Origin of the sequence: Variovorax nivicola (assembly GCF_051216475.1) — a bacterium.
Taxonomy (GTDB): domain Bacteria; phylum Pseudomonadota; class Gammaproteobacteria; order Burkholderiales; family Burkholderiaceae_C; genus Variovorax.
Genome location: NZ_JBPJZK010000013.1, coordinates 1 through 57671, shown reverse-complemented (window position 1 = coordinate 57671; position 57671 = coordinate 1). Strand labels below are relative to the sequence as shown.

Annotated in this window: 32 protein-coding genes and 2 tRNA genes (1 of these 34 running past the window's edge); 5 read left to right on the top strand and 29 right to left on the bottom strand. The window is 65.5% G+C overall.

Features of this window, described 5'->3' with window-relative positions; all coding sequences use genetic code 11:
- The 7 genes from ACSFBF_RS32415 to ACSFBF_RS32385 all read right to left on the bottom strand — a co-directional run.
- A protein-coding gene (locus tag ACSFBF_RS32415) for an HlyD family type I secretion periplasmic adaptor subunit (protein ID WP_435474249.1) crosses the window boundary here: on the bottom strand, positions 1-143 show its 5' portion. It extends 1177 nt beyond the left edge of the window; the window shows 143 of its 1320 coding nt (coding positions 1-143); the start codon lies at positions 141-143; its stop codon lies off the left edge, out of view.
- A complete protein-coding gene (locus ACSFBF_RS32410) occupies positions 127-2247 on the bottom strand; it encodes a type I secretion system permease/ATPase (RefSeq protein ID WP_435474247.1) in 2121 nt (706 codons plus the stop codon). Before ACSFBF_RS32410 ends, ACSFBF_RS32415 begins: the two co-directional genes overlap by 17 nt.
- A complete protein-coding gene (locus ACSFBF_RS32405) occupies positions 2244-3680 on the bottom strand; it encodes a TolC family outer membrane protein (protein ID WP_435474245.1) in 1437 nt (478 codons plus the stop codon). The genes ACSFBF_RS32410 and ACSFBF_RS32405 overlap by 4 nt, the downstream gene beginning before the upstream one ends.
- Positions 3677-5206: a tryptophan halogenase family protein gene (locus ACSFBF_RS32400; protein ID WP_435474243.1), complete on the bottom strand. Its 1530-nt coding sequence runs from the start codon at positions 5204-5206 to the stop codon at positions 3677-3679. The genes ACSFBF_RS32405 and ACSFBF_RS32400 overlap by 4 nt, the downstream gene beginning before the upstream one ends.
- Positions 5207-5283: 77 nt before the next feature.
- Positions 5284-24870, bottom strand: coding sequence for an Ig-like domain-containing protein (locus ACSFBF_RS32395; protein ID WP_435474241.1), 19587 nt, complete (start codon positions 24868-24870; stop codon positions 5284-5286).
- A 31-nt stretch (positions 24871-24901) separates the two neighbouring features.
- Positions 24902-25591 carry a winged helix-turn-helix domain-containing protein gene (locus ACSFBF_RS32390; RefSeq protein WP_435474239.1) on the bottom strand — a complete coding sequence of 230 codons (690 nt, stop codon included), beginning with the start codon at positions 25589-25591 and terminating at the stop codon, positions 24902-24904.
- Positions 25592-26054: 463 nt separating this feature from the next.
- Complete coding sequence (locus ACSFBF_RS32385) at positions 26055-28043, bottom strand: sensor histidine kinase (protein ID WP_435474237.1); 1989 nt, start codon at positions 28041-28043, stop codon at positions 26055-26057.
- Positions 28044-28114: 71 nt separating this feature from the next.
- On the opposite strand from ACSFBF_RS32385, the gene ACSFBF_RS32380 reads away from it, so the two are divergent.
- Entirely contained in the window at positions 28115-28840 is a 726-nt protein-coding gene (locus ACSFBF_RS32380) for a response regulator transcription factor (RefSeq protein WP_435474235.1), read from the top strand.
- Positions 28841-28864: 24 nt separating this feature from the next.
- On the opposite strand, the gene ACSFBF_RS32375 is transcribed toward ACSFBF_RS32380, so the two are convergent.
- The 3 genes from ACSFBF_RS32375 to ACSFBF_RS32365 all read right to left on the bottom strand — a co-directional run bounded on the left by ACSFBF_RS32375 (position 28865) and on the right by ACSFBF_RS32365 (position 33522).
- Positions 28865-30232 carry a sigma-54-dependent transcriptional regulator gene (locus tag ACSFBF_RS32375; RefSeq protein WP_435474233.1) on the bottom strand — a complete coding sequence of 456 codons (1368 nt, stop codon included), beginning with the start codon at positions 30230-30232 and terminating at the stop codon, positions 28865-28867.
- A gap of 7 nt (positions 30233-30239) precedes the next feature.
- Complete coding sequence (locus ACSFBF_RS32370) at positions 30240-32084, bottom strand: sensor histidine kinase (protein WP_435474231.1); 1845 nt, start codon at positions 32082-32084, stop codon at positions 30240-30242.
- Between the two features lie 76 nt (positions 32085-32160).
- Positions 32161-33522 carry a dicarboxylate/amino acid:cation symporter gene (locus ACSFBF_RS32365; protein ID WP_435474229.1) on the bottom strand — a complete coding sequence of 454 codons (1362 nt, stop codon included), beginning with the start codon at positions 33520-33522 and terminating at the stop codon, positions 32161-32163.
- Positions 33523-33774: 252 nt separating this feature from the next.
- Here ACSFBF_RS32365 and ACSFBF_RS32360 point away from each other — a divergent pair, with 252 nt between their 5' ends.
- From ACSFBF_RS32360 to ACSFBF_RS32350, 3 genes are read left to right on the top strand one after another with little or no spacing between them, the layout of a single operon-like run.
- Positions 33775-35193 (top strand): MFS transporter, encoded by a 1419-nt coding sequence (locus tag ACSFBF_RS32360; protein WP_435474227.1) that lies wholly within the window; start codon positions 33775-33777, stop codon positions 35191-35193.
- A 46-nt stretch (positions 35194-35239) separates the two neighbouring features.
- On the top strand, positions 35240-35935 hold the full coding sequence (locus tag ACSFBF_RS32355) for an aspartate/glutamate racemase family protein (protein WP_435474225.1): 696 nt from the start codon (positions 35240-35242) through the stop codon (positions 35933-35935).
- A 34-nt stretch (positions 35936-35969) separates the two neighbouring features.
- Positions 35970-36371 (top strand): PaaI family thioesterase, encoded by a 402-nt coding sequence (locus ACSFBF_RS32350; RefSeq protein ID WP_435474223.1) that lies wholly within the window; start codon positions 35970-35972, stop codon positions 36369-36371.
- A gap of 59 nt (positions 36372-36430) precedes the next feature.
- Here the strand turns inward: ACSFBF_RS32350 and ACSFBF_RS32345 are convergent, their stop codons facing one another.
- Genes ACSFBF_RS32345 through ACSFBF_RS32335 form a run of 3 tightly spaced genes read right to left on the bottom strand, consistent with a single transcriptional unit; the run spans position 36431 to position 38007 of the window.
- On the bottom strand, positions 36431-37120 hold the full coding sequence (locus ACSFBF_RS32345) for a Crp/Fnr family transcriptional regulator (RefSeq protein ID WP_435474221.1): 690 nt from the start codon (positions 37118-37120) through the stop codon (positions 36431-36433).
- Positions 37121-37172: 52 nt separating this feature from the next.
- Entirely contained in the window at positions 37173-37586 is a 414-nt protein-coding gene (locus tag ACSFBF_RS32340) for a RidA family protein (protein WP_435474219.1), read from the bottom strand.
- Positions 37587-37605: 19 nt separating this feature from the next.
- Positions 37606-38007: a YybH family protein gene (locus tag ACSFBF_RS32335; RefSeq protein WP_435474217.1), complete on the bottom strand. Its 402-nt coding sequence runs from the start codon at positions 38005-38007 to the stop codon at positions 37606-37608.
- A 166-nt stretch (positions 38008-38173) separates the two neighbouring features.
- Between ACSFBF_RS32335 and ACSFBF_RS32330 the strand changes: the two genes are divergently transcribed.
- Positions 38174-39037 (top strand): prephenate dehydratase, encoded by an 864-nt coding sequence (locus tag ACSFBF_RS32330; RefSeq protein ID WP_435474215.1) that lies wholly within the window; start codon positions 38174-38176, stop codon positions 39035-39037.
- 154 nt (positions 39038-39191) lie between these two features.
- Here the strand turns inward: ACSFBF_RS32330 and ACSFBF_RS32325 are convergent.
- The 16 genes from ACSFBF_RS32325 to ACSFBF_RS32250 form a co-directional block, all read right to left on the bottom strand.
- Positions 39192-39267 (bottom strand) — tRNA-Phe (locus tag ACSFBF_RS32325).
- A gap of 18 nt (positions 39268-39285) precedes the next feature.
- Entirely contained in the window at positions 39286-39987 is a 702-nt protein-coding gene (locus ACSFBF_RS32320; RefSeq protein WP_435474213.1) for a response regulator, read from the bottom strand.
- 92 nt (positions 39988-40079) lie between these two features.
- Positions 40080-42410: a sensor histidine kinase gene (locus tag ACSFBF_RS32315; protein WP_435474211.1), complete on the bottom strand. Its 2331-nt coding sequence runs from the start codon at positions 42408-42410 to the stop codon at positions 40080-40082.
- Positions 42407-42982 (bottom strand): DUF4390 domain-containing protein, encoded by a 576-nt coding sequence (locus ACSFBF_RS32310; RefSeq protein WP_435474341.1) that lies wholly within the window; start codon positions 42980-42982, stop codon positions 42407-42409. Before ACSFBF_RS32310 ends, ACSFBF_RS32315 begins: the two co-directional genes overlap by 4 nt.
- 46 nt (positions 42983-43028) lie before the next feature.
- Positions 43029-44417 (bottom strand): 16S rRNA (cytosine(967)-C(5))-methyltransferase RsmB, encoded by a 1389-nt coding sequence (gene rsmB / locus ACSFBF_RS32305; RefSeq protein WP_435474209.1) that lies wholly within the window; start codon positions 44415-44417, stop codon positions 43029-43031.
- 80 nt (positions 44418-44497) lie between these two features.
- Positions 44498-45106 (bottom strand): LemA family protein, encoded by a 609-nt coding sequence (locus tag ACSFBF_RS32300; RefSeq protein ID WP_435474207.1) that lies wholly within the window; start codon positions 45104-45106, stop codon positions 44498-44500.
- A gap of 102 nt (positions 45107-45208) precedes the next feature.
- Positions 45209-49444, bottom strand: a complete 4236-nt coding sequence (rpoC, locus tag ACSFBF_RS32295) for a DNA-directed RNA polymerase subunit beta' (RefSeq protein ID WP_435474205.1) — start codon at positions 49442-49444, stop codon at positions 45209-45211.
- A gap of 21 nt (positions 49445-49465) precedes the next feature.
- Positions 49466-53590: a DNA-directed RNA polymerase subunit beta gene (gene rpoB / locus ACSFBF_RS32290; protein ID WP_435474203.1), complete on the bottom strand. Its 4125-nt coding sequence runs from the start codon at positions 53588-53590 to the stop codon at positions 49466-49468.
- A gap of 295 nt (positions 53591-53885) precedes the next feature.
- Positions 53886-54260, bottom strand: coding sequence for a 50S ribosomal protein L7/L12 (gene rplL / locus ACSFBF_RS32285; protein ID WP_435474201.1), 375 nt, complete (start codon positions 54258-54260; stop codon positions 53886-53888).
- A gap of 42 nt (positions 54261-54302) precedes the next feature.
- Positions 54303-54839, bottom strand: coding sequence for a 50S ribosomal protein L10 (rplJ, locus tag ACSFBF_RS32280; protein ID WP_093057180.1), 537 nt, complete (start codon positions 54837-54839; stop codon positions 54303-54305).
- A 245-nt stretch (positions 54840-55084) separates the two neighbouring features.
- On the bottom strand, positions 55085-55783 hold the full coding sequence (rplA, locus tag ACSFBF_RS32275) for a 50S ribosomal protein L1 (RefSeq protein ID WP_093057179.1): 699 nt from the start codon (positions 55781-55783) through the stop codon (positions 55085-55087).
- Positions 55784-56215 (bottom strand): 50S ribosomal protein L11, encoded by a 432-nt coding sequence (gene rplK, locus ACSFBF_RS32270; protein ID WP_007831051.1) that lies wholly within the window; start codon positions 56213-56215, stop codon positions 55784-55786.
- A 143-nt stretch (positions 56216-56358) separates the two neighbouring features.
- Positions 56359-56970 (bottom strand): transcription termination/antitermination protein NusG, encoded by a 612-nt coding sequence (gene nusG / locus ACSFBF_RS32265; RefSeq protein WP_435474198.1) that lies wholly within the window; start codon positions 56968-56970, stop codon positions 56359-56361.
- Positions 56971-57354 carry a preprotein translocase subunit SecE gene (gene secE, locus ACSFBF_RS32260; RefSeq protein ID WP_435474196.1) on the bottom strand — a complete coding sequence of 128 codons (384 nt, stop codon included), beginning with the start codon at positions 57352-57354 and terminating at the stop codon, positions 56971-56973.
- Positions 57355-57458: 104 nt separating this feature from the next.
- Positions 57459-57534: transfer RNA gene (locus ACSFBF_RS32255), tRNA-Trp, on the bottom strand.
- 21 nt (positions 57535-57555) lie between these two features.
- Positions 57556-57671, bottom strand: a 116-nt coding sequence (locus ACSFBF_RS32250) for an EF-Tu C-terminal domain-related protein (RefSeq protein WP_475539687.1), incomplete at its 5' end; no start/stop codon positions are given.

Sequence of the window (57671 nt, the reverse complement as noted above, 5' to 3'; positions counted from 1 at the left end):
CGCGGGGGCTGTGCTCCCTGCCTGCCCTGCCCGACCTGCGTTCCCTTTGTGCCCTGCGGGTCAGCCACCCCGGACGCGGCACCGGCCACCACAGCCACGCCGCCGGCGCCTCGTGGGCGGGTTGTCTCAGGCGTTGTTGCCATGCGAAAGCTCTCCAATAATCCGGTCTCTCGACCCGTCCATCACGATGCGGCCGTTGTCGATCACGACGATGCGATCCACCCAATGCAGCACCGGCATGCGGTGCGTTGCCACCACCAGCGTGCGCGACCCCAGCCAGGCGCCCAACGACTCGATCACCTGGCGTTCGGTGACTTCGTCGAAGTGCGCGGTCGGCTCGTCCAGCAGCACGATGGAAGGCTGGCGGATCAGCGTGCGCGCGAGCAGCAGTGCCTGCCGCTGTCCGCCCGAGAGTCCGAGTCCGCCTTCGTGGATCAGGTCGTCCAGCCCCTCGGAGCGCGAATGCACGAAGGGCAAGGCGCCCGCCATCGTGATGGCCTCCAGCACCTGCGCATCGGTCGCCAGCGGCATGCCCATGGTGACGTTCTCGCGGACGGTGCCGTAGAAAAGCCGCGCGTTCTGCGTGAGCAGCCCCATGTCGCGGCGCAGGTCGGCCGGGTCGATCAGCGCGAGGTCGAGCGAATCGAGCGCCACGTTGCCACGCTGCGGTGCCTGCAGGCCGGCCAGCAGTTGCAGCAGCGTGGACTTGCCCGCGCCCATGCGGCCCAGCAGCGCGACCTTTTCGCCGGCCTGGATCTGCAGCTGCGCGCACGAGAACGCCGGGCTCTTGTCGTCCTTGCCGTAGCGAAACTCGACGCCCGTGACGTTGTAGCGGCCCTGCAGCGCCGGCACGTGCACCAGCCGCGCGCTCTCGGGCTGGTCGACCGGGCGCTGCATGAGCTGGTCGAGTCCGGCGCGCGCCACCTTGGCCTGCTGCCAGCGCGCGAACACGCCAGACAGCTGCGCCAGCGGCGAGATCATGCGCGACGCGAGGATTGACGAGCCGACCAGCGCACCGGTCGTCATGTCGCCCCGCATCACGAGGAAGCAGCCCGCGAGCAGCATCACCGCGTAGACGATGGTCTGCACCTCCTGCGTCCAGGTCATGAGCAGGCCCGTGAGAAAGCGCTGGCGCATGCTGACGCCGGCCGAGACCTCGTTGGCATGGTTCCACTGGTTCTGGAAGCGCGGCTCGGCGCGCATGAGCTTGATGTCCTCGATGCCCTCGACGGCCTCGACCAGCAGCGCATTGCGCAGCGCCGATTCGCGCATGCCCTCGCTGGCCAGCCGCGCGAGCGGTTTCTGGATCAGCAGGCCCGGAATCACCAGCAGCGGCACCGCCGCCAGCGCCACAAGCGCGAGCGGGCCGGCCACCATCCACAGCACGACCAGGAAGAGAAAAAAGAACGGCAGGTCGGCCACCGCGCCGATGGTGGTGGAGGTGAGCAGTTCGCGCACCTGTTCCACCTCGCGCACCTGCGCGATGAAGGAGCCAGTGGACTTCGAGCGTGCGTCGGTGCGCACCCTCAAGGCATGGCCGAAGACCAGGTCCGACACCTTGAGGTCGGCACGCTTGCCGATCACGTCGGAAATGTGCGTGCGCGATATACGCAGCAAGAATTCGAAGACCACGGCGAGCATGACGCCGCCGAACAGCACCCACAGCGTCGACTCCGACTGCGCGGGCACGACCCGGTCGTAGATCTGCATCGAGAAGATCGTCGACGCCAGCGCCAGCACGTTGGCAAAGACCGAGGCCAGGATGATGTCGCCGTAGCGGCGCCAGTCGCGCAGGGCGATGGTCCAGAACCAGTTGGGCTTGTAGGGCTTGACGTAGTCGTCCACGCGCGCATCGGGCACGGCGGTGTTGGGGCGAAGGATGGCAACGCGCTTTGCGCGCCGGCGCAGTTCGTCGATGGGCAGCGCCGTTTCCAGTCCGTGGTCGCCGCCTAGCAGCACGCCCAGGCTGCCCTTGCCGTCGGAAGCGCGCACGACGCCGATCTCGCCGTTGTCGAACTCCACCACCAGCGGCAGTCGCCATGGGTCGAGCATTGCATCGGAGAGCGCGTCCAGCCGCAGTGCCAGGCCGAGCTGGCGCGCCATGTGGTCGAGCAGCGTGTCCATCGGCGCGCCGCGCTCCCAGGCGAGCGAGACGCGCACGCTCTCTTCCGAAGCGCCAATGCCGTAGTGGCGGGCGACGAAGAGCATGGCGTCGAGCCAGCTCGTGTACTGCGGGGGCAGACTCATGGAAGCAGTTCCATTCCTTGGACGGTGGTGTTGTTGAGGCCGTAGTACGTGCGGCCCTGGCCGGTGGCGCCGATGTAGCCGATGCGGCTGGCCCAGAGGTCGTGCAGCACGCCCTCTTGCTCAGCTGCGGCCTGGTGGATCTCCTGCTCGGCGTTGAGCAGGTCGAGGATGGAACGGGAGCCGAGCTTGTATTGCTCGCGGTAGAGGTCGCGCGCCTCGCCGATGCTTCGGCGCCTATCTGCGAGCACGCCCAGGCGCTCCTGCGCGCCGATGACCTGCTCCCGGAAATTGCGCGCCAGGTCACCCGCGTTCAGGCGGGCCGTTTCGACGCGCATGCGCGCGGCCTCTTCGGCGGCGACCGCTGCGCGCACCTGGGCGTCGAGCGCGCCGCCCTGGTAGAGCACGCTCGAAAGATTGAGCATGACCGAGTGGTACATGCCGTTGCGCTCCAGCGTGCTGGGGTTCACGCCGCCCATGGCCTTGTTGGCGGAAACGTCGAGGCTGATGGTGGGGTAGCGCTGGGCCCTGGCAACTTCGACCTGGGCCGAGGCCACGCGCCGCTCTGCTTCTGCGGCGAGCACGTCGGGCATGAGGCTGGCGTCGGGTAGCTGGTCGATGCGCAGCTCGCTGGCCAGCCGTTCCGGCAGCGGTGCCACGACCGAAGGCACCGATTTGCCCAGCAGCGTGCCCAGGCGCTCCCTCCACTGCGCGAGCTGTGACTTGACCTGCAGCAGATTGGCGCGCGCGCTGTCGACGCGCGACTCGGCCTGGATCGGGTCGGCCTTGGTGCTGATGCCCGCGCCGGCGCGCAGCCGTGCCGTCTCCAGAACCTTCTCGACCGCCGTGACCTGCTCCTGCGCAATCGCGAGCAGCGACTGGTAGCGGTGCGTCATGACGACGGCCTCGGCTGCCTGCTGCGCGACGGTATCGATCTGCTTGAGGATCGCGGCCTGCTGACGCCGCACCTGCGCCTCCGACTGGTTGACTGCGCCGTCGACCTTGCCGAAGTCGTAGAGCATCTGCGACACAGAGGCCGTGGCCAGGGTGCCGGCGCCGCGCCCACGGCCAGCGCCGGACGCACCGTTGTTGGCGCCCCCGCCCATGCCCACGCGCACCGTCGGGTAGTAGCCGGCGCGCGCCACGTCGACACCGCCCGACTGCTGCGCCAGCGCGGCAATGGCGTCGGAGATGGACGGATGGCGCGCCACCGCCTGGCGCACGGCATCGGTCAGCTCCAGCGGCGTCGCGGTCTCGGGAGCAGAGGGCAGCTCGGGGCCGGGCCGCACGCCCATGTCCCGGGCCAGCGCGCTCGGTGCGAGCCGCCGCGCCACCGTCAATCCGCCGGAGATGACCTGCGCGGCGGCCGGCATGCTGGCGAGGGCCAGCCATGCAGCCGTGGAGGCCGCGCAGAAGGTGGTAATGCCTGGTTTCACTCGGGTCGGTCCTCTTTGGAAATGCTGTCGGCCGCACCAAGCTCGCGCAGCCGGTTCATGTAGATGGCCACGCGCTGGCGGCTGGCGGCCGGAAGGCTCGCCAGTTCGGCAGCGGCGGCCTCGGGTGGCACCACGCCCAGCGGCGCGGCCACGAACAGCCAGTTGATGACGTGGAAGATGCCCTGCCATCCGTGGATGGCGTAGTTCTGTACGTCGATGAGCCGCGGCGTGCGCTGCTGGAAGCACTGCCGCAGCTCGGAGTAGCCGGGCGGCAATGGCAGGGCCGCCACGTCGCGCCAGAAGGCTGTGTCGCGCCGCGGGCAGTCGTAGTGCATGCGCAGGAAGTCGCGAATGCCCGACCAGCACCGCGCATTGGCTTCGTTGAAGCCATCAATCAGGTGGCCCGACACCACGCCGTCGCCGGCGGTGACGATGCGCTCGAAGTTGCGCAGCTGCTCCAGCATCTGGCCGATGGAGGTTGCCTCCAGCGGCTCCACGAAACCCGAGGCCAGCCCGATCGCCATGACGTTGCCGACCCACACCTGCTCGAAGTGGCCGGGCTCGAAACGCAGCGTGCGCATCGGCTCGACATCAGGGCCGATGCAGCGATGGATCTCGTCGATGACCTGCGTCTCGTCGGTGTGGGCGCTGCTGAAGACATAGCCCGCGCCGACGCGCTCGACCAGCGGTATCTGCCACATCCAGCCGGCCGGCATCGCGATCGCGCGCGTCACCAGCGACGGGTTCTGCTGCGGATGTGGCATGTGAAACGGCACGGCGCGGTCGAGCAGCAGATGCTCGGAAAACGAGCGCCAGCGAATGCCGAGCTTCTTGCCGATGCCCAGACGTGCCAGCCCCGAGGCGTCGATGAGCAGGTCAAGGTCGATGATTTCGCCGTCATCGATGCGCACGCCGCGCGCCATGTCCTGCGCGTCGCACATCAGCTCCTCGACACGGGCTTGCTGGTGCACCACGCCGCGCGAGACGGCCACGCGGCGCAGGTAGTCCGCCAGCTTGTGGCTGTCGAAATGGAACGACGCCGACAGGCCCGACCTTGCTCCGAGCTGCTGCATCGCCGCCGCCTCCTGCTGCGATGCATTCGACGCGATCGCGGCAAAGCCGGGGATGTAGCGGTGAAGCTCGACGCCCTCGCGCACCATGCCGGAGAACAGCGGACGGAAGCCGCCCTCCATCCAGTCGGTTTCCTGCAGGCCGGGCCGGCCGAAGAGGTGGTAGTAGCGGTCGTCCTCGGCGCCGGTGCGCCAGCCTTCGTAGGAGAAGCCCAGCTTGAAGGCCGCGCCAGTTTCGCGCACGAATTCGTTGACGTCGATGCCGTTGCGGCGCAGCGCGTCGATGAGGTTGAGCAGTCCGCCCTCCCCCACGCCGACGATGCCTATTTCGGGCGACTCGATCACCCGGACCTCGACCTGCGGCGCGAACATGCGGCGCAGGCTCAGTGCCGCGAACCAGCCCGCGGTGCCGCCGCCGATGACGACGGCGCGCGAGGCATTGCGAAGATTGAGCATGTGTATGTTTCCCTGGGCCGGACCGAGAAAAAGGGGCACACCGGGTGCGCCCCTTTTCTTTCATCCAGCGATGAGCGTCAGGCCAGGACGAGCTGGTGGTTGGCCAGCAGCGTGGCGAGGTCGGTGGTCACGCCGTTGAGGGTGATCAGCGCCGTTGCCGAATAGGCACTGCCCGATCCGTCGCGGTCGATGTTCAGCGTCGTATTGCCGCCGCTGACCGTCACGCTCAGGTAGTTGCCGATGGCATCCCCCGAATCGATGGTGGCCACGCCGTTGATGTAGCGCGCCGCGCCATCCGCGTCGGCGGTGTAGCCCACCAGCAGATCCTTCAGCTCGATGCGGTCCGCATTGGCCGTGGCTTCGAAAGTCCCGACCTCGAACGAACTGACCGCGTCCGCACCGTTGCCGCCCGTGGCATCGGTGGTTGCGAGCAGCTTGTACAGCAGCGTGTCCTTGCCCCCGCCCGTGAGCTTGAAGGTGTCGTTACCGGCACGCCCCTCGAACACGTTGTCTCCCGCGTTGTCGGTGAAGGTGTCGGCACCGCTGCCGCCCGCAAGGCCTTCGATGTTCTTGAAGGTCGCCGTGCCGAAGCCGGTGTTCTGCGCACCGGTGTTGCCCAGGTCGATCGTGAGCGGCGCACTGTCGGCGAGCTTGTAGTCGACGATGTCGATACCGCCGGTGTTGCTCCAGGCCCTTACGCCGGACACCGTTACCGCGCCGCCGCCGCCCTCGTACTTGTCGCTGCCCTGGGTGGCGAAGAATGTGTCGTTGTAGCCGGTTCCGACGATACCGTTGCCGATGTTGGCATCGGCAACGTTGCTCCCGGATTCAGTCGTCAGCACAAAGGCGTGGTTCGCCTCACCGGCCTTCAGTCCGGTCCAGGCGGCATTCACGTTTTCGATCGTGTTACCGCCCAGGTTGCCCAGCCCGCCAACGTCTGCCGCCTTGCCATTGGCAATGCGCAGGAGTGCCAGCGTGTAAGTTTCCTTCGCGTCGAGCCCGTAAAAATCGACGATGGCCGAGCTGTCGTTGGTCTGGTTGCCGGACTGCGGATTGATCATCTGCGTGGCCACGAGCTTGCCCTTCGAGTCGAAGAGCTGCACCGTGTTGCCGTACAGCGCATTGATGCCCTGCGCATCCAGAATGCGGAAGTGCAGCGACGTGCCATCGGCCACCGTGTTGGTGTTGGCGATGAACTTGGTGTTGCCCTTCTGTGTGAATGCCAGGAGGTCCCTGTCGCCATCCCAGTCGATATCGGCTGCGATGGCGCCAGTGACGGCGTCGTTGGTGTTGGGGTCGCCGGTCCACTTCCCGATTGTGTTCGACCATCCAACGACCAGATTGATCGTTGTGAAGTCGGTCGTACCTCCTGAGCGGGTATTCGTGTAGAGATTGATCGGGCCGGTATTACCGTCGGTCGTCATGCCGCCAGCGACGCCGAAGCCCGGCAGTTCGACGACGTCCATCTTGCCGTCGCCGTTCCAGTCCACCGCGAGCGAGGGGCCGCCTTGTAGTCCGTCACCAAAGGTGTGCATGCCTGCCGGCACAGCTCCGACCCCTTTTTTGCCCTTCAAGTCGAGCATCCCCAGCTGACCCTGGCCATCGTTAAACAGGATGCGGCTCTGATACTGCTCGTTGAGCGCCACTCCATAGCCGCGACCCATGAACAGATCCATGTAGCCATCGCCGTTGAAGTCGGCCCAGGTCAGAGAAATACCGTTGCCGTAGCTTGGTGATTCGACGCTCTGGAACGTCTTCTCGATGATTTGCGTGTTGTCCCAGGTGCCGTCGCCCTTGTTGGTCGCGACGACCAGCCGATACGCATTATCACTTTGAGGCTCCACAAATGGCGTGGCGGATGGTCCTCCGATCTTCGTCGTGCCAATCGTCGCGTGATAGACGATATCGACCGTGCCGTCATTGTTCAGGTCGACGCCCGACAGTTCCATGCCGAAGGTGGCGTTGCCGGCATTGGTCGATTCTGGTGCGCCGTAGGTGCCTTCCTTTGTATAGGTGTAGCCACGGTCCTTGACCATGCCAAGGATGGAGCCGTCTGGGTTCAACACGATCTGAGTGTTGTGGCCTCCTCTGGCCGTAGCATCGTCGGGCGTCTGGTCGCCATAGGCCAGATCGACAGAACCGTCGCCCGTCTTGTCGAAGGCAATCACCCCACCGAACCAGCTGAACGTGTTTGCTGTTTCCGCAGTGAGCCAGTCACCCTTTACGGCCGCCGGTCCGCCAACCTGCACAGCTTTGTAATTGCTGCCATCGAAGATGAAGGCCTGTTGACCATCGTCATAGGTGCTGTCTTCCGCAAACAGGTCCATATGACCGTCGCGGTCGAAGTCCATGAATGTGGCGTTCTGAACGTAATTGGGCCCCACATATGCCGCGTTCTCGGCGGTGGAATTGCTCTTCAGCGCAGTCTGCTTGAAGTTGCCAAGCGAGGCATTGTTGGTTCCATTGGCATCCAGCATCGTCTGGTTGGTGTGGATGCGCCACATGCCGTTCTCTCCGAGCGTGTAGGCAGTCGCCTTCTGGTTCGGGTCGCTGGCCGCGGAGCCGACCGTCACCGTAGGCGCGGCAGAGACGATCAACTCGCCCTTGGTATCGTCGGAAGCGATCAGCACACCAGCAGCGCTCTTGACTACAGCCTTGACGTCGTAGGTTCCAAGCGCGATCGCCGACGGCACCTGCACATACCAGGTGTTGTGCTGCGAATCGACGACCACTGCGCCGTTGGCCGAGCTGTAGGTCTTGCCGTCAACGGTGACCTCAATGAACTCGCCGTTGGTCAGCTTGAAGGGCATCGTACCGGTGACGAGTGGCGTCGTGTCCACGGTCACCTGGCTGTTGACCGTCACGGCATAGTCGACGGTGATCGTGAACGCAGCCCAAGCGCCCCCCCGATTGCTCACCGCATTCTCGACGCGGGCGGTGTAGCTGTAGGTCTTGCCATCGGCCAGACCCGCGTCCTCGAAGGTCCATGTCGCGGCGCCGGTCATGGTGGCGTTACCCAGACGAGCGCCGTCGCGATAGACAGCCACTACCTCGCTCGCGCCGAGCGAGCCTGCAAGCGTGCCGTTGAGCACCGGATTGGCGTCGTCGGTCGTGGTGCCGCTGCCGAAACTCCCCTTGGACGAGCCCTGGTCGTCGGTGTAGCTCGTGATCGCTACCGTCTGGGTTGGGGCCTGTTGATTGCCGCCCGAGTTCACGACGACCGTCACCCCCTGCTGGATCCAGATGTCTCCAAGCGTGTTTTCGGCTGGCAGCGTGCTGTTGTGATAGATGCTGTAGTTCACCCCACCAACGTTCGTAGTTCCCGTGTTGCTCCAGCTGTCGGACCCGCGGAGCAACTCCACCGTATCGCTGGCATCCCCGGTCACACGCAAGTGGCCTTGGCCCGCGCCATTGCCAGTACCGGTGCTGCTCTGCTGGCTCAGGACATCGGCGATCCGCAACTTCAAAACGTTGCCCGTGTTGCCCGCGCCCCGTCCCAGGTCGAAGTTCTCGAAGCCCTTCACCTTCAGGCCCAGTTGCGACAGGTCGAGCGTGACGTTCGAGCTGTCGATGGCCAGGGTGTCGATCCCCAGGCCGCCGTCCACCCGGACCACGCCATTGATTTCGTTGATGTGGATGCTGTCGTTCCCCGCGCCGCCATACGCACTGTCTCCTGCCTGCACACCGGTGATGACATCGTTGCCGGCGCCGCCGGAGAGCCTGTCTCTGCCAGCGGTCGCCTTGATGACGTCGTCGCCAACAGTCATCAAGTTGGTGAAGTTGAATGCGTCGGCATAGACCACTTCCAGGTAGCCTGCCGCAGGCGTCCAACGCGTGCCCTGGTACGCGGAACCGAGGGCCAGGTCGGCCTGTCCATCGCCGTTCAGATCGGACAGCGCCACGTTCACACCGAGCATCGATCCGGAGTCTGCATCGCCATTCTGTCTATAGGTGAAGCTCGCGCTGTTCGCCAGCTTGGCACCCGAATAGGTTGCTGCGACGCTCATCGTCCCCGAGTAGCCGCCTTGCTGGCCATACACGATATAGACCGCGCCGGTGTTGATGCCTCCAATGTCGGCCAATGGCGCGCCAATGGCGATGTCGTCGATACCGTCGCCGTTGAAGTCGCCCACCGAAGTCCCGTTGCCGAACATCGCATCCGGCGTGCTGTCCGATGCCGTGATGACGAAGCCATCGGCAGGCGAGAGGAAGGCAAGGTTGACGTCGTTTACCCCGCCGGCCTTGCCGTAGACCACGTAGACGCGGCCCGGCCCTCTTTGCTCTCCCGCATCCGGCCCGAATTGCGGCGAGCCGATGATCAGGTCCGCAATGCCGTCTCCATTGACGTCGCCAGAGGAAGTGGGCATGCCGGTGTTCGACAAATACCCGTACGGCTCCGGATCGATGTAGGTGCCGAGGAACTGCTTTGCCTCTTCGCCATAGACGCGGAAGCCATTGGCGATGTTCGAGTAGTCGGTCTGCAGGCTGTAGTCCTGTTCGAAGTTTTTCCCCTTGCCATAGATCACCTGAATGGCGCCAGCATCGGCGGCATTGCCGATGTTGCCCCTATCGTCGATTTTTCCTTCGGAGTTCCTGGCGTTGTACAGGCTGTAAGCAAAGTCCGAGTAACCATCCCCATTGATGTCCCCGATGTTCACCACGTTAACGGGATAACCGTTCGTGTTGTCGTTGTAGATGACGGTATGTGGTCGCGAGCTTTCCGTGGACGAACCGCTACTGTCCGAGACATAGCTCGACGGTTTTGAGCCGGTAAAGCCGACGAAATAGTTGGCCCACGCTGCAGTGCCCGCTGCCCCGGCATGCCCATAGATGATGGCCGTGCCTGCAGAGCCAGTGCCTTGGTTCCAGTCCTGCACGATGATGTCGGCGTAGCCATCGCCGTTCACGTCCGTGAGCGCGCCGCCCGCACCGAACCAGGACGATCCGTCGCGCCGCACGATGGCAACACCGTCGCTGTTGCCGCCAGACGAAATAATGGTGCGGACATCCACGTTCACCGGCGCGGAATTCTTAGGGTCGGAAGCCCTCCCGAAGATGACCCAGTCGCTGTCCAAGTTGTCGTCATAGACGATCACGTCCGAATAACCGTCGCCATTGACGTCGCCATAGCCTTGCACGGCGGTCAGGATGTTGGAGTCGGAAATATCCCCCGACGTATATATCTTCAGTCCGTCGGTTCCAGGCAGGTGTGCAATATCGCTCAGGTCTGGCAGCCCTTGCTTGCTGCCATAGAGAATGTTGACGCTCCATTTGTTCGCGCTGCGTTGGGCGGACGATCCATGAGGTGCCACGACCGCGAAGTCGTTGTAGCCATCTCCGTTGAAGTCGCCGATTGCCTGCACGTCGTAGCCGAAGTTGTCATGGCTGGCGCTGCCGGAAATCTTGCTTGTGCCGCCACCCACGGTCACCGTTGCCGGGGCCGAAAGGTTGCCGTTGTAGTCTTGCGCCACGGCGGTAACGATCGCGCCGACATTCACCGGCGCGCTTTTCGCGTCGATGCTCCATGTGCCGTCCGCGGTGACCGTGGCCGTGAATGGAAGCACGTAGTCGACCACGCCGTCGGCGTTGCTGTCGACGCTGAGCCTCACGGTGATCGGCCTCGTTGCGGTGGGGGAAACCACCGGCATGTCGGCGTCCGAGGTCGTTCCCGAGAAGCTGTTGCCATCGGATTTCTGGATGGTGACCGCAGGCGGCGTTGTGTCGGCCATCTGCGTGCCCTTGCTCGACGCATTGCCGGCAAGGTCGTAGGCAACGGCTGAGACGACCGTGTTGGCCGCGATGGGCGTCGATGGCGTCCATGTCCAGTTGCCATTGGCATCGGCGGTGACGCTCGCCTCGACAGACCCGTTGTTGCCTACGTCGATCGCGACAAGCGCACCTGCCTCCGTTGTGCCTGAAACCAGGGTGCTGCTGACGCGTTGCAGGTCGAGTCCGGGACTGGTCCGATCCACCGTCACCACGATGTTGTTGGCCGCCGCCGTGCTGTTGCCGGCCGCATCCGTAAGGGTCGCACGGAAGAGATATTTGCCGTCGGACAGGTTGTTCTGCGCAGCGGTCGTTGCCTTCCAGACCAGCCCGCCGTCGGTGGATACCTCATAGCTTGCGGTCGAGGCGTCGGCACCGGTCAACACGAGATCGAAAGTGTTGTCGTTGCTGTTGTGGTCGGACGATTGATTGGCCGCCAATGTGCCCGCCGCGGGGAAGCTGTCCGAGTAATTGCCCAGGCTCAGAGTTGCAACGGGCGGCGCCACTGTGTCGACCGTGAAGGTCAGCGCTGTGGACTTCGGACCTTCGTTGCCGGCCGCATCGACATTGCTCGTCGCCAGGCTGTGTGCGCCGTTGGCCAGCTCCTTGCCAGGTTCGGGCGTAAAGCTCCAATTGCCTGTGCCGTCCGCCGTTGCGGAGCCGATCAGCGTGCCGTTGTCGTAGATCCTGACGATGCCGTTGGGCTCTGCTCCCGCTCCCTTGAGTACAGGGCGGGTTTCGTTGGTCGTGCTACCCGAGGTGATCGGTCCGCTGACCGGATCGATGTTGTCCATGACGCTGTCTACGGAAGGCGCCGTGGAGGGCGCGACCGTGTCGACCGTGAAGGCCAGCGGTGCCGACCTCGGCCCTTCGTTGCCAGCCGCATCGACGTTGCTCGTCGTCAGGCTGTGCGCGCCGTTGGCCAGTTCCTTGCCGGCCTCGGGCGTGAAGCTCCACTTGCCTGTGCCGTCCGCCGTTGCGGAGCCGATCAACGTACCGTTGTCATAGATCCTGACGGTGCCATTGGGCTCTGCTCCCGCTCCCTGCAACACAGGGCGGGTTTCGTTGGTCGTACTGCCCGAGGTGATCGGACCGGTGACCGGTGCCGTGTTGTCCATGACGCTGTCGACGGAAGGTGCCGTGGAGGGGGCCGCCGTGTCGACCGCGAAAGCCAGCGGTGTCGACTTCGGACCTTCGTTGCCAGCCGCGTCGACGTTGCTCGTCGTCAGGCTGTGCGTGCCGTTGGCCAGGTCAGAACCCACTGCGGGCGTGAAGCTCCACTTGCCTGCGCCGTCCGCCGTTGCAGTGCCGATCAGCGTGTCGTTGTCGTAGATCCTGACGATGCCGTTCGGCTCTGCTCCCGCTCCCTGCAACACAGGGCGGGTTTCGTTGGTCGTGCTGCCCGAGGTGATCGGGCCGGTGACCGGTGCGGTGTTGTCCATGACGCTGTCGATGGAAGGTGCTGCAGACGGTGCAACCGTGTCGACCGCGAAAACCAGCGGTGTCGACTTCGGACCTTCATTGCCAGCCGCGTCAACGTTGCTCGTCGTCAGGCTGTGCGCGCCGTTGGCCAGTTCCTTGCCGGCCTCGGGCGTGAAGCTCCACTTGCCCGCGCCGTCTGCCGTTGCGGTGCCGATCAGCGTGCCGTTGTCGTAGATCCTGACGATGCCATTAGGCTGCGCCCCTGATCCCTTCAGCTCGGGGCGGGTGTCGTTGGTCGTGCTGCCCGAGGTGATCGGACCTTGGACCGGGTCGATGTCGTCCATGACGCTGTCGATGGAAGGCGCCGTGGAAGGGGCGACCGTGCCGACAGTAAAGGCCAGCGATGCCGACTTCGGCCCTTCGTTGCCGGCCGCATCGACATTGCTCACGGCCAGGCTGTGCGCGCCGTTGGCCAGCTCCGATCCCACTGCGGGCGTGAAGCTCCACTTGCCCGTGCCGTCCGCCGTTGCGGTGCCGATCAGCGTGCCGTTGTCGTAGACCCTGACGGTGCCGTTGGGCTCCGCCCCTGCGCCCTTCAGCTCGGGACGGGTGTCGTTGGTCGTGCCGCCCGGGGTGATCGGACCGATGACGGGTTCGGTGTCGTCCATGGCGCTGTCGATGGAAGGCGCTGCCGTAGGCACGCTCTGGTCGACGGTGAGGGTGAAAGCAGCCGAGGTGGCGCCCTGGTTGCCCGCCGCGTCCTCGACGCGGACGATGTAGCTGTAGCTGGTGCCGTCGACGAGGCCCGCGTCCTGGAAGGTCCAGGTCGCGGCGCCGGTCACGGTGGCGGCGCCAAGGCGAACGCCATCGCGATAGACCGCCACCACCTCGCCCGCACCGAGCGTGCCGGCAAACGTACCGTTGAGCTGCGGCGTTGCATCGTTGGTCGTGCTGCCTGACGTGAAGGTGCCTTGCTGCGGGTCCTGGTCGTCGGTGTAGCTCGTGATCGCAACTGTCTGGGTCGGTGCCGTCCGGTCGATCGTGATCGCGTAGGCCGCGCTCTGCGCACCCTGGTTCCCGCCCGAGTTCACGACACGGGCGGTGTAGTTGTAGGTCATGCCGTCGGCCAGACCTGTGTCTCCGAGGTACCAGGTCGTCCCGGTCACGGTGGCGGTGCCGATCACCTTGTCGTTGCGCAGTACCTCGACCACATCGCCTGCATTGAGGGCGGTGGAGATCGAGCCGCTGAGCAACGGCCGGGTTTCGTTGGTCACGCTGCCGTTGACCAAGTTGCCAATCACCGGCTCGGTGTTATCCAGCACCCGTAGGATCTGCACGGTCTGGGTGACACCCGAGGTGTTGACGGTAAAGCTCAGGCTGTTCGAGGCGGGGCCGGCATTGCCGGCAGCGTCCATGACCCTGGCCTCGTAGGTGTAGGTCGTGCCGCTCGAGAGGCTCGCGTCCTCGAAGGTCCAGGCCGTGCCGGTCACCTTCGCGATGCCGACGTGCGCGCCGTTGCGGAACACATGCAGCTGCTCGGTGCCACTCAGTGCCACCGAGAGCGTGCCCTCCAGCGTCGGCGTGTCGTCATTGGTGCTGCCGTTGGCCGGGATGTCGCCCGAGACCGGGTCGACGTTGTCGATGGCGCGGGTGAGCACCACCCTTTGCGTCGGCGCCGTGGTGTCGATGTGAATGGTGTAGGCGTTGGAGTCGGCACCCGGATTGGCGGCCGCATCCTGGATGCGGGCGGTGTAGACGTAGGTGGCGCCGGCGGCCAGGCCGCTGTCGGCATAGGTCCAGTGCGTTGCATCCGTCATGGTCGCGGTGCCGACCACCACGCCGTCGCGCAGCACGACGACCTTCTCGCCTGCCTGCAGCTCTGCCGCGATCGAGCCCGCGACCTGCGGCGTCGTGTCGTTGGTTTCGCCGTTGTTGGCCACGGTGCCTTGCTGCGGATCGACATCGTCGGTCACGGCCGTGATCGTGGCGGTGGTGGCCGAGCCGGTGGTCTGCAACGTGATGGCATAGGGCGAAGAGGCCGCACCGGCACTGCCGGCTGCGTTTTCGACCCGGGCGGTGTAGCTGTAGCTCGACGCGTTGACGAGGCCGGTTGCGTCGATGAAGGACCAGCTGGTGCCGGAGACCGATGCGTTGCCGATCCTGGCGCCGTCGCGATAGACCACGACCACTTCGGTGCCGCCGAGGCCAATCGACAGCGTGCCTCGCAACTCGGGCTGCGAGTCGTTGGTGGTGCCGCCGTTGGCGATGTTGCCCTGGCCCGGATCGACGTTGTCGAACACGGTCGAGATCGTTACCACCTGCTTCGGCACCGAGGTGTCGATGTTGATGGCATAGCTGCCCGAGATGGCGCCGCGGTTGCCACCCGCGTCCTCGACGCGGGCGGTGTAGCTGTAGGTCTGGCCATTGCTCAGGCCCGCATCATTGAAGGTCCAGTTGGTCGCATCGGTCATCGTCGCGGTGCCGACCACTGCGCCATCGCGCAGCACCACCACCGTCTCGCCGGCATTCAGCGCGGCCGAGATCGTGCCCGCCACCTGCGGCGTCAGGTCGTTGGTGTGGCCGTTGTTGGCCACCACGCCCCGCTGTGGATCGAGGTCGTCGTTGACCGCGGTCACGACCGTCGATTGCGTTGGCGCAATGGTGTCGACCGTGAAGGTCAGCGGTGTCGACTTCGGCCCCTCGTTGCCAGCCGCGTCGACGTTGCTCGTCGTCAGGTTGTGCACGCCGTTGGCCAGTTCCTTGCCGGCCTCGGGCGTAAAGCTCCACTTGCCCGTGCTGTCCGCCGTTGCGGTGCCGATCAGCGTGCCGTTGTCGTAGACCCTGACCGTGCCGTTCGGTTCTGCACCGGCTCCCTTCAACTCGGGGCGGGTGTCGTTGGTCGTGCTGCCCGAGGTAATCGGACCGGTGACCGGTGCCACGTCGTCCATGGCGCTGTCGATGGAAGGCGCCGCCGTGGGCGCGCTCTGGTCGACGGTGAGCGTGAAGGCGGCCGAAGCACCACCCCGGTTGCCCGCCCCGTCCTCGACGCGGGCGGTGTAGCTGTAGCTGGTGCCGTCGACGAGGCCCGCATCCTGGAAGGTCCAGGTCGCGGCGCTTGTCATGGTGGCGGCGCCCAGACGGACGCCGTCGCGATAGACCGCCACCACTTCGCCCGCGACGAGCGTACCGGCGAGCGTGCCGCCGAGCTGCGGCGACGTGTCGTTGGTCGTGCTGCCAGATGCGAAGGTGCCCTGTTGCGGGTCTTCGTTGTCGGTGTAGCCCGTGATCGCTACCGATTGGAGCGGCAAGCCGGTGTGCACGGTCAGTGTGAAGTCGGCCGAGGCCGTGCCCTTGTTGCCCGCTGCGTCGGCGATCACCGCCGTGTAGGTGTGGGCACTGCCATTGGCCAGCGCCGGTGTGGCGAAGGTCCACGTGGTGTTTGTCACGGTGGCCGTGCCCAGCAGCACAGTGCCTTCGTAGATTTGCACGACGTCGCCGGTCTTCAGGCCATCGACCGTGCCCTTGAGCACCGGCGTGGTGTCGTTCGTGCTGGTGCCGCTGCCGTATTCGCCGGTGTTGGGCGCAACGTCGTCGGTGTAGGCTGTGATAGCCACGGCGTTGTCGGTAGTTGGTCCGCTGTTGTCGATGACCACGACTTGCGAGATCGCCTGCGTCGCGTTGCCTGCCGCGTCCACCACGCGTGTCAGGAACGTATGGCTGCCATCGGGCAGCGAGGTGGCCGTGCTGTCGTACTGGTAGGTACTGCCGCCGGTCGGCGTGGCGTTGTTCCAGGTCTTGCCGTTGTCCAGCGAGACCTGCACCGTGGCGCCCGTTTCCATTGCCGAATCGACCGTGACCGTCACCACGAGGGTGCGGTCGCTGGTGACGAAGTCGCTATTGCTCGTGCCGGTGTCGGTGCTGATCGCGCCGAGCGTGGCCTTGATCGCGGGCGCCGTGGTGTCCACGTTGACCACGAAGTCGCCCGAGGGCCTGCTCTCGTTGCCTACCGAGTCGATGGCTGTGGCGGTGAGCCGATGCGCACCCTCGGCCAATGGCGTGGTCGGCGTGAAGCTCCAGCTGCCGTCGGCCTTCACTGTCGTGCTGCCGATGGCGCTGCCGTTGTCGTAGACCTGGATGACGTCGCCCGGCGTCGCACTGCTGCCGGTAAGCGTAGGCGTGGTGTCGTCGCTGACGCCGCCATTGGCGAGCGGGCCCTGCACCGAGCCGACGTCGTCCGTGGCTCCGCCGATGGCCGGCACGTTCGGCGCGCTCGTGTCGATGGTCAGTGCGAGGCTGGCTTCGCCATTCTTGCCCGCGGCGTTCACTGCGGTGGCGGTGTAGTTGTGAGCACCCTCGCCCTGCACCGGCAGCGTGAGGCTCCAGTTGCCGTTGGCATCCGCCGTGGTGGAGCCGAGAAGAGCCGCACCTTCCTTGACGGTCACGGCGGCACCGGGCGTGGCCGTGCCCACGAGCGTCGGCGTGGTGTCGTCGGTGGACGAACCGGAGGCGAGATTGCCTTGCTTGCTGCCCTTGTCGTCCAGCGCCTGGACGATGCTGACGACGACATCCGTGGTGTCGACCTTGAAGTCCAGCGGCGCGCTGGCAACGCTGGTGTTGCCAGCGGCGTCGGTGAGCGTGTGCGTGATGCTGTGTGCGCCCTGGCCCAGCGGCGTGCTGGGCGTGAAGCTCCAACTGCCATCGGCCTTGACGGTGGCACTGCCGAGGAGAGTGGCGCCGTCGTACACCCTGACGGTGTCGCCGGCCTTGGCGCCGCTGCCGCCGAAGGTGGGCGAGGCGTCATCGGTGCTGCCGCCGGCCACGATCGGACCGGTGACTGCGCCCTGGTCGTCCGTGGCTACGACCACGCCCGGAGTAGCTGGCGGCGTGGTGTCGAGCATGATCGGGTAGCTGCCCGTCTCCGGGCTGGACCGACCCGCGCCGTCGACCGCGACAGCGCTCAGGTTCTTGACGCCGTCTCCGCTCAGGGGGCTGGTGGTCACGCTCCAGGTGCCGTTGGCGGCCACGCTGGTCGAGCCCACGTCCGTGTCGTTGGCGCGCACGATCACGACGGTGCCTGCCGTGCCGGTCCCGCTCAGCGTGAGTGTGGTGTCGTTGGTGCTGGCGTCCTTGCCGAGGTTGCCCTTGTCGTCGCTCACGCCGGTGATCGCCGGCGCAGAGGGTGCATCTCCCAGCAAGGTGAAGGTCGACGCGGGCGTGGCGGCGCCGACGTTGCCGGCCGCATCCACGGCCCGCGCGGTGAAGCTGTGATCTCCCTCGGCCAGGGGCGGATTGGGCTCGAAGCGCCAGCTGCCGTCGGCTCGCACCTCCGCGTTGCCGATCAGCTTGCCGTTGTCGTAGACGTTGATGCTCGACACCTGCGTGGCGTCTGCCTTGCCGGTGTACACCGGCTTGCTGTCGTCGGTCTGCGCGCCAGTGGCGATGGGGCCTGTTACGGCACCCACGTCGTCCAGCACCTGGATCAGGGACGGGTCCAGCGCTGCGGGCGCCGTGATGTCCACGTTGAGCGTGAAGGCGCCCGAACGCGGGCTCTCGTTGCCGGCCGGATCGGTCAGCGTGTAGCTGAGCTGATGCGTGCCCTCGCCGAGCGGATTGGTCGGCGTCAGCGTGCCGGTGGCTGGGTCATAAGTCGCGGCGACCTTGGTGCCACCGACATACAGCGATGGGGTCGAACCGGCCGGAACCGTGCCGATATTGATGCCGGGCGTGGTGTCGTCAGAGATCCCTGCGACGCTCGCCGGATTCCTGATCGCACCAGCATCGTCGGCATAGCTCGTCGCGGCTGCCGGAGCAGCCGGAGCGGTCGTGTCGACGGTGATGGCGAGTGCCGGTGACGGCTTGCTCTCGTTGCCAGCCGCATCGGTCAGCGTGTAGCTGATCTGATGTGCGCCTTCGCCGAGGGGATTGGTTGGCGTCAGCGTGCCGGCGGCCAGGTCATAGGTCGCGTCGACCTTCGTGCCATCGACATAGAGCGACGGGGTCGAGCCAGCCGGAACCGCGCCGATGTTGATACCGGGCGTGGTGTCGTCGGTGGTCGCGACGACGCTTGCCGGGTTCCTGATCGCACCGGCATCGTCGGCATAGCCCGTCGCGGCAGCCGGAGTGGCCGGTGCGGTCGTGTCGACGGTGATGGCGAGCGACGGTGATTGTTTGCTCTCGTTGCCGGCCGCATCGGTCAGCGTGTAGCTGAGCTGGTGCGTGCCCTCGCCGAGCGGGTTTGCCGGCGTCAGCGTGCCAGTGGCCGGGTCATAGGTCGCGGCGACCTTGGTGCCGTCGACGTACAGCGACGGAGTCAAGCCAGCCGCAAGCGTGCCGATGTTGAGGCCGGGCGTGGTGTCGTCCGTGGTCCTGGCGACGCTCGCCGGGTTCTTGACCGCACCAGCATCGTCTTCATAGCTCGTCGCGGCAGCCGGGGGCGGCGGCGGCGTGACGTCCACATTGACCGTGAAGGAGCCCGAGTGCGGGCTCTCGTTGCCCACCGCGTCGGTGGCCGTGGCGGTGAGCCGGTGCGGCCCTTCGGCCAGCGGACTGGTCGTGAAGCTCCAGCTGCCGTCGGCCTTCACTGTCGTGGTGCCGAGGAAGCTGCCGTTGTCGTAGACCTTGATGACGTCGCCCGCCGTCGCACCGCTGCCGCTGAGCGTGGGCGTGGTGTCGTCGGTGAAGTCGCCGTTCGCGAGCGGGCTCTGCACCGAACCGACGTCATCTCCGACCCCGGCGATGCTCGGCGCGGCCGGTGGGGTCGTGTCGATGGTCAGCGCAATGGTGGCCGTGCCTCCGGTGCCGGCGGCGTTCACAGCGGTGGCCTTGTACTCGTGGGCTCCCTCGCGTTGCGCCGGAAGCTCGAGGCGCCAGTTGCCGTTGGCGTCCGCCGTGGTGGAGCCGAGATCGGTCGTGCCCTCCTTGACGGTAACGACGGCGCCGGGCGTGGTCTTGCCCACGAGCGTGGGCGTGGTGTCGTCGGTGCGCGCACCGGAGACAAGGTTGCTCTTGATATCGCCTTGGTTGTCCTCCGCATGGCCGATGCTGACGATGACGTCCTTGGTGTCGACCGTGAACACCAGCGGCGCACTGGCGGCGCTGGTGTTGCCCGCGGCGTCGGTGATCGTGTGCGTGATGCTGTGCCGGCCATCGCCCAACTGCTTGCTGGGCGCAACGCTCCAGGCACCATCGGTCGCAACCGTGATGCTGCCGATGAGGGTGTTGCCGTCGTACACCCTGACGGTGTCGCCGGCCTTCACGCCGTTGCCACCGAAGGTGGGCGAGGCATCGTCGGTGACGCCATCGGCCGTGATCGGGCCCTGCGCCAGGCCCTGGCCGTCCGTGGCCGCGACCACGCTCGGCGTGGGCGGCGGCGTGGTGTCGAGCACGACCGGGTACGGGCCCGTCTCCGGGCTGACCCGGCCCGCGCCGTCTTTCGCGGTGGCGCTCAGGTTCTGGACGCCGTCTGCGCCCAGCTTCTCGGTGGTCACGCTCCAGGTACCGTTGGCGGCTACGCTGGTCGAGCCCACGGCCTTGCCGTTGGCGATCACGGTCACGACCGTGCCGGCTGTGCCGGTGCCGCTCAGCGTGAGGGTGGTGTCATTGGTGCTGGCGTCCTTGCCGAGGTTGCCCTTGTCGTCGCTCACACCGGTGATCGCCGGCACCGCGGGCGGAACGCCCAGCAAGGTGAAGGTCGAGGCGGGCGTGGCGGCGCCGACGTTGCCGGCCGCATCCACGGCCCGCGCGGTGAAGCTGTGATCTCCCTCGGCCAGGGGCGGATTGGGCTCGAAGCGCCAGCTGCCGTCGGCTCGCACCTCCGCGTTGCCGATCAGCTTGCCGTTGTCGTAGACGTTGATGCTCGACACCTGCTTCGGGTCGGCCTTGCCAAGGTACTCCGGCTTGCTGTCGTCGGTCTTTGCGCCAGCGCCCAGTTCCCCCTGCACGGCGCCTTCGTTGTCCAGCACCTTGATCGAGGAAGCGTCCAGTACCGGCGGCGGCGTGGTGTCCACGGTAACCATCAGGTCGCCCGAACGCGGGCTCTCGTTGCCGGCCTGATCGGTCAGCGTGTAGCTCAGCCGGTGCTCGCCCTCGCCAAGCGGGGCACTCGGCGTCAGCGTGCCGGCGGCTCGGTCATAGACCGCGGGAACCTTCACGCCGTCGATATACAGCGACGGGGTCAGGCCATCCTCTACCTGGCCAACGTTGATGCCGGGCGTGGTGTCGTTCGTGCTCGCGGCGGTGCTCTTGGCGTTCTCGGCCGGGCCAACGTTGTCGGCATAGCTCGTCGCGGCAGCCGGAGATGGCGGAGCGCTCGTGTCGACGGTGACGATGAGTGCCGGCGACTGCGCGCTCTCGTTGCCCACCGGGTCGAGGGCCGTGGCGGTGAACCGGTGCACCCCCTCCTTCAGCGGTGTGTTCGCTCCGGTGAAGGCGAATTTCCAGCTGCCATCGGCTTCGACGGTCGTGCTGCCGATGGCGATGCCGTTGTCGTAGATCCTGATCTTGTCGCCCGGCGTCGCACCGCTTCCGGCGAACGTGGGGGTGGTGTCGTCGGTGAAGCCGCCGTTGGCGAGCGGGCCCCGCACCGAGCCGGCGTCGTCCATGACCTCGGCGATGGACGGCACGGCCGGCGGGGACGCGTCGATGGTCAACGCAAGGGCGGCCTTGCTGTTGGTGCCGGCGGCGTTCACCGCGGTGGCCGTGTACTGATGCGCTCCTTCGCTCTGCACTGGCAGCGCGAGGCGCCAGTTGCCGCTGGCATCCGCCTTGGTGGAGCCGAGAACGTTCGCGCCCTCCGTGACAGTCACGACGGCGCCTGCCGTGGTCTTGCCCTCGAGCGTCGGGCTGGTTTCGTCGGTGAATCCGTCGGGGAATGTCTTTGGCTGGCGCCCGGGCGCCAGCTTGAGGCTGACGGGCACGCCCGTGGTGTCGACCTTGAAGTCCAGCGGCGCACCAGCGGCGCTGGTATTGCCCGCTGCATCGGTGGCCGTCTGCGTGATGCTGTGCGCGCCCTCGCCCAGCGGCGTGCCGGGCTTGACGCTCCAGCTGCCGCTGGCATCGACCGTCGCGCTGCCGATGACGCTGCCGTTGTCGAAGACCTTGATGACATCGCCCGGCGCTGCGCCGCTCCCGCCGAACGTGGGCATGGTGTCGTCAGTGGTGCCGCCGTTGGCGAGCGGGCCTCGCACCGGGCCGGCGTTGTCAGTGACCGCAGCGATGACCGCGGCCGGAGGGGTCGTGTCGAAGACCGCACTGTCGGCCACCGCAGACGTGGAGACATTGCCGGCAAGGTCACGGCTGGTCGCGCTGACGCGAAGCGTCCTGCCTTCTGCCGGGTTGGCGAACGAGACATTGACAAAACCGTTGGCGACATCCGCTGCGGTCAGCGTGACGCTGGGCGTGGCTGTGCCGTCGGTGAGGCTGATGACGTCGCCCACGGCGGCGCCGGACACGAGCGTGACCTTCACGGTCACGTCGGCCCCCTTCTCGCTGGCGTTGATGAAACCGTCGTTGTTGGCGTCGTTGACGATCGCGACGCTGACGACCGGCGCAGTCCTGTCGACCGTGGCCGTGGATTCGGGGCTGGTGTTGCCAGCCGCGTCGGCGGCGGCAGCGCGCAGCACGGTGCCCTCCGGCAGGGTGGCCGCCGGCGCGATGCTGTACTTGCCGTTGATCGCGACCGTCGTGCCGACGACGTTGCCCGCGCCGTCCTTGATCGTGACCACGGAGTCGGCCTCGGCGGTGCCCGTGATTGCACTGCCGTTGGTCGGGTTGATGGTGGGCGCGGCCGGAGGCTTGCTGTCCACCGTCGCCGTGGCCTCGGGGCTGGGGTTGCCAGCCGCGTCGGTGGCAACAACATGCAGCACGGTGCCGTCCGGCAGAGTGGCTGCCGGCGTGACGCTGTACGTGCCGTTGGGCCCGGCGGTGGCGCTGCCGATGAGGTTGCCTGCGCCGTCCTTGATCGTGACCAGGGAGCCGGCTTCGGCCACGCCGGTGATCAGGCGGCCACTGGTCGGGTTGACCGTCGGCATGTCGACCGCCGTGCTGTCGACCTCGGTCGTAGCTTCGGGGCTGGTGTTGCCCGCCGCATCGGTCGCGACAACGTGAAGCACCGTGCCGTCTGCCGGAACGGTTGCCGGTGTGACGCGGTACGTGCCGTTGGCCGCGGCGGTGGCGCTGCCGACGATGTTGCCCAGGCCGTCCTTGATCGTGACGACCGAGCCGGGTTCTGCCGTGCCCGTGATCGGGTCGCCGTCGGTCGGATGGATCTTGGGCGCACCCGGGGGCGTTCTGTCTACTGTTGCCTTGGTTTCGGGACTGGTGTTGCCAGCCGCATCGGTGGCGGCAACGTGGAGCACCGCGCCATCCGCCGGGGGGGTCGCGGGCGTGATGCTGTACGTGCCGTTGGCAGCGACGGTGGCGCTGCCGATGACCTTGCCCGAATCGTCCTTGATCGTGACGACAGCGCCGGCTTCGGCAGTGCCCGCGATCTGGTTCCCGTTCGTCGGGTTGACCTTCGGTGCAGCGGGCGGCGTGCTGTCGACCGTGGCCGTGGCGGGCTGGCTGGCATTGCCCGCTGCGTCCGTCGCCACAACGTTGATCACCGTGCCGTCGGCCGGAGGCTGCGTCGGGGTGATGGCGTAGGTGCCATTGGGCCCGGCAGTCATGCTGCCGATAACGTTGCCCAGGCCATCCTTGATCGTGACGACCGAGCCGGCCTCGGCCGTGCCGGTGATCGGGTTGCCGTTCGTCGGGCTGACGGTCGGCGCAGCGGGCGGCGTGCTGTCGACCTTGGTCGTGGCGGGCAGGCTGGCATTGCCAGCCGCGTCCGTCGCCACGACGTTGATCACCGTGCCATCGGCGGGAGGCTTCGCCGGAGTGAAGCTGTAGGCGCCATTGACTGCGGCGGTCGTGCTGCCGATGACGTTGCCCAGGCCGTCCTTGATCGTGACGACCGCGCCGGCCTCAGCCGTACCGGTGATGGGGCTGCCGTCAGTCGGGTTGACGGTCGGTGCATCGGGTCGCGCGCTGTCGACCGTGGTCCTGGCTTCCGGACTGGCGTTGCCGGCGGCATCGGTGGCGACAACGCGCAATTGCGTGCCGTTTGCCGGAGGCGTTGCGGGCGTGACGCTGTACGTGCCGTTGGCGGTAACGGTGGCGCTGCCGACGAGCTTGCCCGAGTCATCCCTGATCGTGACGAGAGTGCCGGCTTCAGCCGTGCCTGTGATCGGGCTGCCGGCGGTCGGGCTGACGGTCGGCGCATCGGGCGCCTTGCTGTCGACCGTGGCCGTGGCGGGCAGGCTGGCGTTGCCGGCCGGGTCCGTTGCGACGACGCTGATCACCGTGCCGTGGGGCGGCGGCGTGGTGGGGGTGACGGCATACGTGCCGTTGGGTGCAGCGGTCGCACTGCCGATGACCTTGCCCGCGCTGTCCTTGATCGTGACCAGGGAGCCTGGTTCGGCCGTGCCTGTGACGGGGCTGCCGTCGGTGGGGTTGACGGTGGGCCTTGCCGGAGCCGCGCTGTCGACGGTGGTCGTGGCCGGCTGGCTGACATTGCCGACCGCGTCTGCGGCCACAACGTTGATCACCGTGCCGTGGCTCAGCGGCGTGGCCGGCGTGATGCTGTAGGCGCCGTTCTGTGCCGCAGTCACCTGGCCGATGACGGTGCCGTTTGCGTCGATGACCGTGACCACCGAGCCGGGCTCCGCGGTGCCGGTGATGGGACTGCCGTCGGTGGGATCGACCGTGGGCACAAGGGGCGGCGTGCTGTCGACGGTCGTGCGGGCGTCGGGGCTGGCATTGCCGGCCCGATCCACGGCGACGACGCGGAGTTCCATGCCGTGCGGCGGCGGCGTGGTGGGATGGACGACATAGCTGCCGTCGGGCGCGACGGTCGCGCTGCCGATCTCCTTGCCCGCGCTGTCCGTGACCTTGACGATCGTGCCCGGCTCCGCGGTGCCGGTGATCGAACTGGCATTGGCGGGGTTGACGGTGGGCCTGCCCGGCGGCGTGGTGTCGCCCGGCGCTGCGAGCGGCAAAACCGGCAGTTGCTGACCACCACCACCTCCGCCGCCGCCAGCGGCACCCGCGAGAGCCAGCCCGCCGCCGACCAGCCAGGGCAGCACGCCGAAGTTGAAGTCCTGCTGCAGCAGCAGAGGCTCGACGGAATCGATGCTCGAATACTCGGCCGCCAGGGCGCCCTGCCCTTCGCCGAGCTTGGCCAGCCAAAGGCCGCCCTCGTCGTCGCTCAGCACCAGGTCGCTCTTGTTGCCGTCGAACGACGTGAAGAACTCACGAACGGTGATGACCTCGCCCGAAACGGCGGTGATGACCAGATCGTTGCCGACGCGGCGCATTCCCTTGATCTGCCCTTGCGGCAGGCCGATGCGGACAACCGACGCCTGGTCAAGGGTGGTTTCGTTCACCAAAGCCTTGCGGACACCGCCGCCACGCTTGCCAATTACTTCAAATTCGATCATTTATAAACTCCCTGATATTAGATTTAATTAATTAACCAGCCGACGACGTCACCGTCTGCAATTTGTATCCTTGCCCGAATACAGATCGCAGCATCAACCCATTTACCGGCTCCAGATTCAATTTCCTGCGAATCTTGAAAATACATACATCCAGCGCACGAGAACGCAAATTGACCATGTCCCGCCACAGAAGGGTGTGCAACCGCTCCCTGCTCATCAGGCAATCCCGGTTGCGGAACAATTCGAGGGCAAGGTCGTATTCGCGGGGTTGCAGGCGCAATTCACGCCCTTCAAGGAAAACCCTGCGCTCGCCAATCTGAAAGCGGTAGCCCCGATAGACCAAGAGCTCTTTTCCCGCCGCACCCGGAGCGGCAAGGGCCGCCCGGCTCAGCAGGCGCTGCGCCTTCGATTTGATTTCCTCCAGATTGAATGGAGGAAGAATGAAATCGAAATTCTTTTCACCGGGAAATTGACCGCTGATGCGCTGCAATGCATCTGCGCCGTCTGCATTGGTCGCAAACAGCACTGGTGCGTCGGTCAGGCCGCGAATGGCCTGCAACCAATGGATGTCGGCCCCCGAAGGGAAGGTCAGAAGCACCAGCCCGAAGCGCTGGCCCGCATGCAGCGCATTCGCGAAGTTGCCCAGCAGATCGAATGTGGCAAGGGGCAGCGCAGTCGATTGATGTTGCTGCGCGAGCAGATCAACTGCTGTTTGCGCCATGGAGCACCACCATGAGCAAGAACGTTTCTTCCGGGGATGGGCCGAGGGCATCGGGCACCCTGGCCTTCGCGATTGCACTGACCGCGCTCCACTCGCATGCTTGCAGGCGCAAGCCGTGGGCGCAGGACTCTGACGAAATCATTCCAACCTCTCCGTTCAACGATGAATGTTGCGGAGAGGCGTCTCGCCGCACTCCGCTATGACCTTTTGGGCAGCGGAATGTATCGGCTCACAATCACATTAGACAATGACGATTAAAGACACTTAATGACCGTCGTTAGCAAGCTAGGAAGCTTAAAAAATGCGAACTTTCGCCTCATGCCATGCAGGAAATCGCGCTTTCAGCTCGGCACCCAGAAAAGATGCACATGCGCGGCCTCGTTTGCCACTTGTTAATGACGAAAACTGGCAATAAATGCCTATCCGAGGCAATGAAAACGTTTTCTTTTTCGCATCGAAAACTTCACACTTTCAGTGCGGGCGCCTCGAAACTTGCCGCGTCGGGCGCTTCCTGGTCTTGATGCCCGAGGTCCAGCGGCAATGTCAGGCAGAACACCGTGCCTTCGCCGTCGCTGGCAACCAGCGTGACGTCGCCGCCGTGCTGGCGAGCGATGGTGCGTGAAATGTGCAACCCGAGCCCCGAGCCGGGCACGTGGGCAGACCCGGCCCCCCTGAAATAGCGTTCGAACAGGCCGCTTCTTTCGGACTCCGGAATCGGCGCTCCCTTGTTCGAAACGGTCACGCTGAAGGAGCCCGCGCCCGCATTGCACCGAACGTCGACCGCCGAATCCGCCGGCGAGTATTTCAAGGCGTTCCGGACCAGATTCCGGATTGCCATTTCAATCCGCGTCTGGTCTCCCCTGCATATCGCCCGGCCCTGCGCCACGCTGATACTCAATCGGGCGTTGTCCTCAGGCAGCCCGATGCTGCGGATGTTCTCGATCACGTCCCAGAGATCGAAGCTCTGGGCGACGGGCCTCGAGCCGACCTCCAGCGCGTCGTCCAGCAGGATGTTTTCGATCAGTGCGGCGAGCCGGCGGATCGCCTTGCGGATCTTCCCGACGCTGCGCTTCACCCGGTCGTCCTGCCCGGATGGAGACAGCTCCAGCGCGTGCGCCACCGCGTCGACAATGGCCAGCGGCGTGCGGAACTCGTGCGAGACGATGGCCACGAACTCGCGCTGGCGGACTCTCTCTTCCAGCGCCTGCTTGGCGACCTTCATCGAATCGAAGGCGCGCTTGCGCTGGGCTCTCAGCTTCAGCTCCGCCTGCCTGGAACGGCTGGCCACCGCGAAGTTGAGCAACGCAAGGTTCGCCAGCTGCGAGAACGGGATCAGGGTTTCGAGAATGAACGATTGGTCCACCTGCACGTAGCCCAGGAGCACCAGCGAGAAGAAGAGCCACGACAGGTCCACCACGCCGAAGACCACCGCCGCAAGAAGGTACTGGCGGGCGCCCCGGCCGACAACGATCCACACGACGAATGCAAGGTTGAAAAGCGCGACGACTATTTCGAGATACACCGCCGACTGGATGATGTTGCCGATGCCCCACCAGAGGGAAAACGGAATCATCGCGGCGAAGGCGGCCGCTGCCAGGTACATGAACCGCGCCGCCCAGACCGAGTACTGGCCATAGTTGAAGAACCGGCACGCGAACACGGCCGCAATCGACATCAGCGCGCACGACGTCACATCGACAAAGCGGTCAGCGCGCAGCGGGTCATCGGGGAAGAACAACGAGCTCGAATACCCCTGCATGGCAACAATTGCGACCAGCATGGCCACCAGGAACAGCGCATAGATCGGATAGATGCTGCTTCGCAGCCACGCCCAGAAAATCAGGTTCATGAGCACCATGACGCAGATCGCTCCCGCAAACGCGGAAAAGAATATCGTCCGGTTGATTTCCGATTTTTCGAGCGTCGATTTCTGCCAGGCATTCAGATCGAAAACGGTCGGCCCGTGCGTTTTTATTCGCAAGTAATAGGTTTTGGGCGAAGAATCCAGGGCCACTGGAAAAGCCAGCACGCTGGTCTGTATGGCGCGGCTCGCAAATGGATGGCGATCTCCTAATTGATGAAGGGAGATTTTTCCAGCCAGATCCTGACCGTATACCCTCACGTCGTCGACCCAGGTCGGAAATATCTGGACGACCCACTCGGACGCTGCACCGGGCTCTTGCTGCAATGAGAAACGGATCCAGAAAACGTCGTCCGAGTGCTTCTGGAGATAACGGACATCCCTGGGTATAAACTTTATGCCTCCATCTGCCGATAAGATGTCTTCGATGGCGATATTCCCGGATGCATCCCGGAATATTTCCGTTTCCCCAGCCAACGAAATCGGCCCTTCCCGCCCTTTGCTTTCCTGCAGAACAAGAGCTTCCGCGCCCTGAGAAAACAGCCAGAGCAATACTGCGAAAAAAAGAACAAGGCAGGGTTTTGTTTTCATGCTATTGATATATCCGGCTTACCTTCGCTGCCCAGCACTCTCGATCCCGAAAAACCGAAGAGAGGCGCACCATGACCACAAGACCCGACACCGATAAAAAAATAGTCGTCTATCTGATCGAAGACGAAGAAGACCTTCAGGAAGCGCTTGTCTACAGCCTCAACCAGCTGGGCTTCGCAGCCTCGGGATTCTCGACGGCCTCCGAGTTCTACCGGGCCTATGCCGTCAGCCGCTGCGACATCGTCGTCATCGACATCGAACTGCCGGACGAGAACGGATTTTCGATTGCCCAGCACCTGCGCTCCGCCAGCAACGTCGGCATCGTGTTCGCTACCGCTCGCGGCGAGCTCAACGACCGCGTTCGCGGCTTGCGCGGCGGCGCCGACGCCTATTTCGTGAAGCCGGTGCATGCCGAAGAGCTTGCGGCCACGCTCGAGGGCGTCTACAGGCGCATCAAGGCATCGAAGAGCAGCGCCGACCGGGCCCAACCACCGGCCGCCCCGCGCGGCACGGGACGCTGGACGCTCAAGGAAGGCGACTGGATCCTCTGCGACCCCGACGGGCGGGCGCTTCGCCTCACCATGTCGGAGCGGGCCATCGTGGCCTGCCTCTTCAAGCAGCGCAACAAGCCCGTCGACCGCTCGCAGCTCGCGGTCGCGCTTGGCGGCGACCTCGAGAACTTCGATCTGCAGCGCGTGGATGCGGTGGTCAGCCGTCTGCGGCGCAAGGCGATTGCGGCGGGCATGTCGCTGCCGCTGCACGCGGTCAGGGGCACCGGCTACCAGTTCCAGGCCTGAGGCAAGACAACCGCAGCGCGCGGGCTACTTGAACTCGTCCACCGTCACGCCCAGCTTGCGCACCTTGTCGTGCAGCGTCTGGCGCGCAATGCCCAGTGCGGCAGCCGTGGCCGGCTGGTCGCCGTGCTGGCGGCGCAGTTCCTCGACGATCACCGCGCGTTCGAACGACTCCACCTGCTGAGGCAGCCCGCGCGGCAAGGCGGGCACGCCTTCGGCGCTGTTGCCGCCGCGCGTCTGCGTCAGGCGCTCGCCGAGCAGGCCCAGCACGAAGCGGTCGGCCACGTTGCGCAGCTCGCGCACGTTGCCGGGCCAGGCGTAGGCCATCAGGTCGGCCAGCTGCGCGTTGCTCAGCAGCGGCGCGGGGCGCTCGTAGCGGCTGGCGGCCTGCAGGGTGAAGTGTTCGAACAGCAGCGGAATATCTTCGCGCCGCTCGCGCAGCGGCGGCAGCTCGATGAAGGCCACGCCCAGGCGGTAGTACAGGTCGGCCCTGAACTTCTGCTGGTCGCTCATGGCCTTCAGGTCGTCCTTGCTCGCGGCCACCACGCGGCAGTCGAATGGAATGGTCTTGTTGGAGCCGATGCGCTCGATGCTGCGCTCCTGCAGCGCGCGCAGCAGCTTGATCTGCACCGCCATCGGCATGCTCTCGATCTCGTCGAGGAACAGCGTGCCGCCGCTGGCGTATTCGAACTTGCCCACGCGCACGCGGTTGGCGCCGGTGAAGGCGCCGGCCTCGTGGCCGAACAGTTCGCTCTCCGCCAGCGACTCGGGCAGGCCGCCGCAGTTGAGCGGCACGAAATGCTGGCGGCGGCGGGCGCTGTGGTCGTGCAGGCAGCGCGCGACGAGCTCCTTGCCGGTGCCGGTCTCGCCGTAGACCAGCACGTCGGCCGATGTTTCGGCCAGCGTCTTCACGGTCTGGCGCACCTGCTGCATCTGCGCCGAACGGCCGATCAGCACCGACTGGATGCCCTGCCAGTTCTCCAGCGCGTCGCGCAGCGCGCGCACCTGCAGGCTGAGCTGGCGGCGCTCGATGGCGTGGCGCACGATGGCCACCAGCCGCTCGGAGCTGAAAGGCTTTTCGATGAAGTCGTAGGCGCCCTCGCGCATGGCCTGCACGGCCATTGCAATGTGGCCGTGGCCGGTGACCAGGATCACGGGCAGTTCGGCATCGACGTTGCGCAGCTCGGGCAGCCATTCGGTGCCGCTCAGGCCCGGCAGGCGCACGTCGCTGATGACGACGGCCGGCACACCGAATGAAATGTGCGCCCTCGCGCGCTCGGCGCTGGGAAAAGACTCGACCTCGAAACCGGCCAGGGTCAGCACCTGGGTCGTGCTGATGCGAACGTCTTCGTCGTCTTCGATCAGCAGCACCCGGATGGCAGGGGCTTCGCTCACTTGGGGGTCACTCCTGTTGTGCAATGGAAAGGGAGGGGACAGGCGGGTTGTGGATCACGGCAATGGCGGCGGGCAGGTCGATGACGAAGCATGCCCCGCCGCTTTCCAGGTTGGCCGCGCGCAGCGAGCCGTCCATGGACCGCACCAATTGTGCCGAGATCACGAGCCCCAGGCCCAGCCCCGAGCCCGCGGCCTTGCCGGTGACGAAGGGTTCGAACAGGCGCTGCAGGATGTCGGGGTGGATGCCGGGCCCTGTATCGGTCACCGACAGCACCACGCGCCCCTCCTTGGGCCGCGCCTCCAGGCGCAGCGTGCGGACCGGCGCGTCCTGCATGGCGTCGATGGCGTTGCGCATCAGGTTGGCGAGCACGCTGCCCAGGGCTGCGTCTTCGGCCATGACGCTCAGCGCCGGGGGCTGCACGTCGACCTCGATGGTCACGCGCTGCTTCTTCGAGGCCTCGGTGACGATCACCTGCGCGTCGGCGATGGCATGCGACAGCTGCACCGGCGCCAGCGGCAGCTCGCCCTTGTAGGCAAAGGTTCGCAGCTGCGAAGTCAGGCGCGCGAGCCGGTCGACCATGCCGCGGATGCGCTCGAGGTTGCCGCGCACGTCGTCCAGGCGGCTCTTGTCGAGCAGGATTGTGGCGCTCTCCGACAGTGTGCGCATGGCCGTGAGCGGCTGGTTGAGTTCGTGCACCACGCCGGCCGACATCTGGCCCAGCGCGGCCATCTTGCCGGCATGCACCAGTTCGCCCTGCGCGGCGCGCAACTGCGCGGTGCGTGCCACCACGGTCGATTCGAGTGTGTCGTGCGCCGCCTGCAGCGCTGCCTGATTGGCCAGCTTCTGGCGCACTGCGCGGCGGCGCTGCCACAGCGCGACGGCCACCAGCAGCAGCACCGCCATCGCGAGGCTTGCGGTAATGGCCGCGTTGCGCGCCGCCACGCGCAGCGGCGCCAGGTCGTCGAGCACCACCAGCTGCCAGGGCGCGCCGCGCAGGGTGCGGGCCGACGCGAGCTGGTCCACGCCGTCGAGGGCGATCACCTGCACGTCGCGGTCGAGCGCCTCTTTCTGCGTCCACTGCAGCGGCTGCAAGGTGGCCTCGCCATAGGGCCGCGAGCGCAGCACCTCGGCGCGCTGCAGCGCATCGAGCGGCAGCAGCGGGCGGAACTTGATGTTTTCTCGCGTGGAAAGGATGACCACGCCGCGCTGGTCGATCAGCGCCACGTCGCCGGGCAGCTTGCGCCAGGCGCGCTCGGTCTCTTCGAGGTTGATCTTGACAGCCACCACGCCGCGCGCGGACTGGCCGCGGCGCAGTGCATACGAAAGGTAGTAGCCCGGCCGCTTGCTGGTGATGCCCACGCCGTAGAAGCGGCCCCTGCCCTGCCCCAGCGCATCGATCACGTAGGGCCGGAACGACAGGTCTTGCCCGACGGTGGTGCCGGGCTTGTCCCAGTCGGACGCGGCCAGCGAGGTGCCGGCGGCGTCGAGCACATAGAGCATCTCGGCGCCGGCCGTGGCGTTGACGCCGTCGAGGTAGCGGTTGACCACGTCGCGCAGCCGCGCATCGGTCGGCGTGCCGAGCAGCGCCGGCACGACGGGCGTCATCTCAAGCAGTGCGGGGAGGTAGTCGAAGCGGGCCAGGTCGGCGTCGAGCCCGGTTGCAAGCATGTCGAGCCGGTGTTCGGCCGCCTCGCGCAGGCGCGCCAAGCCGGCCTGCATGGCGATCTGGTGGCCTGCGAAGGCGGCCACCGCCACCAGGGCCAGTGCGCCGCACCAGCGCGGCAGGCCGCGCCATCCCCTGGCATTGTCGGTAGGTCCATCGAAACGCCGGGCCGGCTCCCTTGAAATCATGGGAGCGTTATTGCACAAGGCCGGGCCGTCCGCATCGGTGGCAGCCCGATGGCCCCTGATGGGGGCCGGACAGGGGTCAGGCCTGCCGTGCGGGGCTGCTGGGCATGTGCGCCTCGGTGGCGTCGAGCACGCGCTCGGGCTCGTCGGCTTCCGCTGTGCTTTCCTGGTTCAGATGCTGGTTCATGCGCACGGTGTTGAGATCACCGGTCCACTTGGCGACCACGATGGTGGCCACGCCGTTGCCGATCAGGTTGGTCAGCGCACGCGCTTCCGACATGAAGCGGTCGATGCCCAGAATGAGCGCCAGCCCCGCCACCGGCACGTGGCCCACCGCCGACAGCGTGGCCGCCAGCACGATGAAGCCGCTGCCGGTAACGCCCGCAGCGCCCTTCGATGTGAGCAGCAGCACAGCCAGCAGCGTGAGCTGCTGCGTCAGCGACATGTCGGTGTTGGTCGCCTGCGCGATGAACACCGCCGCCATCGTCAGGTAGATCGAGGTACCGTCGAGGTTGAACGAGTAGCCCGTGGGCACCACCAGCCCGACCACCGACTTCTTCGCGCCCAGGTTCTCCAGCTTGGCCATCATGCGCGGCAGCACCGACTCGCTCGACGACGTGCCCAGCACGATCAGCAGTTCTTCCTTGATGTACTTGATGAACTTCCAGATGCTGAAGCCGTGGAACCTCGCTATGAGCCCCAGCACCACGAAGATGAAGAACAGGCAGGTGGCGTAGAAAGTGGCCATCAGCTGGCCCAGCTGCAGCAGCGAGCTCACACCGTACTTGCCGATGGTGAAGGCCATGGCGCCGAAGGCGCCGATGGGCGCGACCTTCATGATGTAGCCGACGATCACGAAGAGCACGTGCGAGCCCTTCTCGATCACGTCGAACACCAGCGTGCCGCGGCCGCCGAACTTGTGCAGCGCAAAGCCGAACATCACCGCGATCAGCAGCACCTGCAGGATCTCGCCCTTGGCGAAGGCGTCGACCACCGTGTTAGGAATGATGTTGAGCAGGAAGTCGGTGGTGCTCTGCATCTTGCCCGGGCCGGTGTAGGCCGCGATGCTCTTGGTGTCGAGCTGGCTCACGTCGACGTTCATGCCCGCGCCCGGTTTCACGATGTTGATGATGACGAGGCCCACAATCAGCGCAATGCTGCTCACGACCTCGAAGTACAGCAGCGCCAGGCCGCCGGTCTTGCCGACCTTCTTCATGTCTTCCATGCCGGCGATACCGACCACCACCGTGCAGAAGATGATCGGCGCGATGATCATCTTGATCAGCTTGATGAAGCCGTCGCCCAGCGGCTTCATCGAAGCGCCGGTGTCGGGGTAGAAATGCCCCAGCAGCACCCCGAGCACGATGGCCGTGATGACCTGGAAGTACAGGGATTTGTAGAAGGGCTTGGGTGCGTTGGTGTGTTCCACGGGGTGGCTCATCGGGTTGTCTCCAATTTCGTGGCCTGGCTCCGCAGCGGGGCGCGCGGCCGGCCCCGTGATTGAGCAATCGACATGCCACGAGTCACGGGAGGTGAGCCGGGCGCTAAGTCCTTGATTTGATGGGCCTTTTGGTAAGCGTACGAACCACGCCTCGCCGACGATCCGGATGGCGCGGGCAACGCCCGTCCGATCCACCGGATCAACGCCTCGGGGAAAACCCTAGCCCTCATTCAACGATGTCAGACTTGCCGCATGAACGACAACGCCCAGCCGGCAGCGGCCACGGACAGCGCCTCGAAGCGCATCGCGCTCACGGTGGCCGCCGCCTTCTTTATGGAGACGCTGGACGCCACCATCATCGTCACCGCGCTGCCGGCCATCGGCGCCGGCTTTGGCATGGGTGCGCTGGACGCGAGCCTGGGCGTCACGGTCTACCTGATCGCGATGGCGGCGCTGGTGCCGGCGGCAGGCTGGTGTGCCGGGCGCTTCGGGGCGCGGCGGGTGTTCGCGCTGGCGGTCGGCACCTTCACCCTCGCCTCGCTCGCCTGCGGGCTGGCGCCCACCTTCGAGGTGTTCGTTGCGGCGCGTGTGCTGCAGGGCGCGGCTGCGGCCTTCATGTCGCCGGTGGGCCGGCTCGTGGTGCTACGCGAAACGCCGAAGCACCGGCTGATAGAGGCCATCGGCACCATCACCTGGCCGGGGCTCATCGCGCCGGTGATCGGCCCGCCGCTGGGCGGGCTCATCGCGACGCACGCCTCATGGCGCTGGATCTTCCTGCTGAACGTGCCGCTGGGCCTCGTGGGCCTGTGGCTCATCATGCGGCTGTTCCCCCGCCGCACCGACGTGGCTCCGACGCGCTTCGACGCGGTCGGCTTCGTGCTCACCGCCGTTGCGCTGGCCGCGCTGGTCGAAGGCCTCACGCGCCTGGGCGGATCGCAGCCAGGCTCGGCCACCACTCTCGGCCTGCTGGCCGCCGGCGCCGTGGCGGCGGCCGCCGCGGTGCGCCATGCGCGGCGAACGGCGGCGCCCCTGCTCGATCTGCGCGCGCTGGCGGTGCCGACCTATGCACTGGCCACCGCGACGGCTGGCTTCGTCTCTCGCATCGCGATCAACGCCTCGCCCTTCCTGCTGCCGCTGATGTTCCAGATCGGCTTCGGCATGAACGCGTTCCAGGCGGGCTCGATGCTGCTGGTGTACATGGGCGGCAACCTCGTGATGAAGAGCGCCACCACAGCGGTGCTGCGGCGCTTCGGCTTTCGAAATGTGCTGACGGTGAACGGCGCGATCTGCGCCGCCACGCTGTTCGGCTGCGGGCTGCTGTCGCCGGGCGATCCGCTGCCGTGGGTGTGCGTGCTGCTCTTCGTGGCGGGCATGGCGCGCTCGATGAATTTCACGGCAATCAACACGCTCGCCTTTGCCGACGTGCCCGACGAATCCCGCGCCGGCGCGAGCACGCTCGGCACGATGCTGCAGCAGGTTTCGCTCGCGCTCGGCGTTGCGCTGGGCGCAATGGTGCTCGGCGCTTCGAAGGCGCTGCGCGGCGCACCGGCCGTGCAGCTGGCGGACTTCCACCACGCCTGGTACGTGGTCGGCTTGCTGATGGCCATCGCGACACTGATGACGCTGCGGCTCGACCGCCACGCGGGCATGGCGGTGTCGCGCAGGCCGTGAGAACATCGTTCGCCTTGCTGGCTCTTCTCTTTCGGAGACTTCTTCCATGCCACTGCACATCGGCATCGTCGGCTGCTCGGCCGAAGGCGCTGCGCTCTGCTATCGCACGCTGTGCGTCGAAGGCGCGCAGCACATGGGCCAGGCCCACGCGCACCCCGAAGTTTCGATGCACACGCACTCGCTCGCCAGCTATGTGGACTGCCTCGATCGCGGCGACGTCGACGGCATTGCGCAACTGATGCTGTCGTCGGCAACCAAACTCGCCGCGGCCGGCGCTGACTTTCTGATCTGCCCCGACAACACGATCCACCAGGCGATGCATCGAGTGCTGCCGCAGTCGCCGCTGCCCTGGCTGCACATCGCCGAAGTGGTTGCAGCGAAGGCGGTGTCGCGGGGCTTTCGCTGCGTGGGCGTGCTGGGCACGCGCTGGCTGGTCGACAGCGAGGTCTATCCGCAGGCGCTGTCGGCCGCCGGACTGGAAGCCGTGCGGCCAGATGCCGAAGAGCGCGCCACGCTCGGCCGCATCATCATGGACGAGCTGGTGCGCGGCGTGGTCCGGCCCGAGTCCACCGCGGTGCTGCAACAGATGATCGAAGGCCTGAAGGCGCGCGGCTGCGACGCTGTGGCGCTGGGCTGCACCGAGCTGCCGCTGGTGCTGAACGACGGCAACTCGGCGCTTCCGACACTCGACTCGACGCGCCTGCTGGCACGCGCGGCACTGCGGCGCGCAACGGCCGGCTGAAGCATCGAGAAATCGAAAAATCAAGGAGACATTCATGCACGACATCGCCGCAATGCAGAAACTGCTGGACACGATCTTCCCAGGCCTGATGGGCGTACGGCTCACCGAGCTCGCACCCGAGCGCGTGGTCGCGCAGATGGAAGTGCGGGCCAACCTGTGCACCGCTGGCGGCATCCTTCACGGTGGCGCCTACATGGCCTTCGCGGACACACTGGGCGCGGTCGGCACGATCATCAATCTGCCCGAAGGCAAGCGCACGACCACGACCGATTCGAGCACCAAGTTCATCGCCGGCGCGCGCCTCGGCACGACGGTCACGGGCACCTGCGTGGCGCTGCATCGCGGACGCACGACGCATGTGTGGCAAACCTCGGTGACCAATGCCGACGGCAAGCTGTGCGCGGTCGTCACGCAGACGCAGCTGGTGCTGGAGTAACCGCGCGAGCGCTCGTCCCGGCGAGGCCTGCTGCGGCGCCTCCGGCCGACAGCGCCCAGTCAGTCGATCCATAGCCGCCGGCAAGCGGCGATATCCAATATGGTGATGAGCTGCTTGTTGCGCCGTATCAGGCCACGCAGCTCCAGCGCCGCAAGCGCGCGGTTCACCCAGGGTCGGCTCGCGCCGACCATTCTGCTCAGCTCGTCCTGGGTGATGCCTCGCACCATGTAGTGCCCTTCCGCGGCGCTCGCTGTTGCTGCTGCCGGCACGGCAAGCTTCACCAGCACACGAGCCAGCTTGACCTCGACGGGCTCGAGCGCCAACGGCGCTGCGCGCTGGATGCTGTCGCTGGCAAGCAATGCCAGCAGCCGGGCGACATTGATGGCGAATTGGGGAATGCTCTCCATGCACCGCAGCAGCGCCGTTCGCGAAAGCACCTGCAGCGTCGCCTGCTCCACGGCCTCTGCAGCCAGGAAGCGCGGTGTTCCCAGGAGCGCGCTGATCAAGCCGATGAGATAGCCCTCGGACCAGATGCCCGTGGTGAACTCTTCGCCGGCCTCCGTGCGACGAATCAAACGCACGCGGCCAGACACGACGATGAACATGGCATCGGCGGAGTCACCCTGGTGGAAGATCGGCGCCCGTGCCGGCACCTCCCGCTGCATGAGGCAGTCTTCGATCCGCTGCACTTCATCTGCGTGCAGGCCCTTGAGCACGCTGGCCCAATGTATGTCGGCCGAGGTTTCCATTGCACCTCCTTGGCACCGGAGAAATCCGTGCCGCAAGCATAGCGAGGCGCGCTCAGTGCACTGGCCGCTTCAATGCATAGGCCTCCACCTCCAGCAGCAACGCTTCCCTGGCCAGCCCGGCAACGCCCACCATGGTGCTGGCCGGCAAGGCGTTCTCGACCAGGAATTCCTTGCGGACATTGCGGATCGTTGCCACGGCCGACTCGGAGATGTTGCGCACGAAGAAGGTGAGCTTCAGCACGTGGTCGAACCCCGAGCCCGCGGCTTCGAGCGCATGCCCCAGATTGACGAAGATCTGCCGCGTCTGCACCGCGAGGTCGCCCACGCCAACGATGTTCCCCGACGGGTCGTACGACACCTGCCCGGAGATGAAGACCATCCGGTCGGTCGCTCCCTCGGTCAGGTGCGAAAAGCCATTGGGGCGTGCCAACGACGGCGGGTTTGCGTAGAGGATCGAATCGGGCATGTTGCTCGCTCCCGCTCAGTCAAGACGCGGTGGGCCCGCTGTCGTTGTCGATGTCCACGGCCGCTTTCCAGCGCTGGCCCACGAGCTTCCACACCACCACATACTTGCCTTCGAAGGCCACCGGCTGGCCGTCCTTCTTCATGCTAATCCGGTAGTGGCCGATGTCGTAGGCCATGTCGCCGAGTTCGGACAGGTGGATGTCGGGGGTGTAGGTTGCGGTGAAGTCCTCGCGCTGGAGATAGTCGCCCCAGATCTTGCGCAACGCCTCTTTTCCGGCAAACGGCGGCTTTCCGGGCGGCATGTAGGTAGCGTCGTCGGCGTAGATGTCGAGGATCGTGTCGAGATCGCGCGCGTGAATCGCCTGCATCCACACCTGGTAGCGCGCCAGGATCGCGTCGATGGCAGATTGCCGTTCTTGCACAGGAGCCTCCTTTGAGGGCGGGACGATGCCCGCCGGGTTTGATCGCGTCAGTGTGTTCAGCTCACTGCTCGTTGACTGTTCACTTCTTTACATCGGCCGTGCCGGCCGCAAGGCACCATCGTTCGGCGATGAACGCGTTCTGTTGTTTCCCCCTGAAAGCACGTACATGACCAAGCTGACTGCGCTGGCGGCCGCCAGCCTTCTCACGTGGACCTTCGCCTCAAGCAGCGCCCATGCAGGCCCCATCGCCTACCTGGGGCCGGCCGGCTCGTGGACACATCAGGCGTGCCTTGACCTCTTCGGCGAGAAAGACCTCGTGCCGCTGACGCGCGACGAACTCTTCAGCAGCTACAAAAGCGGCAAGGTCGAGCGCGCCTGCGTACCGGTGACCACCTCGGTCGTCGGCGTCACGCCCTACATGGACGCCGTGCTCGACCTGCCCGAAGTCACCATCGTGGCGGAGTACCCGAAGATGCTGGGCTACAGCCTGCTGGCTCGCCCCGGCACGAAGCGCGATGACATCAAGGAAGTGCTGGCCCATCCGGTCGCGTTCGAGGAGGTCAAGCCGTGGGTCGATCGCGAGATGCCGAAGGTCCGCCGCACCGATGCGGCCAGCGGCGGCGCCGCTGCCCAGGCCGTGGCCGGCAGCACGACACTCGACAAGGCATCCTTCGGCCCCAAGGTCGGTGCGTCGATCTATGGCTTGGTGTCGTTGGTCGATGGCATCGAGGAAGGCCCGCACAACGTGACGCGATGGTGGGTCCTCGCTCGAACCATGCCCGCGCCGACCGGCAACGACAAGACATCGCTGCTGGTCAGCACCTCCGACGCAAACCTGGGAGCCACCCTGGCCGCCTTCACCCAGTCTGGCGTGCAGATCCTGACGATCTACGAACGGCCGAGCAAGAAGACCCTGGACACGCACCGCTACCTCGTCGAGGTGACCGGCCATGCCAGGCAGGGCAAGCTGGCGGAGTTCCTGGGCGCGCACAGCGACATCCGGGTGCTGGGCTCGTACCCGCGCAAGTGATGCGCTGAAGGCGCAAGCATCCGCCTACCTCTCGGCTGCGACTGCCTTTATCTCGATGAGCAGGTTGAGCCGTGCGAGCGAAGCGACGCCCAGGATTGAAGCGCTACCAATTGAAAAGCCCCTGATTCCGTTAAGAATCAAGGGCTTAGAAGAGTGGTGGCCTGGGGCGGAATCGAACCACCGACACGCGGATTTTCAATCCGCTGCTCTACCAACTGAGCTACCGGGCCATTGTGTGCAGCCTCAAATTATACAGCGCTTCTGCGCCCTCTTGAAAGATCGACCCCAAGTTGTTTGAGCTTGCGGTACAGATGGGTGCGTTCGAGACCGGTTTTCTCGGCGACGCGGGTCATCGAACCGTTCTCCATCGCCAAGTGAAACTCGAAGTACGCCTTCTCGAAACCGTCGCGCGCGTCGCGCAGCGGGCGGTCGAGGTCGAAGCTCTGCGTCGATTGCGGGCCGGCGTCGACCACGGGCACGGAAGCCAGCGAGGCCATCAACAGACTGTCGCCGGTCGTGGTGATGGCGGCCGCCTGGTTGCCGGAAACCGGCGCGGGCACCACGCCTGCCGCGGCGCGGCGTGCGCTCTCGCGTGCCAGGCCCTGCTCCACTGCCTTGAGCAGCTTCTGCATGGTGATGGGCTTTTCGAGGAAGGCGAAGGCGCCAATGCGCGTGGCGTCGACCGCGGTGTCGATGGTGGCGTGGCCGCTCATCATGATGACGGGCATGCTCAGCAGGCCCGCGGTGGACCACTCCTTGAGCAGCGTAACGCCGTCGGTGTCGGGCATCCAGATGTCGAGCAGCACGAGGTCGGGCCGCGCGCGCTGGCGCGCAGCGCGGGCTTCGGCGGCGTTTTCCGCGAGCTCCACGTTGTGGCCTTCGTCATTGAGAATTTCGAAGAGCAGGTCCCGGATGCCCAGCTCGTCATCGACCACGAGAATGTTTGCCATGAGTGCTGCTTGTTGTTTGCGCTGGTGTCTGCAATGTATTGAGGGTCCGCTGGCCCATCCATCGCCTGTGCGACGACGGAAATTCGTGCGGCTCAGGCGGCGGAAGACTTCGAATCTTCGGTGTGAGCGACCGCTGCCCGCGGCTCGCCTGCCAGCGCGAATGATAGCGAGACTTGTGCCCCTGCTACAGCCCCATCGACGACGCGGTTGGAAAGCTCGATGCGTGCGCCGTGTTCGTCCGCAATTTTCTTCACGACCGCAAGGCCCAAACCAGTACCTTTTGTTTTCGTGGTTACGTAGGGCTCGAAGGCGCGCTTCAAAATATTTTCCGCAAAACCCGGGCCGCTATCTTGCACCGTCAGGCGCACGCGCTGCCCCGAATCACCGAGCCGCGTGCGGATGACGACCTCGCCCGCCTTGCCCGTGCCGCTGGCAGCGGCTTCGGCGGCGTCCTGCGCGTTCTGCAACAGGTTGTGTATGACCTGACGGATCTGCTGCGCGTCGCCGCGGATGGGCGGGCAGCGTTCGTCGAGTTCGGAGCGCAGCGTGATCGGCAGGTTCTCGGCGTTGTAGAGCTGGAGCACGTCGGTCAGCAGGGCGTTGAGGTCCACCGGCTTGAGGTCGGCCGCGGGCAGGCGCGCGTAGTCGCGGAATTCGTTTACCAGCCGCTTCATCGCATCAACCTGGTCGACGATGGTCTTCACCGACTTCACGAGCACGGCCTGTTCGGGCGGCGCGACCTTGCCCGAGAGCTTCATCTCGAGCCGCTCGGCCGAGAGCTGAATCGGCGTGAGCGGGTTCTTGATCTCATGCGCTAGGCGGCGCGCCACTTCGCCCCAGGCCTGCGCGCGCTGGGCCGAGACGATTTCGGAGATGTCGTCGAACACCAGCAGCCGCGCGGCGCCGGGCAGTTCCGCGCCCCGCGCGACGATGTTGATGGCGCCGTCCTGCTGCGGCAGGTCGGTGCCGGAGGCGTGCAGCTCGAAGGCGTGCTGCCAGTGGTCGAGGCCGTGCTGCATGCGCTCGACGAGAAAATCCTCGAACTGCTGCTGCACCTTGGCGCCGAACTCGGCAAGGCCCGGCACGTCGACGAGCGCCCGGCCTTCGTAGGCCGCGAGCGGTGCGCGCAGCACGCGGGTCGCGCCAGGGTTGGTGGACAGCACGGTGCCCTTGGCGTCGAGCACGATCACGCCCGATGTCAGGTTGTCGAGAATGGTCTGCAGGTTGGCGCGCGCGGCGTCGAGCTGGCCCATGGTCTTCTCGACAGCGCCGCGGGCGTCGGCCAGCTGCTGCGTCATGACTGCGAACGAGCGCGTGAGGCCGCCGAGTTCGTCCTTGCCCTGCAGCACGGCGGTGGGCCGCAGGTCGCCCGCCGCCACCTGGCGCACGCCGTCTGCCAGCACGAGCAGCGGTCGCGCGAGCTGGTTGCCGAACAGCACGGCCAGCAGCACCGCACCGAACACGGCGAGGAACAGGCTCAGCGTGAGCGTGCCGATGTACATGCGGCGCAGGCCCTCGCGCGCGAGCGCCCGCTCCTGGTATTCGCGGTTGGCTTCCTGCACGGCCAACGCGTTGGCGACGACGGCCGGCGGTAGTGGCCGCGTGACCTGCAGGTAGCGCGGCGCGGTGTCGAAGTCGAAGCCCGGCCTTTGCACCATGGCGAGCGCACGCACGCTCGCGACCGGCGGGGTTGCGCCCGGCGCGGCGGTTTCGTCCAGCCCCTCGACATGCGCGACAGCGCGCTCGGGACGGACCTGGCGGAACTGCTGCACTGTTGGCCGCTCGGGGTTGAGCTGGAAGCGCGAGGAGCCGGCGCTGGCCACCAGTTGCCCGTTGCCGGTCCAGAGGATCACGTCGGTGGCTTCGAGCTGGTCGCGGATGCGCTCCAGCACCAAACCCGCGCTCGCATCGGGCACCTGCGCCAGCTGCGCGCTGGCGCTGCGCGTCTTGGCGGCGAGGTCGTCGGACAGCGAATCGAGCGTGGCGCGCCCGAGGTTCAGGCCGGCATCGAGCGCGCCCTCGACCTTGACGTCGAACCAGCTCTCGATCGAGCGCGCAACGAACTGATAAGACACCACGTAGACCAGCGCCCCGGGCACCACGCCCACCAGCGCGAAGATGGCCGCCAGCTTGATGAGCAATCGGCTGCCGAACTTGCCCTGCCGCAGCCGCCGCAGCAGGCGGAAAGCAACCCAGCCGATCACCAGCACCAGCAGCACCGCCACCACGACGTTGATGCCGAACAGGCGCACGTAATAGCGCTCGTACAGCGCACGGTTGTTGGTGGCCTGCGCCAGCAGGAACATCAGCACCAGGCCGATGGCCGTGACCAGTGCGGCGCCGACACCGATGGCCCAGCGCGTGGCCCGCGCGCGGCGCGCGGCCGGCGTGGCCGCTGCGCCGCTGCGCCCGGAAGTGCTCACTTCTGCTTCTCCAGCGGGAGCTTGGCCGTGCGTTCGGCGGCGATGTTCCAGTCGGCCTGTCCGACCACGCCGATCTGGAACGGACGCGGCAGCTGCGAGGTGTCGAGCCGGAAGCGGAAAGTGACCTGGTGCTGCGGGTCGTCGCCGATCTCGGCCACATCGCCCAGCCGCAGGCGGCCGATGCGCTTGATGGCGTCGAGCGCGTCGCCGAGGGTGTCAAAGTTCTGGTTCAGCGAGATGCCCAGGCCGGCCGCGCCGGTCATCGGCGCCGCCGACACATTGAGCCGCCAGCGCCGCGTGAGCGGCTGGTAGGCCAGCCGCATGTGGCGCGCGACCTGGGCGACCTTGCGGTCGGTCCAGTACCAGCGCTCCTGGTAGAGCTCGGCCTCCGCCACGAAATAGATGGCGATGCCCTTGTCGAGCACCTCCTCCACCAACGAGGGCAGCTCGAACTGCACAGCGGCGCTGAAGTAGACGCCATCGTCGGCCTGCTCAAGGCGCATCTGGGTGATCGATGTGCCGTTGCGGCCCTGGGCTGCCGCCGGGGCCGGCAGCAGCAGGACCATCCACATTGCCCAAGCCCAGAGCAGGACAGCCAGCAAGGCCGGCCAGCGCCGTTCAGTGCGGGCGCTTCTCAAGCAGGGCGTAGAAGAAACCGTCGTGGTCACCAGAGGGATTGTCCGGGACGCCACGGGCATTCGACCCGCTTTGGGGCAGCAAATGGCCTGGCGATGGCAGCAATCGTGCGTCGGTGTTGTGTACAAGAAACGCATCAATTTGTTGCGAACCCTCTTCGCGGAATACGGAGCAGGTGCAGTAAAGGAGCCGGCCGCCGGGCCGCACCAGCGGCCAGAGCGCGGCCAGGAGGGCGGCCTGCTGGGCTGCGAGCTGGGCGGTGTCGCTTTCGCGGCGCAGCCAGCGCACGTCGGGGTGGCGCCGCACGATGCCCGAAGCGGTGCATGGCGCATCGAGCAGGATGGCGTCGAAGGGCGTGCCGTCCCACCATTGGTCCGGACGCCCCGCGTCGGCGACGAGCACCTTGGCATTGAGGCCAATACGGGCCAGGGTTTCGTCGATGCGGCGGCTGCGGACGGCATCGACTTCCAGGGCGGTCACGTCGATGGCGCCGGGGGCGGCCATTTCGAGCAGGTGCGCGGTCTTGCCACCGGGGGCAGCGCAGGCATCGAGCACGCGCAGTGGCGCTACTGCACCCGGCTTCGCCGGCAAGAGGCCGTCGAGCAGCAGCGACGCGGCCATCTGCGCGGCGGCGTCCTGCACCGAGCAGGCGCCGTCGGCAAAGCCGGGCAGTTGCTGCACGGGGCGTGCGCGCGTCAGCTGCAGGCCGCTGGGGCCCACGCGTATCGCACCGAGGCCAGCGGCCTCCAGCTCCGCCAGATAGGAAGCCACAGTCGATTTCTGGGCGTTGACCCGCAGCGTCATCGGCGCCTGCGCGTTGTCGGCGCCCAGCACCCGCTGCCAGTCGCGCGGATGGTCGCGCTTGAGGCGCTCGATCCACCAGCGCGGGTGGTTCCACTGCGCGACCGGTTCGGTGTCGGTGGCGGCCACGAGCTCGTCGCGCTCGCGCAAGAAGCGCCGCAAGCAGGCATTGATGAAACTGGCCTGCGCCCGTGTGGCCGGGTTGCGCTTGGCGGCCTCGACGGCCTGGTCGACCAGCGTGAAGGGCTCGTAGGGTGCGCGTTCGCTGTCCCAGGCCAGTGCCAACGCAGTGCACAGCAGGGCATCGGGCAGCGGCGGCGGCGTGCGCTTGGCCAAGTGGCGGCGCAGCGCCTCGGCGCGGCCGAGCCAGCGCAGCACCTGGAAGCCGAGTGCCTGTACGCCGGGGCGCAGCGAAGGCTCGACCGCCTCGAACGCGACAGAGCCCGAGGTGCCGGCGCGAATCGACGCCAGCGCCACCGCGGTCAGTTGCAGTTGGCGCCAGAGCGGAGGCTGCAGCGACGGCGCACCGTTGTTGCTGCTGGAGGAAGGATCGGAAGGTAGTTCTGACAAGTTGGGGCGATGGTAACGGGCGACCGTAAAGCCGGACGCCGTGCAATGGAAAGAAGAAAGAACCGCGTCGGGCCCCGAACTCAGAGCAGCGGAGCGGCCGGACGCAGACGCACGGCCCATGCCACCAGCAACGCCGGAAACTGCGCGATCGCCGCGTTGTAGTGCCCCACCGCCTGGTTGAACTGGCTGCGCGCGATCTCCGCCGCGGCCGAAGGCTCGGGCCACGCGATCGGCTCGATGGCGCTGGGCGCCGTGGCCTCGGTTCCGGGCTGAAGTTGCGCCGGCCGCGACAGCGTGCCGTCGGCGTCGAACACTGTCACATCGTCCGGGTGCTGGCGCCGCCACGCGTTGATCCACACCTGCAGCGCGGTAGCCAGCGCGGCCATGACGCCAGTGTCCAGCGGGTGCAGCCGGGTCGCGCCGAGCAGGGTCGCGAGCTGGGTGGTCGCAGCCTGCAAGGGTGCGATGGACGACAGCGACTCACCCGTCGGCGACGCCTCCACCGGTGGCGCGGCGGTGATGCTGGCCTGCACGAAATCGAGCTGCTTGCCCAGGGCCGCATCGAGCAGGCCGTAGGCCTGCAGCACGGCCGCGCGCAAACGCACCAGCCGGTTGTAGGCACCGACAAACCAGAACAGCAGGACCGCGATCACGATCCAGCTGGTCAGCGATTCGGGCAATACGCTCATCGACGACAACGCCTCATCATTGAAAACACAAAGAAAAACGCCCCCCAACCGGAGGCGGTCGGGGGGCGTGGTGTACCGGTCATGGCCGGTGATGCTACCGAGTTATTCGGTCGCAGCGCCTTCGCTGGCGTCAGCCGTGCTGGCCGTTGCATCGCTGTCGGCGGAGCCTGCCAGTTCGGCAGCTTCCGATTCGGCGATGGCGCGGCGCTCGGCTTCGTCCATGGCGTCCTTGACCTTGCGGGCCTGGTGGTAAGCCATGCCGGTGCCCGCGGGAATCAGGCGGCCGACGATGACGTTTTCCTTCAGACCGCGCAGCTCGTCGCGCTTGCCCATGATCGCGGCTTCGGTCAGCACGCGCGTCGTTTCCTGGAACGAAGCAGCCGAGATGAACGAGTCGGTCGACAGCGACGCCTTCGTGATACCCAGCAGCAGGTTGGTGAACGTCGCGGGGATCTTGCCGTCGGCGCGCAGGGCGTCGTTGGTGTTGAGCATTTCGCTGCGTTCGACCTGTTCGCCGGAGATGTAGCTCGTGTCGCCGATGTTGTCGACCACGACGCGGCGCAGCATCTGGCGAACGATCACCTCGATGTGCTTGTCGTTGATCTTCACACCCTGCAGGCGGTACACGTCCTGCACTTCGTCCACGATGTAGCGCGCCAGCTCTTCCGAACCCAGCAGGCGCAGGATGTCCTGCGGGTCCGCCGGGCCGTCGACCACGGATTCGCCCTTGTTCACCACCTGGCCTTCGTGCACCAGGATGTTCTTTTCCTTCGGCACGAGGTCTTCGTAGACGCCGCCTTCGGGATCGGTGATCTGCAGGCGAATCTTGCCCTTGGTCTCTTTACCGAACGACACGGTGCCGGTCATTTCGGCCAGCATGCCCTTGTCCTTCGGCGAACGGGCTTCGAACAGCTCGGCCACACGCGGCAGACCGCCGGTGATGTCGCGGGTCTTCTGGCCTTCGACCGGAATACGCGCCAGCACTTCGCCGGGGCCCACGTCCTGACCGTCACGGATCTGGACCAGAGCGCCGATCGGGAAGCCGATCGTCACCGAATGGTCGGTGCCCGGGATCTTCACTTCGGCGCCGGAGGCGTCGATGAGCTTCACCTGCGGGCGCACGACCTTGGCAGCGCCGCGGCGCTTCGGGTCGATCACGACCAGGGTCGACAGACCGGTCACTTCGTCCACCTGCTTCGCAACCGTGAGGCCTTCCTCGACGTTTTCGAACTGCGTCTTGCCGGCGAACTCGGTAATGATCGGGCGCGTCAGCGGATCCCAGTTGGCAAGCACGTGGCCGGCCTTGATCTGCTGGTCGGCCTTGACCGTCAGGGTCGCGCCGTACGGCACCTTGTGGCGTTCGCGCTCGCGGCCGTGCTCGTCATGAATGACGATCTCGCCCGAACGCGAAATCACGACCAGCTCGCCCTTGCTGTTGGTCACGTAGCGCATCGTGGCGTTGAAGCCGATCGAGCCGTTCGACTTGGCTTCCACGCTCGAAGCGATGGCAGCGCGCGAAGCGGCACCACCGATGTGGAAGGTACGCATCGTCAGCTGCGTGCCGGGTTCGCCGATGGACTGAGCAGCGATCACACCGACTGCTTCGCCGATGTTGATCAGGCCGCCACGGCCCAGGTCGCGGCCGTAGCAGGTCGCGCAGATGCCGAAGCGGGTTTCGCAGGTCAGCGCGGTGCGGACCTTGACCTCGTCGACGCCTTGCGCTTCCAGCGCTTCGATGTTGTCTTCGTCGAACATCTCGCCGGCCTTCAGCAGCACCGAGCGGTTTTCCGGGTGCAGCACGTCGTCCGCAGCCGAGCGGCCGAGGATACGGTCGCGCAGCGACTCGATCACTTCACCGCCTTCGACGATGGCGCGCATCAGGTAGCCGCCGTGCGTACCGCAGTCCTGCTCGGTCACGACCAGATCTTGCGTCACGTCGACCAGACGACGGGTCAGGTAGCCCGAGTTCGCCGTCTTCAGCGCCGTGTCGGCCAGACCCTTACGGGCACCGTGGGTGGAGATGAAGTACTCCAGCACGTTCAGGCCTTCGCGGAAGTTCGCGGTAATGGGCGTCTCGATGATCGAGCCGTCCGGCTTGGCCATCAGGCCCCGCATACCGGCCACCTGGCGAATCTGGGCCGCGGAACCGCGGGCGCCCGAGTCGGCCATCATGTAGATCGAGTTGAAGGACTCCTGCTCGACTTCCTTGCCGTGGCGGTCGATGACGCGCTGCTTCGACAGCTTGGCCATCATGACCTTCGACACTTCGTCGCCGGCCTTGCCCCAGATGTCCACTACCTTGTTGTAGCGTTCGCCGGAGGTCACCAGACCCGACACGTACTGCTGCTCGATCTCCTTCACTTCCTTGGCGGAGCGCTCGATGATGCCGTGCTTCTCGGCGGGCACCAGCATGTCGTCGATGGCGATCGAGATACCGGCCTTGGTTGCCAGGCGGAAGCCGTTTTGCAGCAGCTTGTCGGCGAACACGACGGTCTCTTTCAGGCCACACTTGCGGAACGAGACGTTGATGAGCTTGGAGATTTCCTTCTTCTTCAGCGCCTTGTTGATGTTCGAGAACGGCAGGCCCTTCGGCAGGATCTCGGACAGCAGGGCACGGCCCACGGTGGTGTCCACGAGCGAGGTCGACGGCGTGAATTCGCCGGTTTCCTTGTTCTTGGTGTATTCCGTGATGCGCACTGCCACCTTGGCGGTGAGTTCGACTTCGTTGGCGTCGAGCGCGCGCTGCACTTCACCGATGTCGGAGAAGATCAGGCCCTCGCCCTTGCCGTTGATGCGGTCGCGGGTCGTGTAGTACAGACCCAGCACCACGTCCTGCGAAGGAACGATCGACGGTTCGCCCGAAGCCGGGAACAGCACGTTGTTGGAGGCCAGCATCAGCGTGCGGGCTTCCATTTGCGCTTCCACCGACAGCGGCACGTGAACGGCCATCTGGTCGCCGTCGAAGTCGGCGTTGAATGCCGCGCAAACGAGCGGGTGCAGCTGGATGGCCTTGCCTTCGATCAGGATCGGTTCGAAGGCCTGGATGCCCAGGCGGTGCAGCGTCGGAGCGCGGTTCAGCATGACCGGGTGCTCCTTGATGACCTCTTCCAGGATGTCCCAGACCACCGGCGTGCCCGATTCGACTTCCTTCTTGGCAGCCTTGATCGTCGTCGCGATGCCCATGGCTTCGAGGCGCGAGAAGATGAAAGGCTTGAACAGCTCGAGCGCCATCAGCTTCGGCAGGCCGCACTGGTGCAGCTTGAGCGTCGGGCCCACCACGATGACCGAACGGCCCGAGTAGTCGACGCGCTTGCCCAGCAGATTCTGGCGGAAGCGGCCGCTCTTGCCCTTGATCATGTCGGCCAGCGACTTCAGCGCGCGCTTGTTGGCGCCCGTCATGGCCTTGCCACGGCGGCCGTTGTCCAGCAGCGAGTCGACAGCTTCTTGCAGCATCCGCTTTTCGTTGCGCGCGATGATTTCCGGAGCCTTCAGCTCCAGCAGGCGGCGCAGACGCGAATTGCGGTTGATGACGCGGCGGTACAGGTCGTTCAGGTCGGAGGTCGCGAAGCGGCCGCCGTCCAGCGGCACCAGCGGACGCAGGTCCGGCGGCAGCACGGGCAGCACGTCGAGCACCATCCACTCGGGCTTGATGCCCGACTTGCGGAAGGCTTCCAGCACCTTCAGGCGCTTGGAGTTCTTCTTGACCTTGACTTCGGAGCCGGTCAGGTCGCCGCGCAGGCGTTCGATCTCGCTGTCGAGTTCGATGCCTTCGAGCAGATCCTTGATGCCTTCGGCGCCCATCTTGGCGACGAATTCGTCACCGTATTCCTTGCGCTTCGCGTCGTAGTCGTCCTCGGACATGATGCCGAACTTCTTCAGCGGGGTCATGCCGGGGTCGGTGATCACGTAGGCTTCGAAGTACAGCACGCGTTCGATGTCGCGCAGCGTCATGTCGAGCACGAGACCCAAGCGCGACGGCAGCGACTTCAGGAACCAGATGTGGGCGCAGGGCGCGGCCAGGTCGATGTGACCCATGCGCTCGCGACGCACCTTGGTCTGCGTGACTTCAACGCCGCACTTCTCGCAGATCACGCCGCGGTGCTTCAGGCGCTTGTACTTGCCGCACAGGCACTCGTAGTCCTTGATGGGGCCGAAGATCTTGGCGCAGAAGAGACCGTCGCGCTCGGGCTTGAACGTGCGGTAGTTGATCGTCTCGGGCTTCTTCACCTCGCCGAAAGACCACGAACGGATCTTCTCGGGCGAAGCCATGCCGATCTTGATGGCATCGAAATGCTCATCAGGCGTGAATTGCTTGAACAGGTCGAGTAGCGATTTCATAAGACTCTTTCCCTTTTCAAATTAAGAACGCTCGAGCTCGATGTCGAGGCCCAGCGAACGAATTTCCTTGACCAGCACGTTGAACGATTCCGGCATGCCGGCTTCGATCGAGTGCTCGCCCTTGACGATGCTTTCGTACACCTTGGTACGGCCTTGCACGTCGTCGGACTTCACGGTCAGCATTTCCTGCAGGACGTAGGCGGCGCCGTAAGCTTCCAGCGCCCACACTTCCATTTCCCCGAAACGCTGGCCGCCGAACTGCGCCTTGCCGCCCAGCGGTTGCTGCGTGACGAGCGAGTACGGGCCGGTGGAACGCGCGTGCATCTTGTCGTCGACCAGGTGATGCAGCTTCAGGAAGTGCATGTAGCCGACGGTGACGGGACGCTCGAACTGGTCGCCGGTGCGGCCGTCGAACAGGTACGCCTGCGTGCGCGTATCGGTCAGGCCCTTGAGCTTGGCGATGTCGTCCGGGTAGGCGAGCTTCAGCATGCCGCGGATTTCTTCTTCCGAAGCGCCGTCGAACACAGGCGTCGCGAAGGTCGCGCCGTTCTGCAGGTTCGCTGCCATTTCGAGCAGCTCGGAGTCGCCCAGCGAGGCGATGTTTTCCTGGCGGCCCGAGCCGTTGTACAGCTGCTCCATGAACTTGCGCAGCTCGGCCACCTTGGCCTCCTGCTGCAGCAGGTCACCGATGCGCTGGCCGATGCCCTTGCCGGCCCAGCCCAGATGCACCTCGAGCACCTGGCCCACGTTCATCCGCGAAGGCACGCCCAGCGGGTTCAGGCAGATGTCGCACGGCGTGCCGTCGGCCATGTGGGGCATGTCTTCGACCGGAACGATCTTCGACACCACACCCTTGTTGCCGTGGCGGCCGGCCATCTTGTCGCCGGGTTGCAGGCGGCGCTTGACGGCCAGGTAGACCTTGACCATCTTGAGCACGCCCGCGGGCAGCTCGTCGCCCTGCGTGAGCTTCTTGCGCTTTTCTTCGAACGCGAGGTCGAAGCTGTGGCGCGTCTGCTCCAGCGAGTTCTTGATCGACTCGAGCTGCGAAGCCACTTCGTCTTCCGCTGGGCGGATGTCGAACCAGTGGAACTTCTCGACCGACGACAGATAGGCCTTGTCGAGCTTGGTGCCCTTGGCCAGCTTGTTCGGGCCGCCGTTGGCGACCTTGCCGGTCAGCAGCTTCTCGATACGGTCGAACGCGTCGGCTTCGACGATGCGAAGCTGGTCGTTCAGGTCGAGGCGGAAGCGCTTGAGTTCGTCGTCGATGATCTGCTGGGCGCGCTTGTCACGCGTGATGCCTTCGCGGGTGAACACCTGCACGTCGATCACGGTGCCTTGCGAGCCCTGATCCACACGCAGCGAGGTGTCCTTCACGTCGGAAGCCTTCTCGCCGAAGATGGCGCGAAGCAGCTTCTCTTCAGGCGTCAGCGTGGTCTCGCCCTTCGGCGTGACCTTGCCCACCAGCGTGTCGCCCGGCTGCACTTCGGCGCCGACATAAATGATGCCGGATTCGTCGAGGCGGTTGAGCTGCTGCTCGGCCAGGTTCGGGATGTCGCGCGTGATTTCTTCGGCGCCCAGCTTCGTGTCGCGAGCCATCACCACCAGTTCCTCGATGTGGATCGAGGTGTAGCGGTCTTCGGCCACGACGCGTTCCGAGATCAGGATCGAGTCTTCGAAGTTGTAGCCGTTCCACGGCATGAACGCGATCAGCATGTTCTGGCCGAGGGCCAGTTCGCCGAGGTCGGTCGATGCGCCGTCGGCCACCACGTCGCCCTTGGCGATCTTGTCGCCGCGCTTGACGATGGGACGCTGGTGGATGTTGGTGTTCTGGTTCGAACGCTGATACTTGATCAGGTTGTAGATGTCCACACCGACTTCACCGGCAGCCGCTTCGGCGTCGTTCACGCGCACCACGACACGGGTCGCATCGACGTAGTCGACGATACCGCCGCGAGTGGCCGTGACCACGGTGCCGGAGTCGACCGCGGAGACGCGCTCGATACCGGTACCGACCATCGGCTTCTCGGGGCGCAGCACAGGCACGGCCTGACGCTGCATGTTGGCGCCCATCAACGCGCGGTTCGCGTCGTCGTGCTCCAGGAACGGCACGAGCGATGCGGCCACCGACACGATCTGCGCGGGCGACACGTCCATGTACTGGATGCGTTCGGCACCGACCAGGATCGATTCGCCGGCTTCGCGCGCCGAGACCAGGTCGCCGGTGAGCACGCCGTCCTTGTCCAGAGCCGCGTTGGCCTGGGCGATGACGTACTTGCCTTCCTCGATGGCCGACAGGTAGTCGATGTCCATCGTGACCTTGCTGTCGATCACGCGACGGTACGGCGTCTCGATGAAGCCGTATTCGTTCAGGCGGGCGTACAGGGCCAGCGAGTTGATCAGACCGATGTTCGGGCCTTCAGGCGTTTCGATCGGGCACACGCGGCCGTAATGGGTCACGTGCACGTCGCGCACTTCGAAGCCTGCACGTTCACGCGTCAGACCACCCGGGCCAAGAGCCGACACGCGGCGCTTGTGGGTGATTTCGGACAGCGGGTTCGTCTGGTCCATGAACTGCGACAGCTGCGAGGCGCCGAAGAATTCCTTCAGCGCGGCCGAGATCGGCTTGCTGTTGATCAGGTCGTGCGGCATCAGCGGCTCTTGTTCCGCTTGACCCAGACGTTCCTTCACGGCCTTCTCGATACGTGCCAGGCCGGTGCGGTACTGGTTTTCGGCCAGTTCGCCGACGCAACGCACGCGGCGGTTGCCCAGGTGGTCGATGTCGTCGACTTCGCCGTTGCCGTTGCGCAGGTCAACGAGGATCTTGACCACGGCCAGGATGTCTTCGTTGGTCAGCACCATCGGGCCGGTCGATTCGTCGCGGCCGACCTTGGCGTTGAACTTCATGCGGCCGACGCGCGACAGGTCGTACGTGTCCGGGTTGTAGAACAGGCGCTGGAACAGGGCCTGCACGGCGTCTTCCGTCGGCGGCTCGCCGGGGCGCATCATGCGGTAGATGGCCACGCGCGCAGCGAATTCGTCCACGGTTTCGTCGATGCGCAGGGTCTGCGAGATGTACGCGCCCTGGTCGAGTTCGTTCGTGTAGATGACCTGCACGTCCTGCACGCCGGCCGTACGCAGCTTCTTCAGCAGCGCTTCGGTCAGCTCGTCGTTGGCCTTGGCCAGGATTTCGCCGGAGTCGGCGTCGACGATGTTGCGGGCGATCACGCGACCGATCAGGAAGTCTTCCGGCACGCTGATGTGCGTGGTGCCGCCCTGCTCGAGTTCACGCGTGTGGCGCGCGGTAACGCGCTTGTCCTTGGCGACCACGACCTTGCCCGACTTGTCGGTGATGTCGAAGCGCGCGACTTCGCCGCGCAGGCGCTCGGAGACGAACTCCATCTGCGCGCCGCTGTCCATCAGGCGGAAGTTGTCGTTCACGAAGAAGTTCGCGAGGATCGATTCCGGGTTCAGGCCGATGGCCTTCAGCAGGATCGTGACCGGCATCTTGCGGCGACGGTCCACGCGGAAGTACAGCATGTCCTTCGGGTCGAATTCGAAGTCGAGCCACGAACCGCGGTAAGGAATCACGCGAGCCGAGAACAGCAGCTTGCCCGAGCTGTGCGTCTTGCCCTTGTCGTGTTCGAAGAACACGCCCGGCGAGCGGTGCAGCTGCGAGACGATCACGCGTTCGGTGCCGTTGATGATGAACGAACCCTTTTCGGTCATGAGCGGCACTTCGCCCATGTAGACCTCTTGTTCCTTCACTTCCTTGACCACCTTCGACTGCGAAGTCGACGACTCGCGGTCATAGATGATGAGCTGGACCTTGGCGCGCACGGCCGAGGCGAAGGTCAGACCACGGGTCTGGCACTCACGCACGTCGAACGCCGGCTTCGCCAGGTTGTACTCGAGGAACTTCATCTCGACGAAACCGTTGTGCGAGACGATCGGGAAGGCAGCGTCGAACGCGGCCTGCAGGCCTTCGACGGTGCGTTGTTTCGGGGGAATGCCGGCTTGCAGGAACGCGGTGTACGCGTCTTTCTGCATCTGCAGCAGGTAGGGAATTTCGACGACGCTATCGCGATTGCCGAAACTTTTTCGGATGCGCTTGCGTTCGGTGTAACTGTACGCGGACGATTGGGCCATGAGAGCTCCGGTGCTTGAGATCTTCAGCGACTTGTCAGCAGTGCCGAGGCACCACTGCTTGGCGGCTGGCCACTACCAGCCGTTGGCGGACAGCGATGCGTTGCACATCGCCCGAACCAAGGGGTCTTCTGCAGTCGGGGTCAGAAGACACTCAAAATCCCGGCTCGTTTTGGCTTTTCCGGAGCCCTTCGGGTCTCCGGGAAAGCCGGCAACAAGTCGGCTTTTGGGTGCGCTCTGAAAGCGGCAAAGGCTGGAGGGCCTTTTCAGGCGCCTCCAGCCCTCCAGGGGGTCTGAATTACTTCAGTTCCACCTTGGCGCCGGCTTCTTCCAGCTTCTTCTTGGCAGCGTCAGCGTCAGCCTTCGACAGGCCTTCCTTGACAGCCTTGGGAGCGGCTTCCACCAGGTCCTTGGCTTCCTTGAGGCCCAGGCCGGTGATTTCGCGCACTGCCTTGATGACCGACACCTTGTTCGCGCCGACTTCAGCCAGCACGACATTGAATTCGGTCTTTTCTTCGACCACAGCAGCGGCTGCGCCACCACCGGCAGCCGGAGCCGACATTGCAGCGGCGCTCACGCCGAACTTCTCTTCGATGGCTTTCACCAGGTCGTTGAGTTCCAGGACCGTCATGCTGTCGAGCGCGGTCAGAAATGCGTCTTTATCGAATGCCATTTTTGTTTCCTAACAATTGGGTTGAATATTTCAAACGAAGGCTCAAGCGGCCTGCGCTTCTGCCGGTGCATCGGCAACGGGTGCAGCTTCGCCACCACCGCGCTTCTCGGCCAGCGCCGCGAGCACGCGGGCGGTACGAGAGATCGGGGATTGCATCAAGCCCAGCAATTGCGCCAGCAGCACTTCCTTCGAAGGGATGTTGGCCAGTTGCTTCACGCCGTCGACGTCCAGGGCCTTGCCACCGAAGGCGCCGCCGCGAATGACCAACTTGTCGTTGGTCTTCGCGAAATCGGCCACCACCTTCGCGGCGGCCACAGCGTCTTCGGAGAAGCCGTAGATCAGCGGACCGGTCATCTGGTCGCCAACAATCTCAAACGGGCTACCAGCGACAGCACGGCGGGCCAGGGTGTTCTTCAGAACACTCAGGCTCACACCCTTGCTGCGCGCTTCGTTGCGCAGTTTGGTCATATCGGCCACCGTGATGCCACGGTATTCCGCCATCACGAGCGTTTGAGCTTTTGCGGCGAGGCTGGTCACATCACTGATGACCGCTTCTTTCTCACTGCGATTCAGACTCAAGGTCTACTCCTTTTAATGCGATCTTCGGCCGGGGCCTGGGATCGCGCTTCATGCAGCGACCAACTGTTTCGGAACAAAAAACAAATTCCTTGCAGCGGGATCGCCATCTGCGCTGATTGCCTGACGGGAAGGTCCGGCGATTAAGTGCAGCACCCTGCACACCAGCGGTCTTGGATGGCCCGCGGCAACCGGAGCTGCCGCGACCCACCACATTCGCCCCACCCTTTCGGGTAGAGCAAATCTCTTTAGCTCGCCGAGATGGTTTGCGTGTCCACGCGGACACCCAGACCCATGGTCGACGACACAGCCACCTTGCGCAGGTACACGCCCTTGCTGGTCGCGGGCTTGGCCTTGACCAGAGCGTCGATCAGCGCGGCGAGGTTGCCCTGCAGCTTGTCGTTGTCGAACGAGCGACGGCCGATCGTGCCGTGCACGATGCCTGCCTTGTCGACGCGGAACTGAACCTGGCCAGCCTTGGCGTTCTTCACGGCCGTGGCGACGTCCGGGGTCACCGTGCCAACCTTCGGGTTGGGCATCAGGCCGCGCGGGCCGAGGATCTGACCGAGCGTACCGACGACGCGCATGGCGTCCGGTGCGGCGATCACGACGTCGAAAGGCATGTCGCCAGCCTTGACCATGGCAGCCAGGTCGTCCATGCCGACGATGTCGGCGCCGGCGGCCTTGGCTTCTTCAGCCTTGGCGCCTTGGGCGAACACAGCGACGCGCTTGGTCTTGCCAGTGCCGTTGGGCAGCACGACGGCGCCACGCACGACCTGGTCCGACTTCTTCGCGTCGATGCCGAGCTGCACAGCCACGTCGATCGATTCGTCGAACTTGGCGGTGGCGGCTTCCTTGACGATGGTGATCGCGTCAACCAGCGGGTACAGCTTGTTGCTGTCAACCTTGCCTTCGAGCGATTTTTGCTTCTTGGTGATCTTGGACATTTACACGCCCTCCACATTCACGCCCATCGAGCGGGCCGAGCCGGCGATGGTACGAACTGCTGCGTCGAGGTCGGCGGCAGTCAGGTCCTTCATCTTGGCCTTGGCGATTTCTTCGAGCTGAGCGCGCGTGATCTTGCCGACCTTGTCGGTGTGTGGGCGGGCCGAGCCCTTTTCCAGCTTGATGGCCTTCTTGATCAAGGTGATCGCCGGGGGCGTCTTGATGATGAAGGTGAAGCTCTTGTCAGCGAACGCGGTGATGACCACCGGCAGCGGCAGACCCGGCTCGACGCCTTGGGTTTGCGCGTTGAACGCCTTGCAGAACTCCATGATGTTCAGACCGCGCTGACCGAGTGCGGGACCGATCGGCGGGGACGGGTTGGCCTTACCAGCTGGCACTTGCAGCTTGATGAAGCCGACGATTTTTTTCGCCATGCTATTTGCTCCTTGCGGGTGATATCGCCTTGGCTTGCGGCCGCGGCTCCCCGGGGTTAAACGACTCTTCGATCAAGGCCGCGCGCCGAGTCGGACAACGCGCAGCCGGAAACAGTAACGCCGCCCCGAAGGCCGGCGGGGTGTCAGGTCTTCTCGACCTGACTGAATTCGAGTTCGACAGGTGTCGCGCGGCCAAAAATCATGACCGACACGCTGACCTTGCTCTTCTCGTAGTTGACTTCCTCGACAGTGCCGTTGAAGTCGGTGAACGGGCCTTCCTTGACGCGCACGAATTCACCGACGGTGAACTCGACCTTGTGGCGCGGCTTCTCGGTGCCCTGCTGCATCTGGCTGACGATGTCCTCGACCTCTTTCTGCGAGATCGGGGCCGGGCGGTTCTTGGCGCCACCCACGAAACCCGTCACCTTATTGGTGTGCTTCACCAGGTGCCAGCTCTCGTCGTCCATGATCATTTCGACCAGCACGTAGCCCGGGAAGAAGCGGCGTTCGGTGGTGCGCTTCTGGCCGTTCTTGATTTCGACCACTTCTTCGGTCGGAACCAGGATGCGGCCGAACTTGTCCTGCATGCCGGCGCGATTGATGCGCTCGGTGATGTTGCGCTCGACAGCCTTCTCCATCCCCGAATAGGCATGCACTACGTACCAACGCAGATCTGGGTTAGCGGCGGGAGCCAGCAACGAGGTGTTTTCTTCCTCTGGCGCGCTCGGCGTGGTTTCAACTGCGTCGTCGGTCATTTATTTTCTCCAGCCCAGAATGAGGTCGAAAAACACCCATTCGAGCGTCTTGTCGGTGAGCCAGAGGAAGACGGACATGATCGCCACGAAGGCGAACACATAAGCCGTCATCTGCATTGCTTCCTTGCGGGTCGGCCAGACGACCTTTTTGACCTCGCGCCACGAGTCGCGGCCGAAGGCCCACAACTGACGACCATTCTCCGAGCTGCCGAAGGCAGCCACCGCCGCGGCCAAGCCGATCAACAGCGCAGCCCATTGCACCAGCGAGCCTTGGCGCGACAGCAGATAGAACGCCACGATGGCGCCCACTGCCAGCACGACCGCCACGGCCAATTTGGCCTTGTCGGCGCCGGTGCTCACGGTTTCGATTTGAGAAGTGGCCATGTTTGGCTGATTTCCTGTGGCCCTGAGGCCTTCAATTCAATGCGTCTCTTGAGACGCCGAAGCCCGTCGGGACGCGACGGGCTTTTTTCGGAGTGCCACCTAAGTGGCAGGGGCAGTAGGAATCGAACCTACAACCTTCGGTTTTGGAGACCGACGCTCTGCCAATTGAGCTATACCCCTCCGGTACTCTTTGCGCCCGACTTAGATGTCGAGGATCTTGGCCACGACGCCCGAACCCACGGTACGGCCGCCTTCACGGATGGCGAAGCGCAGGCCTTCTTCCATCGCGATCGGGTTGATCAGCTTGACGGTGATGC

Coding starts and splice junctions, on each gene's coding strand:
- ACSFBF_RS32410 (WP_435474247.1), bottom strand. CDS start 2,247: ATGAGTCTGCCCCCGCAGTACACGAGCTGGCTCGACGCCATGCTCTTC.
- ACSFBF_RS32400 (WP_435474243.1), bottom strand. CDS start 5,206: ATGCTCAATCTTCGCAATGCCTCGCGCGCCGTCGTCATCGGCGGCGGC.
- ACSFBF_RS32395 (WP_435474241.1), bottom strand. CDS start 24,870: ATGATCGAATTTGAAGTAATTGGCAAGCGTGGCGGCGGTGTCCGCAAG.
- ACSFBF_RS32390 (WP_435474239.1), bottom strand. CDS start 25,591: ATGGCGCAAACAGCAGTTGATCTGCTCGCGCAGCAACATCAATCGACT.
- ACSFBF_RS32385 (WP_435474237.1), bottom strand. CDS start 28,043: ATGAAAACAAAACCCTGCCTTGTTCTTTTTTTCGCAGTATTGCTCTGG.
- ACSFBF_RS32380 (WP_435474235.1), top strand. CDS start 28,115: ATGACCACAAGACCCGACACCGATAAAAAAATAGTCGTCTATCTGATC.
- ACSFBF_RS32370 (WP_435474231.1), bottom strand. CDS start 32,084: ATGATTTCAAGGGAGCCGGCCCGGCGTTTCGATGGACCTACCGACAAT.
- ACSFBF_RS32365 (WP_435474229.1), bottom strand. CDS start 33,522: ATGAGCCACCCCGTGGAACACACCAACGCACCCAAGCCCTTCTACAAA.
- ACSFBF_RS32360 (WP_435474227.1), top strand. CDS start 33,775: ATGAACGACAACGCCCAGCCGGCAGCGGCCACGGACAGCGCCTCGAAG.
- ACSFBF_RS32355 (WP_435474225.1), top strand. CDS start 35,240: ATGCCACTGCACATCGGCATCGTCGGCTGCTCGGCCGAAGGCGCTGCG.
- ACSFBF_RS32350 (WP_435474223.1), top strand. CDS start 35,970: ATGCACGACATCGCCGCAATGCAGAAACTGCTGGACACGATCTTCCCA.
- ACSFBF_RS32345 (WP_435474221.1), bottom strand. CDS start 37,120: ATGGAAACCTCGGCCGACATACATTGGGCCAGCGTGCTCAAGGGCCTG.
- ACSFBF_RS32340 (WP_435474219.1), bottom strand. CDS start 37,586: ATGCCCGATTCGATCCTCTACGCAAACCCGCCGTCGTTGGCACGCCCC.
- ACSFBF_RS32330 (WP_435474215.1), top strand. CDS start 38,174: ATGACCAAGCTGACTGCGCTGGCGGCCGCCAGCCTTCTCACGTGGACC.
- ACSFBF_RS32320 (WP_435474213.1), bottom strand. CDS start 39,987: ATGGCAAACATTCTCGTGGTCGATGACGAGCTGGGCATCCGGGACCTG.
- ACSFBF_RS32310 (WP_435474341.1), bottom strand. CDS start 42,982: ATGTGGATGGTCCTGCTGCTGCCGGCCCCGGCGGCAGCCCAGGGCCGC.
- ACSFBF_RS32300 (WP_435474207.1), bottom strand. CDS start 45,106: ATGAGCGTATTGCCCGAATCGCTGACCAGCTGGATCGTGATCGCGGTC.
- rpoC (WP_435474205.1), bottom strand. CDS start 49,444: ATGAAATCGCTACTCGACCTGTTCAAGCAATTCACGCCTGATGAGCAT.
- rpoB (WP_435474203.1), bottom strand. CDS start 53,590: ATGGCCCAATCGTCCGCGTACAGTTACACCGAACGCAAGCGCATCCGA.
- rplL (WP_435474201.1), bottom strand. CDS start 54,260: ATGGCATTCGATAAAGACGCATTTCTGACCGCGCTCGACAGCATGACG.
- rplA (WP_093057179.1), bottom strand. CDS start 55,783: ATGTCCAAGATCACCAAGAAGCAAAAATCGCTCGAAGGCAAGGTTGAC.
- rplK (WP_007831051.1), bottom strand. CDS start 56,215: ATGGCGAAAAAAATCGTCGGCTTCATCAAGCTGCAAGTGCCAGCTGGT.
- nusG (WP_435474198.1), bottom strand. CDS start 56,970: ATGACCGACGACGCAGTTGAAACCACGCCGAGCGCGCCAGAGGAAGAA.
- secE (WP_435474196.1), bottom strand. CDS start 57,354: ATGGCCACTTCTCAAATCGAAACCGTGAGCACCGGCGCCGACAAGGCC.